The organism is Isobaculum melis, assembly GCF_900111355.1.
Taxonomy (GTDB): domain Bacteria; phylum Bacillota; class Bacilli; order Lactobacillales; family Carnobacteriaceae; genus Isobaculum; species Isobaculum melis.
Genome location: NZ_FOHA01000011.1, coordinates 1 through 57671, shown reverse-complemented (window position 1 = coordinate 57671; position 57671 = coordinate 1). Strand labels below are relative to the sequence as shown.

Annotated in this window: 58 protein-coding genes and 1 other annotated feature (1 of these 59 running past the window's edge); of the genes, 53 read left to right on the top strand and 5 right to left on the bottom strand. The window is 35.6% G+C overall.

Features of this window, described 5'->3' with window-relative positions; translation table 11 throughout:
• A protein-coding gene (locus tag BMW29_RS09195; RefSeq protein ID WP_092652661.1) for a hypothetical protein crosses the window boundary here: on the top strand, positions 1 to 2285 show its 3' portion. 301 nt of this gene lie to the left of the window's left edge; only the last 2285 of its 2586 coding nucleotides appear in the window; the start codon falls outside the window, past its left edge; its stop codon occupies positions 2283 to 2285.
• 44 nt (positions 2286 to 2329) lie between these two features.
• Here BMW29_RS09195 and BMW29_RS09190 read toward each other — a convergent pair whose 3' ends face one another.
• The gene (locus tag BMW29_RS09190; protein ID WP_092652659.1) at positions 2330 to 4543 is read right to left on the bottom strand and encodes an ATP-dependent Clp protease ATP-binding subunit; all 2214 of its coding nucleotides are present in this window, start codon (positions 4541 to 4543) and stop codon (positions 2330 to 2332) included.
• A gap of 197 nt (positions 4544 to 4740) precedes the next feature.
• Between BMW29_RS09190 and BMW29_RS09185 the strand changes: the two genes are divergently transcribed.
• Complete coding sequence (locus tag BMW29_RS09185) at positions 4741 to 5586, top strand: hypothetical protein (protein ID WP_092652657.1); 846 nt, start codon at positions 4741 to 4743, stop codon at positions 5584 to 5586.
• 36 nt (positions 5587 to 5622) lie between these two features.
• Here the strand turns inward: BMW29_RS09185 and BMW29_RS09180 are convergent, their stop codons facing one another.
• Entirely contained in the window at positions 5623 to 5811 is a 189-nt protein-coding gene (locus tag BMW29_RS09180) for a DUF2187 family protein (RefSeq protein ID WP_092652655.1), read from the bottom strand.
• Positions 5812 to 5986: 175 nt separating this feature from the next.
• Here BMW29_RS09180 and BMW29_RS09175 point away from each other — a divergent pair, with 175 nt between their 5' ends.
• The 12 genes from BMW29_RS09175 to BMW29_RS09120 all read left to right on the top strand — a co-directional run bounded on the left by BMW29_RS09175 (position 5987) and on the right by BMW29_RS09120 (position 17661).
• A complete protein-coding gene (locus BMW29_RS09175) occupies positions 5987 to 6190 on the top strand; it encodes a hypothetical protein (protein WP_092652653.1) in 204 nt (67 codons plus the stop codon).
• A gap of 159 nt (positions 6191 to 6349) precedes the next feature.
• Positions 6350 to 6616: a phosphocarrier protein HPr gene (locus BMW29_RS09170; RefSeq protein ID WP_092652651.1), complete on the top strand. Its 267-nt coding sequence runs from the start codon at positions 6350 to 6352 to the stop codon at positions 6614 to 6616.
• Positions 6616 to 8337 carry a phosphoenolpyruvate--protein phosphotransferase gene (gene ptsP, locus BMW29_RS09165; protein WP_092652649.1) on the top strand — a complete coding sequence of 574 codons (1722 nt, stop codon included), beginning with the start codon at positions 6616 to 6618 and terminating at the stop codon, positions 8335 to 8337. The genes BMW29_RS09170 and ptsP overlap by 1 nt, the downstream gene beginning before the upstream one ends.
• A 266-nt stretch (positions 8338 to 8603) precedes the next feature.
• Positions 8604 to 8753 carry a teichoic acid D-Ala incorporation-associated protein DltX gene (locus BMW29_RS09160; protein WP_092652647.1) on the top strand — a complete coding sequence of 50 codons (150 nt, stop codon included), beginning with the start codon at positions 8604 to 8606 and terminating at the stop codon, positions 8751 to 8753.
• Positions 8754 to 8808: 55 nt separating this feature from the next.
• The gene (dltA, locus tag BMW29_RS09155) at positions 8809 to 10326 is read left to right on the top strand and encodes a D-alanine--poly(phosphoribitol) ligase subunit DltA (protein WP_092652645.1); all 1518 of its coding nucleotides are present in this window, start codon (positions 8809 to 8811) and stop codon (positions 10324 to 10326) included.
• A complete protein-coding gene (gene dltB / locus BMW29_RS09150; protein ID WP_092652643.1) occupies positions 10323 to 11504 on the top strand; it encodes a D-alanyl-lipoteichoic acid biosynthesis protein DltB in 1182 nt (393 codons plus the stop codon). Before dltA ends, dltB begins: the two co-directional genes overlap by 4 nt.
• A 21-nt stretch (positions 11505 to 11525) precedes the next feature.
• Positions 11526 to 11762, top strand: coding sequence for a D-alanine--poly(phosphoribitol) ligase subunit DltC (gene dltC, locus BMW29_RS09145; protein WP_092652641.1), 237 nt, complete (start codon positions 11526 to 11528; stop codon positions 11760 to 11762).
• Positions 11759 to 13036, top strand: coding sequence for a D-alanyl-lipoteichoic acid biosynthesis protein DltD (gene dltD, locus BMW29_RS09140; protein ID WP_092652639.1), 1278 nt, complete (start codon positions 11759 to 11761; stop codon positions 13034 to 13036). Before dltC ends, dltD begins: the two co-directional genes overlap by 4 nt.
• Before the next feature lie 263 nt (positions 13037 to 13299).
• Entirely contained in the window at positions 13300 to 14475 is a 1176-nt protein-coding gene (locus tag BMW29_RS09135) for a glycosyltransferase family 4 protein (RefSeq protein ID WP_092652637.1), read from the top strand.
• A gap of 12 nt (positions 14476 to 14487) precedes the next feature.
• Complete coding sequence (locus BMW29_RS09130) at positions 14488 to 15510, top strand: glycosyltransferase family 4 protein (RefSeq protein WP_092652635.1); 1023 nt, start codon at positions 14488 to 14490, stop codon at positions 15508 to 15510.
• Positions 15511 to 15514: 4 nt separating this feature from the next.
• On the top strand, positions 15515 to 16561 hold the full coding sequence (locus tag BMW29_RS09125; protein WP_092652633.1) for a lysylphosphatidylglycerol synthase transmembrane domain-containing protein: 1047 nt from the start codon (positions 15515 to 15517) through the stop codon (positions 16559 to 16561).
• A gap of 218 nt (positions 16562 to 16779) precedes the next feature.
• Positions 16780 to 17661, top strand: coding sequence for an NAD(P)-dependent oxidoreductase (locus BMW29_RS09120; RefSeq protein ID WP_092652631.1), 882 nt, complete (start codon positions 16780 to 16782; stop codon positions 17659 to 17661).
• Between the two features lie 80 nt (positions 17662 to 17741).
• Here the strand turns inward: BMW29_RS09120 and BMW29_RS09115 are convergent, their stop codons facing one another.
• Positions 17742 to 18920, bottom strand: a complete 1179-nt coding sequence (locus tag BMW29_RS09115) for a pyridoxal phosphate-dependent aminotransferase (protein WP_092652629.1) — start codon at positions 18918 to 18920, stop codon at positions 17742 to 17744.
• Between the two features lie 279 nt (positions 18921 to 19199).
• Here BMW29_RS09115 and BMW29_RS09110 point away from each other — a divergent pair, with 279 nt between their 5' ends.
• Both BMW29_RS09110 and BMW29_RS09105 read left to right on the top strand, forming a co-directional pair.
• Positions 19200 to 19433, top strand: a complete 234-nt coding sequence (locus BMW29_RS09110) for a YkuJ family protein (protein WP_092652627.1) — start codon at positions 19200 to 19202, stop codon at positions 19431 to 19433.
• A 146-nt stretch (positions 19434 to 19579) separates the two neighbouring features.
• On the top strand, positions 19580 to 21658 hold the full coding sequence (locus BMW29_RS09105) for an LTA synthase family protein (RefSeq protein ID WP_092652625.1): 2079 nt from the start codon (positions 19580 to 19582) through the stop codon (positions 21656 to 21658).
• A gap of 50 nt (positions 21659 to 21708) precedes the next feature.
• Here the strand turns inward: BMW29_RS09105 and BMW29_RS09100 are convergent, their stop codons facing one another.
• Positions 21709 to 22359: a copper homeostasis protein CutC gene (locus BMW29_RS09100; protein WP_092652623.1), complete on the bottom strand. Its 651-nt coding sequence runs from the start codon at positions 22357 to 22359 to the stop codon at positions 21709 to 21711.
• A 221-nt stretch (positions 22360 to 22580) separates the two neighbouring features.
• Here BMW29_RS09100 and BMW29_RS09095 point away from each other — a divergent pair, with 221 nt between their 5' ends.
• From BMW29_RS09095 to BMW29_RS08920, 37 genes are all read left to right on the top strand, one after another.
• Positions 22581 to 23111 carry a YqeG family HAD IIIA-type phosphatase gene (locus BMW29_RS09095; RefSeq protein ID WP_092652621.1) on the top strand — a complete coding sequence of 177 codons (531 nt, stop codon included), beginning with the start codon at positions 22581 to 22583 and terminating at the stop codon, positions 23109 to 23111.
• The gene (gene yqeH / locus BMW29_RS09090; RefSeq protein WP_092652619.1) at positions 23104 to 24225 is read left to right on the top strand and encodes a ribosome biogenesis GTPase YqeH; all 1122 of its coding nucleotides are present in this window, start codon (positions 23104 to 23106) and stop codon (positions 24223 to 24225) included. Before BMW29_RS09095 ends, yqeH begins: the two co-directional genes overlap by 8 nt.
• Before the next feature lie 18 nt (positions 24226 to 24243).
• Positions 24244 to 24552 carry a ribosome assembly RNA-binding protein YhbY gene (gene yhbY / locus BMW29_RS09085; RefSeq protein ID WP_092652617.1) on the top strand — a complete coding sequence of 103 codons (309 nt, stop codon included), beginning with the start codon at positions 24244 to 24246 and terminating at the stop codon, positions 24550 to 24552.
• Between the two features lie 18 nt (positions 24553 to 24570).
• Complete coding sequence (locus BMW29_RS09080; RefSeq protein ID WP_092652615.1) at positions 24571 to 25197, top strand: nicotinate-nucleotide adenylyltransferase; 627 nt, start codon at positions 24571 to 24573, stop codon at positions 25195 to 25197.
• Positions 25197 to 25793, top strand: a complete 597-nt coding sequence (gene yqeK, locus BMW29_RS09075; RefSeq protein ID WP_092652731.1) for a bis(5'-nucleosyl)-tetraphosphatase (symmetrical) YqeK — start codon at positions 25197 to 25199, stop codon at positions 25791 to 25793. The genes BMW29_RS09080 and yqeK overlap by 1 nt, the downstream gene beginning before the upstream one ends.
• A 33-nt stretch (positions 25794 to 25826) precedes the next feature.
• Positions 25827 to 26165, top strand: a complete 339-nt coding sequence (rsfS, locus tag BMW29_RS09070) for a ribosome silencing factor (protein WP_092652729.1) — start codon at positions 25827 to 25829, stop codon at positions 26163 to 26165.
• Positions 26166 to 26900: a class I SAM-dependent DNA methyltransferase gene (locus BMW29_RS09065; RefSeq protein ID WP_092652613.1), complete on the top strand. Its 735-nt coding sequence runs from the start codon at positions 26166 to 26168 to the stop codon at positions 26898 to 26900.
• A gap of 99 nt (positions 26901 to 26999) precedes the next feature.
• Entirely contained in the window at positions 27000 to 28769 is a 1770-nt protein-coding gene (gene recQ / locus BMW29_RS09060; RefSeq protein ID WP_425431601.1) for a DNA helicase RecQ, read from the top strand.
• A 4-nt stretch (positions 28770 to 28773) separates the two neighbouring features.
• On the top strand, positions 28774 to 29952 hold the full coding sequence (locus BMW29_RS09055) for a nucleotidyltransferase (RefSeq protein ID WP_092652609.1): 1179 nt from the start codon (positions 28774 to 28776) through the stop codon (positions 29950 to 29952).
• Between the two features lie 76 nt (positions 29953 to 30028).
• A complete protein-coding gene (locus BMW29_RS09050) occupies positions 30029 to 30583 on the top strand; it encodes a YceD family protein (RefSeq protein WP_092652608.1) in 555 nt (184 codons plus the stop codon).
• A gap of 80 nt (positions 30584 to 30663) precedes the next feature.
• Complete coding sequence (rpmF, locus tag BMW29_RS09045; RefSeq protein ID WP_092652606.1) at positions 30664 to 30834, top strand: 50S ribosomal protein L32; 171 nt, start codon at positions 30664 to 30666, stop codon at positions 30832 to 30834.
• Between the two features lie 340 nt (positions 30835 to 31174).
• Complete coding sequence (locus BMW29_RS14175) at positions 31175 to 31297, top strand: hypothetical protein (RefSeq protein WP_281241517.1); 123 nt, start codon at positions 31175 to 31177, stop codon at positions 31295 to 31297.
• Positions 31279 to 31668 carry a hypothetical protein gene (locus tag BMW29_RS09040; RefSeq protein ID WP_092652604.1) on the top strand — a complete coding sequence of 130 codons (390 nt, stop codon included), beginning with the start codon at positions 31279 to 31281 and terminating at the stop codon, positions 31666 to 31668. The genes BMW29_RS14175 and BMW29_RS09040 overlap by 19 nt, the downstream gene beginning before the upstream one ends.
• 31 nt (positions 31669 to 31699) lie before the next feature.
• Positions 31700 to 32152, top strand: coding sequence for a DUF1307 domain-containing protein (locus BMW29_RS09035; protein WP_177165735.1), 453 nt, complete (start codon positions 31700 to 31702; stop codon positions 32150 to 32152).
• Positions 32153 to 32504: 352 nt separating this feature from the next.
• Complete coding sequence (locus tag BMW29_RS09030) at positions 32505 to 32900, top strand: FtsX-like permease family protein (RefSeq protein ID WP_092652600.1); 396 nt, start codon at positions 32505 to 32507, stop codon at positions 32898 to 32900.
• 131 nt (positions 32901 to 33031) lie between these two features.
• Positions 33032 to 33397, top strand: coding sequence for a DUF3397 domain-containing protein (locus BMW29_RS09025; protein ID WP_092652598.1), 366 nt, complete (start codon positions 33032 to 33034; stop codon positions 33395 to 33397).
• Between the two features lie 200 nt (positions 33398 to 33597).
• Complete coding sequence (mraZ, locus tag BMW29_RS09020) at positions 33598 to 34029, top strand: division/cell wall cluster transcriptional repressor MraZ (RefSeq protein WP_092652596.1); 432 nt, start codon at positions 33598 to 33600, stop codon at positions 34027 to 34029.
• Between the two features lie 21 nt (positions 34030 to 34050).
• Positions 34051 to 35010 (top strand): 16S rRNA (cytosine(1402)-N(4))-methyltransferase RsmH, encoded by a 960-nt coding sequence (rsmH, locus tag BMW29_RS09015; protein ID WP_092652594.1) that lies wholly within the window; start codon positions 34051 to 34053, stop codon positions 35008 to 35010.
• Between the two features lie 22 nt (positions 35011 to 35032).
• Positions 35033 to 35413, top strand: coding sequence for a cell division protein FtsL (gene ftsL, locus BMW29_RS09010; RefSeq protein ID WP_092652592.1), 381 nt, complete (start codon positions 35033 to 35035; stop codon positions 35411 to 35413).
• On the top strand, positions 35410 to 37548 hold the full coding sequence (locus tag BMW29_RS09005) for a penicillin-binding protein (RefSeq protein ID WP_092652590.1): 2139 nt from the start codon (positions 35410 to 35412) through the stop codon (positions 37546 to 37548). The genes ftsL and BMW29_RS09005 overlap by 4 nt, the downstream gene beginning before the upstream one ends.
• A 27-nt stretch (positions 37549 to 37575) precedes the next feature.
• On the top strand, positions 37576 to 38538 hold the full coding sequence (gene mraY, locus BMW29_RS09000) for a phospho-N-acetylmuramoyl-pentapeptide-transferase (protein ID WP_092652588.1): 963 nt from the start codon (positions 37576 to 37578) through the stop codon (positions 38536 to 38538).
• 38 nt (positions 38539 to 38576) lie between these two features.
• Positions 38577 to 39941 carry a UDP-N-acetylmuramoyl-L-alanine--D-glutamate ligase gene (gene murD / locus BMW29_RS08995; protein ID WP_092652586.1) on the top strand — a complete coding sequence of 455 codons (1365 nt, stop codon included), beginning with the start codon at positions 38577 to 38579 and terminating at the stop codon, positions 39939 to 39941.
• Positions 39942 to 39986: 45 nt separating this feature from the next.
• Complete coding sequence (gene murG / locus BMW29_RS08990) at positions 39987 to 41081, top strand: undecaprenyldiphospho-muramoylpentapeptide beta-N-acetylglucosaminyltransferase (RefSeq protein ID WP_092652727.1); 1095 nt, start codon at positions 39987 to 39989, stop codon at positions 41079 to 41081.
• 26 nt (positions 41082 to 41107) lie between these two features.
• Positions 41108 to 41992, top strand: a complete 885-nt coding sequence (locus BMW29_RS08985; RefSeq protein ID WP_092652584.1) for a cell division protein FtsQ/DivIB — start codon at positions 41108 to 41110, stop codon at positions 41990 to 41992.
• 185 nt (positions 41993 to 42177) lie between these two features.
• The gene (gene ftsA / locus BMW29_RS08980; protein WP_092652582.1) at positions 42178 to 43521 is read left to right on the top strand and encodes a cell division protein FtsA; all 1344 of its coding nucleotides are present in this window, start codon (positions 42178 to 42180) and stop codon (positions 43519 to 43521) included.
• A 51-nt stretch (positions 43522 to 43572) separates the two neighbouring features.
• Complete coding sequence (gene ftsZ / locus BMW29_RS08975) at positions 43573 to 44844, top strand: cell division protein FtsZ (RefSeq protein ID WP_092652580.1); 1272 nt, start codon at positions 43573 to 43575, stop codon at positions 44842 to 44844.
• A gap of 29 nt (positions 44845 to 44873) precedes the next feature.
• On the top strand, positions 44874 to 45554 hold the full coding sequence (locus BMW29_RS08970; protein ID WP_092652578.1) for a YggS family pyridoxal phosphate-dependent enzyme: 681 nt from the start codon (positions 44874 to 44876) through the stop codon (positions 45552 to 45554).
• A gap of 32 nt (positions 45555 to 45586) precedes the next feature.
• Entirely contained in the window at positions 45587 to 46087 is a 501-nt protein-coding gene (locus BMW29_RS08965; protein WP_092652576.1) for a cell division protein SepF, read from the top strand.
• A gap of 38 nt (positions 46088 to 46125) precedes the next feature.
• The gene (locus BMW29_RS08960; RefSeq protein ID WP_092652574.1) at positions 46126 to 46398 is read left to right on the top strand and encodes a YggT family protein; all 273 of its coding nucleotides are present in this window, start codon (positions 46126 to 46128) and stop codon (positions 46396 to 46398) included.
• Between the two features lie 24 nt (positions 46399 to 46422).
• Positions 46423 to 47205: a YlmH family RNA-binding protein gene (locus tag BMW29_RS08955; RefSeq protein ID WP_092652725.1), complete on the top strand. Its 783-nt coding sequence runs from the start codon at positions 46423 to 46425 to the stop codon at positions 47203 to 47205.
• Between the two features lie 74 nt (positions 47206 to 47279).
• Positions 47280 to 48062, top strand: coding sequence for a DivIVA domain-containing protein (locus tag BMW29_RS14170; protein WP_092652572.1), 783 nt, complete (start codon positions 47280 to 47282; stop codon positions 48060 to 48062).
• Positions 48061 to 48281: a binding site (T-box leader), on the top strand. It overlaps the preceding gene by 2 nt.
• A 54-nt stretch (positions 48282 to 48335) precedes the next feature.
• Complete coding sequence (gene ileS / locus BMW29_RS08945; protein ID WP_092652570.1) at positions 48336 to 51113, top strand: isoleucine--tRNA ligase; 2778 nt, start codon at positions 48336 to 48338, stop codon at positions 51111 to 51113.
• 102 nt (positions 51114 to 51215) lie between these two features.
• Positions 51216 to 52199: a diaminopimelate epimerase gene (gene dapF, locus BMW29_RS08940; RefSeq protein ID WP_092652568.1), complete on the top strand. Its 984-nt coding sequence runs from the start codon at positions 51216 to 51218 to the stop codon at positions 52197 to 52199.
• A 333-nt stretch (positions 52200 to 52532) separates the two neighbouring features.
• Positions 52533 to 52733, top strand: a complete 201-nt coding sequence (gene cspD / locus BMW29_RS08935; RefSeq protein WP_092652566.1) for a cold-shock protein CspD — start codon at positions 52533 to 52535, stop codon at positions 52731 to 52733.
• Between the two features lie 128 nt (positions 52734 to 52861).
• Positions 52862 to 53809, top strand: coding sequence for an alpha/beta hydrolase (locus tag BMW29_RS08930; RefSeq protein WP_092652564.1), 948 nt, complete (start codon positions 52862 to 52864; stop codon positions 53807 to 53809).
• 466 nt (positions 53810 to 54275) lie between these two features.
• Complete coding sequence (locus tag BMW29_RS08925; protein WP_092652562.1) at positions 54276 to 56363, top strand: hypothetical protein; 2088 nt, start codon at positions 54276 to 54278, stop codon at positions 56361 to 56363.
• Between the two features lie 61 nt (positions 56364 to 56424).
• Positions 56425 to 57309, top strand: a complete 885-nt coding sequence (locus BMW29_RS08920) for a hypothetical protein (RefSeq protein ID WP_092652559.1) — start codon at positions 56425 to 56427, stop codon at positions 57307 to 57309.
• A 128-nt stretch (positions 57310 to 57437) separates the two neighbouring features.
• On the opposite strand, the gene BMW29_RS08915 is transcribed toward BMW29_RS08920, so the two are convergent.
• The coding region (locus BMW29_RS08915; protein ID WP_143047353.1) for a transposase at positions 57438 to 57671 on the bottom strand (234 nt) is incomplete at its 5' end.

Below are 57671 nucleotides of genomic sequence, written 5' to 3'. Positions count from 1 at the left end.
TGCATATTAATAGTACTGGTATGGATTATATTCCAAATGGAAAGGTCAAGAAAGCCTATCTTTTCTTTTTTGAAAGTACGGAATCGGGGATTAAGCCTGATAGAAAAAATACTTACATAGAGGGACCAAAAGGCAATAAATTTAAAATTGATACTGGTAAAGAAGAAACGTTTTATGATGTAACAGAATTTATCAAAAATGAGGGAGCAGGAAATTATTGGGGAAAAAATATTGAAAGTGATAGACGTGATATGGCTAATGCAGATAACTTGGCTACTTGGGGGATTGTTTTTATTGAAGAAAATGCTGATTTTCCTATTAGAACCACATTAGTTGAAGGCTTGAAAATCTACACACAAGGTGTTGTAACTTTAGGCGATAAAAACTCGATTCCTATTAAAGAGTTTAATAAAGCAAGTGGTTCATTTACTGGACTAGTTGGCGGTGGTAATGCAATGGGTGGGGACATTCTACAAGTTCAGGCCTATAAAAATAATCAGCTAATAAAAGCAACTAACTTGTCGGATGATATTAGACCTGCAAGTAATTATTTTAACGGGAGTATTACTAAAAATGGGCAAGATATCAAAACCAGAAAGCCAAATGCTGAGGTCTTAAACAATAATATTGATATTTTTAATTATGATTTTGAAGAAGCTGACTTTGTTCCTACAGGCTTAGATCGTATGGATTTAGTTTTTTATGCTGGTTGGTTTGGAGATGCATTTACTGCTCAAATGGCAGGTATTTCCCTAGATGTTCAAGAGCCTGAATACCAATTAGTAGCACGAGAAGCAGAAAGTCAGCAAGCTGATTTTAAAATACAACCAAATGAAACAAAAACCATTGTGACAACAGCAACTGCATTAGATGTATCAACGGGTCTTTATCAGGGGAGGTATATTGTTTCATTACCAGAACATTTAACTTATGTGGCGGAATCTTTCACTTTAAATGGAAAGCCTATAAAAGATAGTGCTTTATCAATGACTCCAGAAGCCAATCAGTTCACTTTGAATTGTGATGAAATTGGCCCAAATGAAGCTTTTACTGTTAGTTATCAAGTTCAGGCTGATGAAGCATTCATTTTTGGCGGCATTCATCAAAAATACGAAGGCTTAATGGTTTACAATAAAATCAATCAAACAACTGTTGACTTAAGTTATCAAAGTAATGTGGCATTTGGCTCGCTTGATCCTGTAGTTGAAGATGAACAATTTGCACTTTATGCGGAGAATGTAGCGGTGGATGTTAGTGAGATAGAGGCCTTATTTTCAACTAAAGATGGGATGAGAGCTTTAGCGAAAGTAGCTGGAATAAACAAAGAAACGAATGCTAAAACACCTCTTGCTACAGTGGAGGAGGACAAAGCTCAAATCGAGGCAATCAAAAATGCGACAGAAAGATATCAGCAGCTGGCGAAGTGGGAAGATGCATCAGATTTGATTAAACCTTATCCATTTACTTTTTCTTATGAGCATGATGGGAAAACGCTACAAAAAACGATTACTTTCTTTTTAACAAATGAAACAACAAAAGTAGACAAAGAAAATAATCGGGTGATTTATGGCTTTGATTTCAAAATGTCACTTCAAGATGCAAAAAAAGTGATGGAAAATGAAGTGATTGATATTGCGCATATTTCAGTCTGGGCATTTGATAAGAAGCCGGAAGAACAAGCATTGCCAGTAGAAAAAATTCATTTGAATCTAAAAGACCCAATTGATTTAGTCAATGAAAATCAGACTGGCTTGAATCATGTACCAAAAGTGGGGGATTATCAGCTGAAAATTACGTATGACGGGGTGTCACATAACCATTTAGTCACAGCAACTATTTATAATCCCTTATTAACCTTACATTTGAAGCAAGTGATCTTGGATGAGGAAGCACAATTAGTGATTCCTACCAAAGGTTACTTTAAGGTTGAACATTTAAATAATTTAACGGAGCGTCAAGTAAGTGCAGCTTATCATGGTACAGGCAATTCTGGAAGCATAGAAAAAGAAGTTGCCTTTACAGCTTTTCAATATGTAAAAGATCAGACGGCAACTTGGATTCATATTCAACCTATTTTACCAGAATACTACGAATATGTTGGTTTTGTGTCGAGTACAATAGAAGAGGCTCATGATGAGAAAAAATTGATTAGTACATTACCGGATATTGATTTTTTAAATGATCAAGAACATTGGGTTAGTATTTATTTAAAACCTACAACAAATGCTCCTAAATCGTATAGTTGGTACTATCAAACCAATTTACTTTGGAATGGTCTTCCTTAATAGCAAAAAGCCAAGCTACTGATTCAATAGCTTGGCTTTTTATTTTACTGTTCTTCGTGTTCAACCACAACTGTGGTTTCAGGTGTTACAGTATCTTGACTTGTAATCACAATCTCGCCATCAAACAACATGGCTTGAAGCTGTTTTTCAGTTGGATGATCTAAATAATAATCCGCAATGCCGTCTTCAATTTGTTCTTGAATGACACGACGTAAAGGTCTAGCGCCCATTGCTGGTTCATAACCTAGCTCAACCATTTTTTCTTTTACTGCCTCACTAACAGTGAGTGTGAGGTCCTGTTCAACTAATAGCTGATTCATTTCTGCTAGCATTAAATCAACGATTTGTACCAATGCTTCATGTTTTAATGCACCAAATTCAACAATCGCATCAAAGCGGTTGAGAAACTCTGGTTTGAAAAACTCACCAAGCTGTGCTTTAACTGAACGTTGGTTTCCACTTCTAGTTGCAGCAAATCCAACACTGGCTTCCACTGCACCAGTTCCTGCATTACTTGTCATAATGATAATGGTATCTTTAAAGCTCACAGTTCTTCCTTGAGCATCTGTTAAACGACCATCATCTAAGATTTGTAAGAATAGGTGCATCACATCTGGATGGGCTTTTTCCACTTCATCAAGTAACACGATGCTATAAGGATTTCTACGCACTTTTTCTGTTAATTGGCCTGCTTCATCATAGCCGATATAGCCTGGAGGAGAACCAATTAGTTTTGCAACACTGTGTTTTTCCATATATTCACTCATATCAAAGCGAATTAATGCTTCCTGATTTCCAAACATTTCATTGGCTAATTGTTTCGCAAGCTCTGTTTTACCAACACCTGTGGGACCAACAAAGAGGAAGGAGCCAATTGGACGGTTTTTGCGGTTAAAACCAATGCGACTACGACGAATCGCTTTGGCTACTTTTTCCACCGCTTCATTTTGTCCAATAATCTTGGCCTTTAAATCAGGCTCTAGGTTTTTCAATTGTGTCTGTTCTTTTTCTTTGATTTGGCCAACTGGAATATTGGTTTTTTGTTCAATTAATTGTTCCATTTCTTTTTCGGTAATGATAGGTTGATTGCTTGAATCGTCATTTAATTGACGCATTTCAGCTAATTTAACAGCTTGATCACGATAATAAGCAGCCTTTTCATAGTCTTCTTTTGCTAAGGCCTGTTGTTTTTGACTAGCGACTTCAGCTAGCTTATCTTCAACTGCTTGTGGGTCAAGAGCTGGAATGGTTAAATTCATTTTTGAGCCGGCTTCATCTAAAAGGTCAATCGCTTTATCTGGTAAGAAACGATCTTGGATATAGCGATGAGACAATTTAACGGCATTTTCAATCGCTGCTTCTGTATAGTGCACATGATGGTAATCCTCATATTTAGGTTGAATGCCTTTTAAAATGAGGATACTTTCCTCAACACTTGGTTCATTGACTGTAACGGGCTGAACACGACGCTCTAAAGCAGCATCTTTTTCAATGATGCGATATTCTTTTAGTGTTGTCGCACCAACCATTTGTAATTCGCCTCTTGCAAGAGCTGGTTTCAAAATGTTGCCAGCATCCATACCGCCTTCTGCACTTCCTGCACCAACGATTTCATGAACTTCATCAATGAAGAGAATCGTGTTTTTATTTTCTTTTAATTCCATCATTAATTTTTTCATGCGTTCTTCAAATTGTCCTCTAATGCCAGTGCCTTGTACTAAAGAAGCTACATCTAAACTAATCACTTCTTTATTCAATAATTTTTGTGGCACATCGCCATTAACAATTTTTTGTGCAAAGCCTTCAATAACGGCTGTTTTACCAACACCAGGCTCACCAATGAGAACTGGGTTGTTTTTTGTTCGACGATTGAGAATTTCAATGACACGATTAATTTCTTGGTCTCGGCCAATGACTGGATCAATCAGTCCATCTTTAGCAAGCTGGGTTAAGTTAATCCCAAACTCATCTAAGATGCCACCTTTTTTCTGTTGCTGACGAGGTGTTTTTCCTCGATTACCGCCATTATTTTGTGTAGCAGGTGCTGGATTTTCACCACCTTGTTGTTGTAAAGCTTGGAAAAATTCTTCTATATTATTAAAACCAAAAGGATTTTGGTTTCCTTGACTGATTTGATCTTGGACATTTTTTAATTGGCGGTAACAATTTTGACAAAGATCAATTTGACCTTTTGTCCCATTTACACTTGTATACAAATGAATCGTAGCATTATTTTGTTGACAATGTTGACAGTTCATTCCTTCACAACCTTTCAATCAAATTCTTTTTGCGAGGTCTGACTAATATTGACCTTCATGATGATAGTATACTCTGACCTTGTTTGACTTTCAAGTTTTTTGTTTCTTCGAATGACGAGGCTTTCTTTATGGAGGGAAAAAGTAGTATAATAAGAAGCATTCAATCATGATTCATACTTCAAATAGGAGGGGATGTTGTGAAGCAAAACCATCTCACATTGCTCTTTAAATTTTTTATTGGATGGACTTTTATCGGTTTGCTTCTTGCTATTTTTTTTGGAATGAGAATGGAGCTGTTAATCAGTGTTTTTATTGGGATGATGCTGATAGCTGCTGTTTTTGTGACACTCTATATGATGTTAGAATATAATCCCTGGATTGGGTTTTTTATCCCATTTTTAGTATTTGGTATCAGTTTTAATATTGAATGGTTGGGGATTGCAGATAAAACCAATTTTTCACATGTTTTAGTTGCACCTAGTGGAGAGATTGACCAAATCTATAACAGTATTCCTTATGTAACGGCGCTAACTTGGGTGATAATGACCATTTTAACACATGTTTTATGGCGTCAAATTACACGTAAAATAAAAAAGAATTGGGTACAAGGAGCAATTTATATTTTAGGAGCCACAACCGCTTCAATGGGGTTGGAATTATTAATTGAACCGCTGATTATGAATATTAAGCAAATTTATCAATGGTTGCAAGGCACTGAATTAAGTTATTACAATATTCCACATCGGGTCTATCTTTCTTGGGGATTGGTGATGGTGGTACTCCATGCATTCATTTGGTTTGTGCTCAAGCTTTTTGGTTATTGGAATCGTCCCTTACAACCACTTAATAGAAGATACTTGATGTTTTTATATTTAATGGTAAGTTTAGTTGCACTTTATTTGGCTGCTTCTTTTAAAATTTGGCATTTGGTCATGCTATTTATTTGCTTTAATATTGTCTTTGTTTTTCTTTATCATCTCTCTAAAGAAAAAGGAGAGCCACATTTTTGGGATGCTTTTCTAACGAAAATAAGACAGAAGTAGCTAAGCTGCTACCTCTGTCTTGTGCGTTCATAGTTTTTAATCTGCAGTTTGTGGAATAATTTCATAATCTTTGTGACTGACAATTGTCTTTGTTCCTAAATCTAATGCTGCATAATTAGGCGTCTTAGAAATATCGACCATCACAGAGTTCACATATATTTTTTCGACAATCCCTTGAATTCCTTCTCTAAAAACAATTAAATCGCCAATTTCTGCTTGTGTCATTGATTATACCTCCTCAATGAGAATGATGAAATTCTCTGAATGAATGGTTACACAACTATGATTATAAACAAAATTGTCGATTTGTGAAGAGGTTTCAATTAAAAAAAATAAAAAATGTGAAAAAAAACACAAATGTAATATACTATACTTAAATTAAAAGAAAGAGGGCATTAAAATGGAAAAAGTAGAAATAGAGGAAAAAATAGCCGCTTTAATTGCGAAAGAAATCACTGAAATTCATATTGAAAAAAAGGATTTTATCGACTTCATTTCAGTTTGGTCCAAACATGAATCCAAAAATCAAATTGTAGGAGAAGCTGGCTTAGGTGGAAATGTTGTTTATCGCTTGATTGAAAATGCGCATGAAAACAATCAATAATTAAGAAAATGGTTGTGCATTCTTTTGAAAAATGGTACGATTTCATATTGAGAGGGTCATCTTTTAAACCATGTTGAAAAACAACTGTTTGAAAAGGTTTTCAGTGATTCCCTTACAAAAAATTAAAAAAATTTTTATTACTAAAGGAGTCGTTATATTATGGAAAAACGCGAATTTCATGTAGTAGCAGATACTGGGATCCATGCACGCCCAGCTACATTATTAGTGCAAGCTGCAAGTAAATACAGTTCAGATATTAACTTAGAGTACAAAGGTAAATCAGTTAACCTTAAATCAATCATGGGCGTTATGTCATTAGGTGTTGGTCAAGGCGCTGATGTAACAATCACTGCTGAAGGTGCTGACGAAGCTGATGCAATCGCTGGTATTGAAGAAACAATGAAAAAAGAAGGCTTGGCAGAATAATGGTAGAGATGCTAAAAGGAATTGCGGCTAGTGATGGTATTGCAATTGCAAAAGCATATATGCTCATTGAACCTGACATGTCATTTAATAAAGTGACAGTTGAAGATTCTGAAGGCGAGGTCAATCGTTTAGCGGATGCATTATCAAAAGCGACAACTGAACTTCAAGCAATTCGTGAGAAAGCTGCTGAAAGTTTAGGCGAAGAAGAAGCGCAAGTTTTTGATGCACACTTAATGGTTTTAGCTGATCCAGAATTGGTTGGTAGCATTGAAAGCAATGTACGCGATAACAAGGTCAACGCTGAAGCTGCATTAAAAGAAGTTACAGATATGTTTATTAGTATGTTTGAAGGCATGGAAGACAATCCTTACATGCAAGAACGTGCTGCAGATATTAAAGATGTTACCAAACGTGTGATGAGTCACTTGTTAAATGTGAAACTACCAAATCCTTCAATGATTAATGAAGAAGTCATTGTCGTTGCACATGATTTAACACCAAGTGATACAGCACAATTAAACCGTAAATATGTTAAGGCTTTCGTAACTGACATTGGTGGTCGTACCTCTCATTCAGCCATTATGGCTCGTTCACTTGAAATTCCTGCAATCGTAGGAACAAAATCAATTACAGACACAGTTGTTGATGGAGATATGATTATTATTGATGGACTTGAAGGCGATGTATTAGTACACCCTGAATCATCAGATGTGGAAAAATACAATACAAAAGCGCAAGCATTTGCGGATCAAAAAGCTGAGTGGGAAAAATTGAAAAATGAAGCAACTGTTACTGCTGATGGCAAACATATTGAGCTAGCTGCTAATATTGGGACACCTAAAGATTTAGAGGGTGTCAAAAATAATGGTGGTGAAGCAGTAGGTCTTTATCGTACAGAGTTCTTATATATGGATTCTCCAGATTTCCCTACTGAAGATGCACAATTTGAAGCGTATAAAGCAGTTTTAGAAGGTATGAATGGTAAACCTGTAGTTGTTCGTACAATGGACATTGGTGGAGATAAAGAGTTACCATACTTGACATTACCGCATGAAATGAACCCATTCTTAGGTTACCGTGCAATCCGCATTTGTTTAGCAGAACCAGATATGTTCCGTACACAATTACGTGCCCTTTTACGTGCTTCAGTCTTTGGACCATTACGTATTATGTTCCCAATGATTGCAACACTTGCAGAGTTTAGAGCTGCAAAAGCGCTTCTGTTAGAAGAAAAAGCGAAATTAGTGAGTGAAGGTGTTGCAGTTTCTGATGAAATCCAAGTAGGGATCATGATTGAAATTCCAGCAGCAGCAGTTATTGCTGATAAATTTGCTAAAGAAGTAGACTTCTTCAGTATTGGAACCAATGATTTAATCCAATACACAATGGCAAGTGACCGTATGAATGAACGCGTTTCTTATTTATACCAACCATATAACCCATCAATTCTACGTTTGATTAAGAACGTTATTGATGCTTCTCATGCAGAAGGCAAATGGACAGGTATGTGTGGAGAAATGGCAGGAGATCAAACTGCGGTTCCATTATTAATGGGATTAGGTCTTGATGAGTTCTCAATGAGCGCTTCAAGTATTCTTAAAACACGTAGCTTAATGAAACGTCTAGATACAGCTAAAATGACTGAATTAGCAGAAAAAGCAATCAATGATTGTGACACAGCTGATGAAGTTGTTGCTTTAGTTGAATCTTATACAAAATAGTGGAATTTTTGGTGGCTGACTGTTGGCCACCATTTCATAAAGGAATAGATGTGGTTAGGATAAAACTTCGAGTTTTGTCTTAACCGCGTCTTTTTTTGATTGTTTTAAGAAATTTTTAATAAAAATACATCTTAAGTAGGGTAGCATTTGTTTCATTCTACGGCTATAATGAATTAAGTAAAAATAATAAAGCAATTATCTACTTTGAGAAAGAACATCACTTAAATTTTACTTTAAATAAACAAGGAAAAAGGGAGAGAGAATCAGTGAAAGCATTATGGCAAAAAATAAGTCATCATCAAATACTGGTCTTTTGTTGTAAGACAGCATTTTATGTTGCGATATTATTCTTTTTACTTTACCTTTATGATTATAGTCATGTGGGAAGTGGCGGATTTATCTACAACGAATTCTAGAAAGAGAGGAGTCGCTTAAGGAGTAACAGAAACGACGAGAGCGTAACGTGAACCAATGAAAACAATTATTGAACAAATGAATGATTTTGCAGAAATGAGTCCAGATACTCTTTGCTATGATAGTATTGAGAAAACACATACTTACGGGGAACTAAAATGGCAATCGAATCAATTAGCAAATGCAATTATAAAAAAAGTGCCACATCTTGATGGAAATATGCCAGTTCTCATTTATGGAGAAATTACCTATGAAATGGTAGTCTCTTTTATTGCTGCCTTAAAGGTAGGAATGTTTTATGTGCCAGTGGACAAATACACACCAATGGAACGGATCAAACAAATCTTTGATATTGCACAACCTGAACTGATTATTTCTTTGGAAGCCTTGCCTTTTGAAGCAACCGTTCCAGTATTGACACTTGAAGAAGTCCAGCAAGTCATTGAGCAAAAAGAAGTGCTTAATCTGCCAGTGTATCAAACAAAAGATACTGACCGAATTTATGCAATTTTTACTTCTGGAACAACAGGTGTACCAAAGGGTGTTCAAATCAATCATCGCAATTTATTAAGTTTTACAGATTGGATTGCAACCGATTTTCAAGTAGGAAAGCAAAAACGTTTTCTATGTCAGGCGCCATTTTCATTTGACTTATCTGTGATGGATCTTTATCCAGCTTTACTTTCTGGTGGGACTTTGGTCCCCGTTCAAAAACAAGTAACGGATAACTTTAAGAAGCTATTTGCTTACCTACCAGAAACAAAGGTTAATGTTTGGGTATCGACCCCTTCATTTATGGAAATTTGTTTATTAGAGAAAACCTTTGATGCCCTTCATTATCCTGAATTAACGACCTTTTTATTCTGTGGGGAAGAGCTAACCAATCAAACAGCGAAACAATTAAAAGAACGCTTCCCAGAGGCTGCAATTTATAATACTTATGGGCCAACGGAGGCAACTGTTGCTGTGACCCAAGTATTGATTACAGATGAAGTCTTAGCTGAGTATCCTAGACTACCAATTGGTTTTGTCAAAGAAGATACCCAGATGTTAATTAAAGATGATGAGGGCAATACCCTACCTGATGGTGAAGTAGGAGAAATGGTGATTGTTGGACCAAGTGTCTCAATAGGGTATCTGAATAACGAAGAAAAAACAGCTGAAGCCTTCTATTTAGAAGACGGTGTTCAAGCTTATCGAACAGGGGATTTAGGCTTTCTGAAAGAAGGATTATTATTCTATCAAGGAAGAAAAGATTTCCAAATTAAGTTACATGGCTATCGCATTGAACTTGAGGATGTGGATCATCATTTAGAGAATGTTTCATTGATTAAAGCAGCGATTGCAGTGCCTCAGATGAAAGAAAATAAAGTAGCTAATTTAGCGGCTTTTGTTGTTGCTCAGCCTCATACTTTTGAAAAAGAGTATCAATTAACGGCGGCTATTAAAAAAGAATTAGCAGAGAGTACAATGGCTTATATGATTCCGCAAAAATGGATTTATTTAGATGAGCTCCCACTAACTGCTAATGGAAAAATAGATCGCAAAACATTAATGAATGAGGTGAACCAATGAGTACTCCATACGGAGCACCTGTCTATTTTCTCTACTTGGCAGTTGCATTAATTCCTATTGTCGTTGGTTTAATGTTCGGCAAACGCTTATTATGGTATCAAAACTTAGTGACATTGTATTTTCTTTATTTAACTTTTGGTGGTGCGCACTACAAACAAGGGATTGCCTTAATCATTTATGTGCTATGGCAGGTTCTTTTGGTTGGGGGCTATCATCGTTATCGATCTAAGAAAAATGAATCATCCGTTTACTTTATGGCGCTATTAGGTGCGCTGTTACCATTAGTTCTTTATAAACTTCTGCCAGCATTTCATGTCAATCCATCAATGCTTGGTTTCTTGGGAATTTCCTATTTGACCTTTAAAGCAGTTCAAATGGTGATGGAAATTAGAGATGGTCAGATTAAAACTTTTAGTATGCGCGTTTATATTCAATTTCTATTATTCTTTCCAACGATTTCTTCAGGACCAATTGATCGCTATCGTCGTTTTGAAAAAGATTTTGAAAATGTTCCAGAAAGAGAAGAGTATGTAACCTTAGTTGATAAAGCCATCTTTATGATTTTTCTAGGTTTCCTTTATAAATTTATTATTGGCTACTATTTGAAAACCTTTGGTGTCAATTATTTTGAAGGCGCATTGCTTGATAATACAAGCTTCTGGAATCTCTTAATGTATATGTATAGTTATAGTTTATACTTGTTCTTTGATTTTGCAGGCTATAGTTTGTTTGCAGTTGGAGTCAGCCATTTAATGGGGATTAAAACACCTATTAACTTTAATAAACCCTTTATTAGTCCCAATATTAAAGAGTTTTGGAATAGATGGCATATGTCATTATCTTTTTGGTTTAGAGATTTTGTCTTTATGCGTATGGTCTTTTTCTTGATGAAGAAGAAAGTCTTTAAGAGCCGTACCACAATGTCCAATGTGGGGTATATGTCCTTATTCTTATTAATGGGTGTATGGCATGGCTTAACATGGTATTATATTGTATATGGCTTATTTCATGGTATCGCAATTTGTGTAAATGATGCCTGGATTCGTTATAAGAAAAAACATAAAAACTTGCCAAGTAATATCTTCACAAAATGTCTTGGAATCTTTATTACCTTCAATACAGTTTGTGTCAGCTTTTTGATTTTTTCAGGAGTATTAGATAAATTATGGCATCATTAAAATAAAAGGAGCGTTTTAAACATGGTAGATAAAAATGAATTTTTAACAATTTTAGCAGAAATTACAGGTGAAGATGAGGTCAAAGAGGATTTAGATTTTCCTTTATATGATTCAGGTGTTTTAGACTCACTAGGAACTGTGCAATTATTAGTTGAGATTGAAGCTCAAATGGGCATTCAAGTTCCTGTATCTGATTTTGATCGTGATGAATGGGCGACACCAAATAAAATGTTGGAACAATTAGAGCAATTAAAATGAGTTTTAAGAAAAAACTTTTCTTATCGATTGGCCCGCTTTTCTGTGCATTGCTCATTTTTACTGTGCTGATTTTCGCCCCATTCAATTTTAGAAATGTTGGTCAAAAGGAAATAGACAATGCAAAATCAAGTTTAGAAACCAATGTGATAAAAGGTCTGATGATTTCACAAGCAGCGATGAAGGAAAAGAATATTGTACCTTTCTATGGTTCTTCTGAACTCTCTAGATTTGATGCTTTTCATCCATCTGTGCTTGCTGAAAAGTATGATCGAAGCTATCGTCCTTTCTTAATTGGAAATGCTGGGATGCAATCCCTTTCTCATTATATGTCGATTCAAGCCTTAGGGGATACGCTAGAAAATAAAAAAGCTGTCTTTATTGTTTCTCCACAATGGTTTGTTAAAAATGGGGTTTCAAATGAGGCTTTTGGCGCTCATTTCTCTAGCTTACAATTATATGAATTTATTATGAATGGTGAGCCAGATTCTGCAGAACGAAGATTTGCTGCAGAACGCTTATTAACATTTGATTCATTGGATTTAAATAGAGAGTTGAAGGATGCTTTAACGACGATTAAAGAGGGGAAAGAAGTCTCTAGCCATCTCATTAATAAAATGAAGTTTAGAAGAAAAATTTTAGAGCGTGAAGATGATTTATTTGGTGTGACACGCTTTAGTGGAAACGAAGGTAAAATTGAGAAGCAACAAAAAGTTTTACCGACCAAATATGACTTTGATGCGCTAGATAAATTAGCCATGTCAATTGGTGAAAAGGAAGCAAATAACAATCCTTATCAATTAAAAAATAATTTTTATACCAATCGTATTATGGCTGATGAAGCTGCCTTAAAAGACTCTCAAAAGAAATTTAATTATGAATTTTCTCCAGAATTTTCTGATTTCCAATTGATTTTAGACCGCATGGCAAAAGAAAAAATGCAACCACTTTTTGTGATTCCACCAGTGAATTCAAAATGGATTGCCTATACCGGACTGAGTCAAGAGATGTTAGATCATTTTACGAAGAAAGCAATCTATCAATTAGAATCACAAGGATTTCAAGTGTTAGATTTATCTAAAAATGGTAATGAAGATTATTATATGGAAGACACCATTCACTTAGGATGGAGAGGCTGGCTAGAAATGGATCAAACAGTTGCACCATTTTTAGAAAATGATCAACCAGCTGTTGACTACCAAATGAATGAGAAATTTTATACAAAAGAATGGCAAAATTTGCCCATCTCAGAAATTGATTCTTTTATTAAACCATAACAACTGAAGATCTGCTTTCACTATTCATTTGATGAATGGCTGAAAGTAGATTTTTTTATCAGCCAAATAAATGAGCTAAATTTACAACTTTAGTTGGATGTTCCTTTCGCTAAAAATGACTATACTATTCATAGACAAGTAATGTTTTTGTAATCTTAATGATTTATTGACGAAATAAAGTTGAAAAAAATTGTTAAAGAGTATAGAATTTAAAAGTGATGGCTATTAAATCATTTGGTATTTAATAGAAAGGAGATGAGCATATGAAGATTGGTATTTTTACTGATACCTATTTTCCTCAAGTGAGTGGTGTTGCAACATCTGTTAAAACACTAAAAGAAGAGCTTGAAAGAAGAGGACATCAAGTATACATTTTTACAACATCAGATCCCAAAGCAGATGAGTATGAAGAAAATATTTATCGTTTGCCGAGCATCCCCTTAATATCATTTAAGGAAAGAAGGGTTGCCTTTAGAGGATTGGTACCAACAATTCAAAAAGCGAAAAAATTAAAATTGGATATTGTCCATACACAAACTGAATTTGGTGTGGGATGGGTAGGAAAATTTGTCGCATATAATTTAAAAATACCTTGCGTTCATACCTATCATACAATGTATGAAGATTACCTACATTATATTGCAAAAGGGAAGTTATTGAAGCCGACCCATGTCCGGATGATTACCCGTGCTTTTTGTAGCCGAGTCGTAGGGGTGATTGCTCCTAGTAATCGAGTGGTGGAACAATTAGAAAAATACGATATTTATAAGCCTACTGCCATTATTCCAACTGGTGTCAACTTAAATGAGTTTAAACCATCTGAGCAACGTCATATTCGACAAGAATTGGGTTTATCAGAGGAACAGCCAGTTATTTTATCTTTAAGTCGATTGTCACAAGAAAAAAATATTGAAGCCATTATTCAAGCGATGCCAATTTTGGTTCGCGAAAAACCAGATTTAATCTTAGTAGTTGTTGGTGAGGGTCCACAAAGAGCAGTGTTAGAAAATCTTGTAGACCAATTAGATGTCACGCAATCCGTTATTTTTGTAGGAGAGAAGAAAAATGAAGAGGTAGGCCACTATTACCGAATGGCTGACTTATTTGTAAGTGCCTCTGAGTCAGAATCACAAGGTTTGACTTATATTGAGGCGTTAGCTTCTCATACAAGATGCTTGGCTAAGGAAAGCCCTTATACCAAGAGTTTATTATCTGATCCATCACTTGGAACCACCTTTAAGACAGATGATGTATTAGCGGCTGGTGTATTAGAAGTATTAAATACACCTATTGGAGAAACCGATGAACAAATATTAAATGAGGTTCTTTATCAAATATCCTCTACTTGCTTTGGTGCAAAAGTAGAAGAATTTTATTATAAATCAATTGAACGTTATGAATTAAATAAAAAAGATAAAATTAAACCCATTAAACGATAGGAGGAGCTACACATGCTGGAGATTACAATGTTTTCTTCTGCGGATAAAGTAAAAGGTCAAGGTGTAGGTAGTGCCTATTTAGAATTATTGAGTTTATTAGACAAATATCATGCTGATAAGATAAAGGTTAATATTAACCGTTACTCAAAAACAGATATCAGTCATTATCATACAATTAATTTTCCTTTTTATCTGACAACCTTTTTTAAGAAAAGATATGGCAGAAGAATTGGTTATGTCCATTTTTTACCAGAAACTTTAGAAGGCAGTATTAAATTACCAAAACCTATTCAATGGATTTTTAATAAATATGTTGTGTCATTTTATAAAAGAATGGATCAAATTGTTGTGGTTAATCCAAGCTTTATTCCAAAACTTGAAGCTTTGGGGCTTAAGAATAATATTGCTTATATTCCTAATTTTGTTTCTAAAGCACAATTTCATGAACTTTCAGCCAGTGAAAAAAGTGCTTTTCGTGCAGAAAAAGAGATTCCTGCTGATCAATTTGTTGTATTTGGAGCTGGTCAAATTCAGGAAAGAAAAGGGATTTTTGACTTTATTCAATTAGCAGAAGAATTACCTGATATTCAGTTTATTTGGGCAGGTGGCTTTTCATTTGGAAAAATTACAGATGGCTATGAGCGCTATAAGAAAATTTTAGATAATCCACCAGCGAATGTTTATTTCCCAGGGATTATTGATCGTGATGAGATTATGAAATATTATAATATTGCGAATATCTTTTTATTACCATCCTATAATGAGCTATTTCCAATGTGTATTTTAGAGGCTTTTAACTGTCGTACACCGATTTTACTACGAGACCTACCATTGTATGAATCAATTATTACAGGGTATTATGAAGCAGCGAGTGATGTGACAGAAATGAAACAAAAAATAATTGAATTAAAAGAGAATCCAGCTTTTTATGAAGCATTGAAAGAAAAGTCAGCTGCTGGTGGTGCTTATTATTCAGAAGAGCGCTTAGCAAAAATTTGGCTTGATTTCTATACGGAGCAATCTGAGAAGAGGTGAATAAATGAGCAAGAAGAATAAGTGGGCGCTAGGGATTATTCTAGCATTTGGATTATTTATTTTCTTAAGAGAGTTTCGTGATTTATCTTTCCACGAAGTTTTAGAAGAGTTACAGCACTTAAACTGGATTTGGGTGATTGTAGGCTTATGCTGTATGCTCATGCATTGGGCAATTGAAGCTAAAATTATTCAAGGATTAATGAAGCGAACAAGAGAAAATTTTTCTTTTAAAAATGCGGTAAGAATTCCTTTGATTGAACACTTATTTAATGCCATTACACCTTTTTCAAGTGGTGGACAGCCTGCACAGCTAATCGCAATGGTAAAATCAGGTGTTGATGCAGGGATCAGTGGTTCGGTGTTACTGATGAAATTTGTGGTTTATCAATCTATGATTGTGATTAATTTTTTACTTGCTTTAGCCTTAGGATTTCATGTTTTAAAAGCACAGATTGATGAGCTATCTTATTTTATTCTTCTGGCTTTTGTGATTCATGCAGTGGTTATCTCAAGTTTACTATTGGTTACTTTTTGTTATCCAGTGGCCAATAAATTGGTTCAATTAGCGATTAAACCATTAGCCTTTTTTAAAAGTGAAGAGCAGTTTAAAAAATTACAATCAGATATGACAGATAAAGTAAAGAATTTTTATGAGGAAAGCAAATATATTCGTTCGCAAAAAAAATTGTTGCTTAAAACGAGCTTATTAACGTTTATCCAATTAATTTTTTATTTTGTGGTACCATACTTTATTTTATTAGCCTTGGGGATGACCCATGTCAATATTATGACGATTATTATTCTTCATACGTTTATTATCATGATTATTTCATTATTTCCAATTCCAGGAGGCGCAGGTGGAGCAGAGTACAGCTTTACACTGTTATTTGGTAGCATGGTTACCTCTCCCGAAAAGCTGGTGATTGCCTTAATTTTATGGCGTGTGATTACACATTATACGGGGATTTTGTTAGGGGTTGTGGCACTAGGTGTTCAACCAACTACTGAAGCGGAAGAAGCAAGTTCTTTGGTAACAGAGAAAATTAAGTGAAAATTGGTGGAAGATGAATAGGATAAAACTCAAAAGTTTTATCCTATTCATGTAAATTGCCTTGATGAATGGTGGACAAAAGTCAGACTTTTCGGAAATTTCAAAAAATCCAACAAATACAAAAAGCGTATTGGTTGGATTTTTCTCCAATTTCTCAAGCCTTAACGACTTTTGTCTCAATCTTGTTTTTATTTTCTAGAAAAAGGGGTCGATGAAAAATGAAGAAAATAGGATTTATTGGTACAGGTGTTATGGGTGCATCTATTGTGAAGCATTTATTGAAGGCTGGTTACGCAGTGAATGTATATAATCGAACAAAAAGTAAAGCAGATGAAGTGGTTGCCCTTGGTGCAGTTTGGCAGGACACTCCTGCATTGGTGACTAAAGCCAGTGATGTTGTATTTACGATTGTTGGCTATCCTCAAGATGTTGAAGAAGTCTATGTGGGAGAACAGGGGATTTTCAGTGAAGCAACACCAGCCCATATTTTAGTGGATATGACAACAAGCACCCCTACATTAGCAAAAAAATTGTATCAGCTAGGAAAAGATCAAGGCATAGCTGTTTTAGATGCACCTGTTTCAGGTGGGGATCTCGGGGCAAAAAATGGCACTTTAACAGTGATGGTTGGTGGAGATCAAACTGCCTATGAGCAAGCTGCACCTATTATTGAGGTCTTCTCTGGAAAAATGAATTTACAAGGACCAGCTGGTAGTGGACAGCATACAAAGATGGCGAATCAAATTATGATTGCTGGAACAATGGTTGGCATGAGTGAATTGATGGTCTATGCAGATAAAGCTGGTTTAAATGTGGAAAAAGTGCTAGATACAGTGGGTGGCGGTAGTGCTGCCAATTGGTCTCTTGCTAATTATGGACCACGTATTTTAAAGCAGGATTATTCAGCAGGATTTTTTGTGAAGCATTTTATTAAAGATTTAAGAATTGCTTTAGATGAAGCTGATAAGATGGGGCTTACATTACCAGGAACAGCATTGGCTGCTCAACTTTATGAGCAATTAGCTGAGGCCGGCTTTGAAAATGACGGCACACAAGCTTTAATTAAGCTCTGGTGGCACTCAGGAAAACCAGAAGCGTAAACAAAAGACTCTTATGTAGTGACCTGCAAAAGTTACATCCAATCGTTAACTTTTGTAGGTCGGCTCATCAAGAGTCTTTTTTATGCAGTCTGACATTTTTCCATATATTCTTTTAATCGTGTCATAGCTTCTCTTAAGGTTTCCATGCTAGTTGCATAGCTTAATCTTACATATCCTTGGCCAGCTTCCCCAAAGGCTGAGCCTGGAATCATGGCAACTTTAACCTTTTCAGCAACATCCACACAAAAGTCCATACTATTTTGAAGATAACCAGCAGGAATTTTAGCAAAAATATAAAAGGCACCACTTGGTTTTAAAATAGCAAAGCCCATTTGTGTCATGGCATGATAAAGAAAGTCTCCTCGTTCTTGATAAGCCTCTTTCATTACAAGTCCATCATCAATCCCAGTTGTCAGCGCAGCAATTCCAGCTCTTTGAGAAATAGAAGAAGCACTGGTAACCAAATATTGATGTACTTTAAGAATTTGCGCCATTAATGGTTGTGGCGCAAAAAGAAACCCAATTCGCCAACCTGTCATAGCATGAGATTTTGAAAGGCCGTTAATCAATAAGGTTTGCTCTCTTAAATACTTCGCAATAGAGACATGCTTTGCACCATAAGTCAGTTCACTATAAATTTCATCACTAATGACTAGTAGCTCATATTGACGTAAAGCATCTGCTAAGGCGATGACTTCAGCTTCTGTGTAAGTTGTGCCAGTTGGATTACTAGGATAATTAAGAATAATGGCTTTCACCTCGTTCCCATGAAGTGCCATGGTCTCATGAATCATTTCGGGTGTTAAAACAAAATGATTGCTTGTGGTATCAATATAAACAGGTGTTGCCCGATTTAAGGTAATAATCGGTTCATAGCCAGGATAAATAGGGACAGGCATTAGCACTTTATCTCCAGGGTTTAAAATAGCGCTCAAACTTGCAGCAATGGCTTGACTTGCCCCAACTGTAATCACAATCTCTGAAGCAGGATCATAAACTAAACCATATTTTTTTGCGACAAATGCTGTTGCTGCTTGTCTTAATTCCATATCCCCAGCCATTGGTGAATAATGCGAAAAGTTTTGCTCAATGGCCTCCATAGCAGCCTCTTTAATATGGTCAGGTGTATTAAAATCAGGTTCCCCAATCGTTAACTTAAGCATGCCTTCAATTGGAGAAACACGTTCATCAAATTGTCTAATATCAGAAACTTGAATAAAAGCCGTTTGTTGATTAAATAAATTCGGTAATTTTTCCATCGTATTCCTCCTATGTATTCTAGTTAGCCATTATTTTATCAAAAAAAGCTAGGAATCACTAGTTAAATTTAAGCAATTATTTTTTTATTGAGAAAATGATGAGAAAAAAAGAAGGGATTCGCCTCATTTAAGGAAAGGATAAGCCTGATAGCGTAAGGGTAGTTTCCATCTTTTTATAGAAAAGAAAAAATGAATGTAGAAGATTTACTTTTTTTATAGAACTGAAAAGTAAATTCTGTTAGAATGTAAAAGACGAAAGTTGGAAAGGGGCAATACACAATGAAATCTTCACAACTAGTTGCGATTATCCGTAGGTTAGAGGCGATGCGCGAATCAACAGATGCAGAAGTTCAAGCACGTCGATTTGAAAAGGATGGAAAAGAGCGTTGTTTAGTTCAATACGATGCTAAAACTGAAACGTTTGAATTGGAAGAGTACGTTTATCATCAAACATACCAATTCGATGATATAGATTTAATAGCAATTGAAATTTTTGAATTGTTACAAGACTAAGATTGAGTAGAGAAGCTAGCGCTTAAGCGCTGGCTTCTTTCTTTTTTAACCTTATGAAAAGCTTAACTTTTTTTTCTTGAATCCTTAAATAAATAAGAGTAAGCTTTCTGATAGAATGAATGAGGTTTGGAGGAGGTTAGCAACAAATGAAAAAAGAAAACTTTAACATTAAAAAAATATTGAATAACCGGATTGGATTTTTTGCTTTAGCGCTCATCCTATTTTGGGCAAAAACCTATATTGCCTATCGCACCAAATTTTCATTAGGTGTTAGCGGTATGATGCAGCATTTCTTGCTATTGATGAATCCAATCAGCTTTGCGTTATTTTTATTTGGGATAACGTTTTTCTCAAAAGGAAAAAAATCTTATATTATGTTGCTTGTGATCGATTTGATTCTCACCATTTGGCTGTTTGCAAATATTGTGTATTACCGCGAATTTTCAGATTTTTTAACAGTTAATATGATTAAAAGTGCAGGTAGTGTTTCAGCAAATATGGACTCAAGTGCTTTAAGCTTAATGGTGCCATCTGACTTCTTTGTCTTTCTTGATGTGATTGTGCTAACAGGGTTACTACTATTTAAAGTAATTAAAATCGATCCAACTGGTTTGAAAAAAAGATATGGTTTCTTGACACTAGCTGTTGCTATGACATTATTTGCAGCGAACCTAGGTTTAGCAGAAATGGATCGTTCTGGTCTATTAACACGAACTTTTGACCGAAATTATATTGTGAAATATTTAGGGTTAAATGCTTTTACAGTGTATGATGGGGTACAAACAGCGCAAGCAAATGCTAAGCGTGCCAATGCAGATAGTAGTGATATGGATGAGGTGCTAGCCTATACACAGCAAAATTATGCAGCCCCAAACCCGGATTATTATGGTGTTGCTAAAGGTAAAAATGTGATCATTATTCATTTAGAGAGTTTCCAACAATTTCTATTTGATTACAAAGTAGATGGTCAGGAAGTTACCCCTACCCTTAATCAGTTTTACCATGATAGCCAAACGATGAGCTTTGATAACTTCTTCCATCAAGTGGGACAAGGAAAAACAGCAGATGCTGAGATGATGTTAGATAATTCCTTATATGGGCTTTCTCAAGGCTCAGCAATGGTTCAGGTGGGAACTGACAATACGTATCAAGCAGCGCCTGCGATTTTAGCGCAACAAGGTGGCTATACAAGTGCCTCTTTTCATGGAGATGTAGGAAGCTTTTGGAATCGAAATAATGCCTATAAATCATGGGGCTATGATTATTTCTTTGATGCACAATATTATTCTGAAAATGAAGCCTATAAATTAGGCTATGGCTTAAAAGATAAGATTTTCTTAAAGGAATCTGCTCAATATTTAGAACAATTACAGCAACCTTTTTATGCAAAATTAATTACAGTAACCAATCATTATCCCTATCCTTTAGATGAAGCTAATGCAGCTTTTCCAAAAACAACAACTGGGGATAGCACTGTAGATGGTTATGTTCAAACAGCCCATTATTTAGATCAATCCATTAACGAGCTGATGACCTATTTGAAAGCATCAGGTTTATATGACAATTCAGTGATTTTAATGTATGGGGATCATTATGGGATTTCTGGAAACCATGGTGAGGCGGTTTCTCAATTATTAGGAACAGAGGAATATAATGATTATGATGATGCGATGTTCCAAAAGGTACCACTGATGATTCATATGCCAGGTTTAAAAGGAGGAATCAATCATACCTTTGGTGGTGAAATTGATGTCTTACCAACATTGATGCATTTACTGGGAATGGATAATAAAGAATATGTCCATTTTGGTTCTGATTTATTGTCTCCTGAACATCAAGGTTTAGTTGCTTTTAGAAACGGAAACTTTGTTGCAAAAGATTATACTAAAGTTGGAAGTAAAGTCTATGACACAGCAACAGGGACTTTAATTGAGCATTTAACAGAGGAGCAAAAAGCTCAGATTGAAAAAGAAAAAGAACAAGTTGAAAAAGAATTATCCCTTTCTGATCAGGTGCAGATTAGTGATTTGTTGAGATATTACACACCGTCTGGCTTTACACCAGTTGATAAAAGTCAATACAATTACACTTATCGCTTTGGGATGGACTTATTAAAAGAAACTTCTGAGGAACTAGGAGATCAATCAACTAGCTTGTTAGATCAGAATAAAGGGCAGTCAACAGTTGAAAAATATCAAACAGATGCACCAGAATTAAAAGAATAAAAAGAAACGCAAAAGGAGAAGTGAAGCGCCTTTTGCGTTTTTTTTGCATGCTATGCTATTGAATCAAGTGTCCCCAGAATTTTTGTGCCATGTAACTCTTTGACTTGTAATGCTTCAGCAATAGCTGGCGCATTTTCATTTGTGATACCACCACCAGGTAAAATAATGAGGCGATTGCCCGCGTATTGAATCGTTTTTTTGAGTCGTTCAAAATTCTCTTCAATCGCCGAACCAGTAGGCCCACCATGAGTTAGAATACGATGGACACCTTGCTGAGCAAGCCAATCAATTGCTGCTAATTGTTTATTTTCGGGAATTGCATCAAAAGCCATATGAAAGGTAATTTCTAAGTTTTCAGCGGCTGCTAATAACTGTTGATTGGCTGCTTCGTCTAGCCAGCCATCTGCTTGTAAACATCCCAACACAATACCTGAAACACCTAATTGTTTAGCCATCTGAATATCTGCTAACATCATCTCAATTTCATCTTTCTGATAAACAAAGTCTCCACCACGAGGACGAGTAATAGCCATTACTGGAATATTTTTATTTTGAGCGTAGCGAATGGTTTGCTTCATCACACCATAAGAAACCGTTGTCCCACCAACCGCTAAATTATCACATAACTCAATACGATGCGCCCCTTTTTCAATCGCACTTTTCACATGAGTAAAATTTTCTAGACAAACTTCTTTGATCATCTTGAGCTCCCCTTTTATCCACCTAAATCAGTAACAGTATACCATGTTTTCTACTGATAGAAAGAAATCATTAAAACTTCTCTTATAAAGCAGTTAAAGGAAGTTGAATCTTATTGAAATTTTGCCATTTTAGAGTATAATTGAATAGATAATCATAATGAGGGAGACAAGATGAGGAAGCTCCCTCTTTAATGAACAGATTGCAAAATAAAGGAGTCAGTATGTTTAAAAAATTTAAGCCAACCTGGATGGTAGAAGCCATCTATCAAATTACCCCAGAACAGTTAAAAGCACATGGCATAAAAGTTGTGCTAACAGATTTAGATAATACGTTAATTGCATGGAATCATCCAGAAGGTACAAAAGAAATGCATGAGTGGATGCAGCAAATGGAAGCTGCACAAATTCCAGTTGTGGTTGTTTCTAATAATAAAGCAGCGCGTGTTGAGAAAGCGGTCAGCAAATTAGGGCTTCCTTATATTGCCCGGGCAATGAAACCTTTTACAAAAGGTTTTAAAGAAGCAGAGCGCCGTTTCGATTTACCTAAAGAAGCCTTTTTAATGGTCGGTGATCAAGTGATGACCGATATTCGTGGTGCAAATGGAGCGGGTATCAAGACCGTTTTAGTGAAACCAATTGTTGAAACTGATGCTTGGAATACAAGAATGAATCGTTTTATGGAACGTCATATTATGAATCATTTAACAAAAAAGCATGAGGATATGAAGTGGAGGAAAACAATTCATGAGTGAACAAAATGAAGCATTACGCTGTATTGGTTGTGGTGCAGTGATTCAAACTGAAACAAAAGATACGCTAGGTTATACACCAGAAGGGGCTTTAAAAAAAGGGCTAGAAACAGGTGAAGTTTATTGTCAGCGTTGTTTTAGATTGCGTCATTACAATGAAATTCAAGATGTTCATTTAACAGATGATGATTTTCTACGTTTGCTAAATGAAATTGGTTCACAGGATGCATTGATTGTGAATGTGATTGATATTTTTGACTTTAATGGCAGCTTGCTTCCTGGTTTACATCGTTTTGTTGGAGATAATCCTGTTTTATTAGTTGGAAATAAAGTCGATTTATTGCCACATTCATTGAAGCGTGGCAAAATGACACAATGGCTGAAAGAGCGTGCCCATGAAGAGGGCTTACGTCCACTTGATGTTTTGCTAACAAGTGCCATGAAGCCAAAAGAAATGGAAGCATTACTAGAAAAAATTGAGACTTACCGTGCAGGAAAAGATGTTTATGTAGTAGGGGTAACGAATGTTGGAAAATCAACTCTCATTAATCAAATTATTAAAAATACGGCTGGTGTTCAAGATGTGATTACAACCTCACAATTCCCAGGAACGACTTTAGATAAAATTGAGATTCCTTTAGATGATGGACAGTTCTTAATTGATACACCAGGAATTATTCATAGACACCAAATGGCTCATTATTTAGGGGATAAAGATTTAAAATTAATTGCGCCTAAAAAAGAAATTAAGCCAATGGTTTATCAATTAAATGAAGAACAAACCCTATTTTTTGGTGGGGTTGCCCGTTTTGATTATATTAAAGGTGGTAGACGTTCTTTTGTTTGTTATGTATCCAATGATTTAAAAATTCATCGCACAAAACTGGAAAAAGCAGATGAACTTTATGCCAAACATGTTGGAGAAATGCTACAACCACCTCGTCAAGATGAAGTACAGGATTTTCCTGAGCTGGTTCGTTTTGAATTTACAATTAAAGAAAAAACCGATATTGTCTTTGCAGGACTTGGCTGGGTAACGATTGCTGAACCAGGTGCAATTGTTGCTGGATGGGCACCAAAAGGCGTCGATGTTGTGATTAGAAAATCTCTAATTTAAGAGAGAAAGAGTGAGAAAATGGAATTAAGAGGAAAACAAAAAAGTTATTTACGTAGTAAAGCGCATCATTTAACACCGATTTTTCAAATTGGAAAAGGTGGATTAAATGAACAGATTGTCCGTCAAGTTGGAGAAGCGTTAGAGAAACGTGAATTGATTAAAATTAATTTATTACAAAATACAGATGAAACAGTTGAAATTGTCGCTACTGAAATGGAACAAGAATTGAACTGTTTAGTGGTTCAAATCATTGGTCGCGTATTGGTATTATACAAGCCTTCAAGCCAAGAAAAATACCGTAGAATTTCAACAACAATCCCAAGATAGTGAAAGGTCGGATGTTGAATGAAAACTTCATTACAGGTTTTAACAGAAAGTAACATTCAAACAAATCGAAATAAACGAAAACAGGTCGGAATTTTAGGTGGAACCTTTAGTCCACCACATATTGGTCACTTGGTAATGGCTGATCAAGTCTATCATCAACTAGGATTAGATTGTGTCTATTTTATGCCAGATTTTGTCCCACCTCATGTAGATAAGAAAGAAGCGATTGCAAGTGAACACCGAGTAGAAATGGTCAAACGAGCGATTCAGGGGCAGCCACATTTTGCCTTAGAGCTAAATGAAATTGAGCGTGGTGGTAAAAGCTATACTGTCGATACAATGAAAGAGCTGATGAGACAGCATCCAGATACAGATTATTACTTTATTATTGGTGGCGATATGGTCCATTATTTACCAAAATGGTATAAAATTGATGAGCTGATTCAGCTGGTTCAATTTGTTGGTGTGGGGAGACCTCATTATACAAAAGAAAGTCCTTATCCAGTTCTATGGGTAGATTCTCCAGAGATTGATGTCAGCTCTACCCTATTAAGAGAAAGAATTGCTACACAGTGTCCGGTGCGCTATTTGATACCAGACGCAGTACTGGCTTATATTCAAGAGAAGGGGCTGTATCAAGCATGATGACCTATACCAATCAATACACAACCGTTACAAGAGAAGCTTTGTTGGCTCATGTACAATCTAAAATGAGTACAAAGCGCTTCAAGCATGTCTTAGGTGTTGAAAAAACAGCCATAGCCTTAGCTGAAAAATATGGTAGCAGTGAAGAAGCAGCAAGTATAGCCGCTTTAATTCATGATTATGCCAAAGAATTACCCATGTCTGAGATGAAATCAGTGATTGAAACAGCTGGCTTAAATCCTGAGATGCTCAACTTTGGTAGTGAAATTTGTCATGGACCAGTTGCTACTGAATTAGCCAAAAAAGATTTTGGCATTACAAGTGAAGATATTTTAAATGCCATCCGCTACCATACAGTGGGTGCTGTTCAGATGAGTTTACTAGAAAAAATCATATTTGTTGCAGATTTTATTGAACCTGGAAGAAGCTTTCCAGGAGTTGACACGGCAAGAGCAATTGCCAATCAAGACTTGGATGAAGCGGTTTTATTTGAAATGAAGCATACCTTAACGTATTTAATTTCAATTGAAGCACGCATTTATCCAGAGACGATTCTGGCCTATAATGCTTGGGTTACAAAAGGAAAGAAAAACTAAGGAGGAAACACATTGACGATTTCAAGTGAAGAAATGTTAAAAATAGCTGTTAAAGCAGCAGATGATAAAAGAGCGGAGGATATTCTGGCACTAGATGTGCGTGGTATCTCAATCTTAGCGGATTACTTTGTGATTGCACATGGAAATAGTGATAAGCAAGTAGAAGCGATTATGAATGAAATTATTGACCAAGAAGAAGCGGCAAAAGTAACGGTTAAACGCGTTGAAGGAAGAGAAGAAGCAAAATGGATCCTGGTTGATTTAGGGGATGTGGTTGTGCATATTTTCCATTACTCTGAGCGTTCTTATTACAACCTAGAGAAAATTTGGGGCGATGCACCATTAGTTGATATTCATGACATGGTGCAATAAATGAGCTATCAGGTCTTTGCACAAGTTTATGATGCGATTATGGATGAAACCTTATATGATAGGTGGGCACATTATGTCGCACAAACCATGCCACACTCACAAAGTAGTATCCTAGAATTGGCATGTGGCACTGGTGCTTTAGCGGTTCATTTAAAAAAACAAGGATTACAGGTAACAGGCTTAGATTTATCAGAAAACATGTTAACCCTGGCACAAGATAGAGCATTAGCTGCTGGGGTGGAGCTACCTTTAATTGAAGGCGATATGTTAGATTTAACGGAGATTGGCACCTTTGACATGGTGACCTGTTTTTCTGACTCTCTTTGTTATATGCCAGATGAGACAGCGATCAAAAAGGTGTTTGAGCAAGTCTTTCAAGTACTCAATCAAGAAGGCGTTTTTGTTTTTGATGTTCATTCACTTTATCAAATGGATCAAATTTTCCCAGGTTATATGTTTAATGATAACCAAGAAGATATTGCTTTTATGTGGCAAAGCTATGCAGGAGAAGTGCCTCATAGCGTCGAGCATGAACTAACCTTTTTTGTTTATGAACCAGAAACAGCAAGCTACCAAAGATATGATGAGCTCCATAAGGAACGTACCTATGAGTTAACCGTTTATCAGCAGCTATTAAAAGAAGCTGGCTTTCAAAGTGTGACCTGCACAGCTGAATTTGGGCAGGAAGCAATGCAAGAAACAAGCACACGCTGGTTTTTTGAATGTAAGAAATAATAATGAAGAAGAAACGTATTTACTACGCTTCTTCTTTTTAAAAACTTTTAACAAAAAAATACATATTATATAAATAAGGGAAGGATGGTGCGATAAATGTTGAATGATGCTTTATCAGTCTTAAAACAAAATTTTGGATATGATCACTTTAGAGAAGGACAAGAACAAGCCATTACTCAATTATTAGCGGGGAAAAATACTTTAGCCATTATGCCTACTGGTGGAGGAAAGTCTTTATGTTATCAGGTTCCTGCTTTATTATTTGACCATCTGACAATCGTTGTCTCCCCTTTAATTTCTTTAATGAAAGACCAAGTCGATGCGTTAAATGAGCAAGGCATTGCTGCGACTTTTATTAATAGCACACTATCTAGTGCAGAAACCAATCATCGCCTTGATTTAGCAGCAACAGGAAAGCTTAAAATGCTTTATATCGCACCAGAACGGATTGCAACAGAAGGATTTAATCGTTTGCTAAATGAGGTTACCATCTCTTTAATAGCGATTGATGAAGCCCATTGTATTTCACAGTGGGGACATGATTTTAGACCAAGTTATCTCCATTTATGCGATGCCATTGAACAAATTCAACCTAAGCCCTTATTAGTTGCCTTAACAGCTACAGCCACACCTTCTGTTTCTGAGGATATCATGAAACTCTTGCAGATTCCGGCTGAGAATAAAGTCCAAACAGGTTTTGAACGAGATAATTTAAAATTTATGCAAATCAAAGGTCAAGATCGTGATGCCTATTTATTGGATTATATCCGCACAAATCATAAACAATCGGGGATTGTTTATGCAGCAACGAGAAAAGAAATTGAGCGTCTTTATGAGCTGCTACAAAAAAATCGGATTAAGGTTGGTAAATACCATGGTGGGATGTCAGATACAGAACGTAATCACTGGCAAGAGCAGTTTTTATATGATGATATTCAAGTAATGGTCGCAACCAATGCCTTTGGAATGGGCATTAATAAATCCAATGTGCGTTATGTGATTCATTATCAGATGCCGCGTAATATTGAAGCTTATTATCAAGAAGCAGGGCGGGCAGGAAGAGATGGCTTGCCTAGCGACTGTATTTTATTATTTGCCCCACAGGATATGCGTATTCAACAATTTTTGATTGAACAATCGGATATGGAAGAGGAAAGAAAGCAAAATGAGTATGCCAAACTACGGAAAATGACCCAATATGGCTATACTGAAATTTGCTTACAGCGCTATATTGTCCAATATTTTGGCGAAGAAGGTTCTGACTGTGGCAAATGTGGCAATTGCCTGGATACACGAGAAGCCATAGATATCACAGAGGATGCTCAGAAAGTCTTTTCATGTGTCAAAAGAATGGGGGAACGTTTTGGAAAAGCGATGGTCACCAAAGTCTTAACAGGTTCAGCTGACCAAAAAATCAAACAATGGCAGTTTGAAAGCTTGTCCACTTATGGCTTAATGAAGGCTGTTTCCCAAAAAGAAGTGATGCAGCTGATTGATTATTTAACTGCTGAGCGTTATTTAATGCCATTAGATGGGCAATTTCCAACCTTAAAATTAACCCATGAAGCAGTAGCCGTCTTAAAAGGTCAGCAAAAAGTCACACGTAAACAAGCCAGAAAAGTAGTGCAAGTAGCTGTTGATGATGTTTTATTTGACCGACTAAGAGAAATTCGTAAAGACTTGGCAACAGAGCAAAAAGTGCCACCATATGTTATTTTCTCAGATGAATCGTTACGAGAAATGTGTCACTATTTACCTAAAGATGATCAAGCCTTCCTTGCGATAAAGGGTGTTGGACAAAATAAATTAGAAAAATATGGAGAAATCTTTATGGCAGCAATTGCAAATGCGCCAGAGGTTGAGGAGTGATTGTATGAAAAGTTGTGGTGTGATTGTCGAATATAATCCTTTACACAATGGTCATTTATATCATTTAGAGCAAGCGAGACAACGAAGTGGTGCAGATGTGATTGTAGGTGTGATGAGTGGTTCCTTTTTGCAAAGAGGAGAGCCAAGCTTGTTAGATAAATGGACACGAGCTCATTTAGCGCTTGCAGCAGGAGCAGATATGGTGGTTGAGCTACCAGTTGCCTTTGCCATACAACCAGCCGATTATTTTGCAAGAGGAGCGATAGGCATCCTTCAGGCGCTTCAGGTGACTGATTTATGCTTTGGTAGTGAAACAGGGGAAGGCGCTGCCTTTGAGGAGCTAGCGGCCCTTGTGAATGAGCAACAAGAGGTGCTAGATCAAGCCTTCAAAAAAATCACCAACAAGCGTTTATCTTATGCTGAAAAAATGAGTCAAGTTTATCAAGAAGTTTTACCGCAGCAGCTAATTGATTTACAACAGCCTAATAATATCTTAGGATTTTCCTATGCAGTGGAAAATCATCGCTTGAAGAAACCAATGACCCTCCATTCAATGAAGCGAGAGCAGGCAGGCTATCATGATGCAGCCATTACAGCAGAAATTGCGAGTGCAACAGCAATTCGACAAGCGTTATTTCAAGCAGGTCAACAAGTAGATTGGGCAAAAACAGTTCCGACTTATACAGAAGCTGCTTTAAAAACCCAGGAGCTCGTTAACTGGTCAGCTTATTGGCCGTTATTACGTTACCAAATAGTATCAGCTAGCCTTGAAGAATTAAGGGCAATTTATCAAGTCAATGATGGTTTAGAATATCGTTTAAAAGAGCAGATTCTTAAAGCTGAAAACTTTGAAGACTTTGTCACACTTGTAAAGAGTAAACAAAACACTTGGGTGAAAATCCAAAGAATTTGCCTTTATATTTTACTAAACATCCAGCAAACAGAGATGCTCTCTGCAATGGAAAAACCTGAATATATTCGTCTTTTAGGCTTTAACCAAAAAGGCAGACAATTTCTGAAGCAACAAAAGAAAAAAATTGCTTTACCAGTCATTACAAATATTGATAAAAAAAATGAAGCATTGTTATCATTAGATATTCGAGCAGGACAAGTTTATCAAATGGTAAAAAAAGAAGCAGCCATTCCACTGGATTATTATCGCAAGCCAATTATCTTACCTTAGCTGTAAAGGATAAAGCATTGACAAAGAGCGGAATTGTTAGTATAATACTTCTTGTTGCTTTAAGGAGTGATGGAGAATGAAATGGTCGTTAGTACAATTACAAAGATATCAGAATGAACCCTTGATTTTTACTGAAACAATTGATTTAAAAGAGCAATTGATGAAACGTGAAAAAGAGCTACTTGATGTCTCACCAATTACAGTAGAAGGTACTGTTTTAGTTGAGTCACAACAAATAATTGTCGATTTATTTGTAACTGTAGATTTAACATTGCCATCTGCTCGTTCATTAGATCCTGTTGTTTATCCAATGGGTATCAGAGTGAATGAAGTATACGTGCCAAAGAATAGCAAGCGTTCTGAAACAATCGAAGATGAGGACAATAGCATTATTTATTTAGAAAAAGATGTGATTGACTTATATGAAGCTGTTGAAGATGGGATTTTACTTCATATCCCTTTGCAAGTATTTGCTGAAGGTGAAGAAGAATTAGAAATGCCAAGCGGCAATGATTGGGAAGTGATTTCACAATCAGATTACGAAGCACGAATGAAAGAAAAGCAAGAATCAAAAATTGATCCTCGTCTTGCTGGTTTAGCGGATTTACTTTCGAGTGAAGAAGAAGACTAAGCAAGGTTGGAATAAATAGGGCATGCTTTACACCTAGGAACAAGCATGATCCCGCAATAGACTAAGGAGGTGTATCGAATATGGCAGTACCTGCAAGAAGAACTTCAAAAGCGAAGAAAAGAATGCGTCGTACACATAAAGGTTTAACTGTACCCGGCATGACATTAGATCGTGAAACAGGAGAATACCGTATGTCTCACCGTGTTGCACCAAACGGAACATACAACAACAAACAAGTGATTGGCGAATAAGGCACAATCCAAAAAAACAACAAGGGAACATGTACCTTGTTGTTTTTGTTTTTTTATCTAGTCTAAATCTTGATAATCAAGGGTTTAGCTTGTTTTTTTACTATTAAAAGGAACAAAAAAGGAGCATTAAACTTTATTACTATCTCGTTTAGTCATGCAATTTTCTAATCAAAGAAAAGACTCGCTTTCTTATTATGGAAAAATAATATTTACAAGCGCATGTTCCTATGCTATCTTATTGAGTGATTGTGTGGTTTTGTGTTTAAAGAAAATGGCTATGCTACATCATCGATTATTTTTTGCTATTTTAATAGAGTACATAGGAAGGTGAGATTGATTTTTGAATGGAAAGAAGGAAGTAGCGCTTCAATTAAAACCAAGTTTAGCTAAAGTAATTTTTATGCCATTTGGTATCATTAGCCTAGCTTTATGGGGCTTTATGGCATGGGGATTTTTACACTGATGATGGGTATTTCAAAAGTTGGTAAGGATGGTGTGATGCAAAGCTTTGAAAATAATCCAGAGGTTGTGTTAGGTATTGTAAAAGTACTTAGCGGATTGATTATCTTTCAAATAGTCTTTTGTTTACTATCTATACGCTTATCGATTTTATTAAAAGGAGATCAAATTTTTGTAAAAAAATGGTTTCGAACGGTTACATATCCAGTAGCAACTATCAAGCATGTGGCGGATGTAGTATCGATTGCTACGATTGGGCATACGCTCCATATGCGATTTGAAGGCAAGGTATTAGGTAAAAATATTGATATGAGATTATACAGAGAAAAAGATGTCAAACAGGTATTAGCATTTATTCAATCCATTAAAGGATAAGAAATAACATAGAATGTTGGAGGAAGAAAAGATGAAAAAATTAGTGAAATTAGGTTTATTATTCAGTATTTTAGGAATGATTACAGGCTGTAGTTTATCAGGAAAAGAAAAAAGTGCTACATATGTATTGGATCAAGAGGGCGCTAAAACAACCATAACAATGAAAGCAAAAGGAGATAAAGTAATCGAGCAAAAAGTTGTGAATGAAATTTCATATGCGAACATTGGTTTAACAAAAGAAGAAGCTGAAGCGACATTTAATCCGATAGCTGAACAATTCGAAGGCTTAGAGGGTGTCAGTGAAAAAGTTGTTTATAAAGAAGACATGTTAGTTGAAACATTAGTTATTGATTTTGAAAAGGCTGATTTAAGAAAAGTTTCAGAATTGCCAGGTAGTGAATTTGATGAAGATGCTATTAAAAATGGGGTAAGCTTTAAGAAAACGGCAAAAGCATATGAAGAGATGGGTGCTAAAAAACAATAATAGCTAGAGGCTGTTTGTCCCAACCACACGTAGTCAATAACATAAAGGTAGATACAAGCTTTAAAAAGTATCTACCTTTATGTTATTATTTTTTTGTTAAAAGAAAGTCATTCTGTTATGCTAGTAATAGATTGATTTGTTCCTGTAAATAATGAAACGAGAGAGGAATGCTGATGTGCGATTTTTGGTTGAGACAATGGCAACAATTCAAAGCAAATAAAACATTATTATTTCCTAGAATGAGAGTTCATATCATTTTTTTACTGATCATCAATGTCTTTTTTTAGTTGCTATTTGTACCAATGCTATTATTGATGAGAATGGTAGAAGAGTGAATTTCATCTTGTCTTCTATGGGTATGACTAGCTTTATTTGCTTCTATTTAGCGATTTTTTTAGGGTTTTTGATGATTCGAAAGATGACCAAAATGACGATTAGAATGAGGAAGCAAGAACTATTGATTGTCAGTGCGATTGGTGCACAGAAAAAAGACATCAAAAAAGCGTTTTATGCTAAAAGCGTCTTCGTCGGAATGATAAGTGCAGGCATTTCGCTATTATTAAGCGGCCTTTTCTATCTGCTTTTTTATTTAAATAAAGCTGATTTATTAGGATGGATGGCTCCAGCTATTCAATATTCAATAGCATGGATATTTCCGTTTATTCTTTTTAATATAGCAGGCAGTATTCTTGTGGAAATGAGCAGTGTAAAAAGAACGGTGAAGTCAGTGTTGATTGATACGATTTGATAGATTGCCATTTATTTGCTAAAATGAGGTGCCTTAGAATAAGGGAGTAAATAAATGAGGGATGGTTACCTATTCATTTAAATTCAATATTACGCCAAAAGAGTTGAAACATAGGAAAGGAAGAACGCCTCATGAAACATATGGACTGGAATACGCTATTGATTTGTTTATTGCCATTGATCAGCATATTCTTATTTCAATACTTGTTGAAATTTAAAATTGTCAAAAAAATACTGCCTGTTAAAGCAGTTGATTTAACAGTGCTTGTTTTGTTTTATTCAATTGCACAATTATCAAAAGAACTATTTGAGGTTAGTTTTTTTGCTTATTTTATTGTTGCACTCTTATGTGTTGGTATTTTATTGTTGCTTTTTTTAGCTAAAAAAAATGGAGAAATCATCTATAAAAAATTCTTTAAAACATATTGGCGAATGAACTTTCTTCTTAGTTCTGCTGTCTATCTTGTGCTTGTTATCATGTATTTCATAAAAAAATAGAAAAAGTGGGAATATCTCCCACTTTTTTTATTTGTGCTAAATATTAGCTGAAACCTTTGTTTTAAAGGTTTTCTTTTGTTTTTAGAATTCTTTTTTAGAAAAAAATAGAAAAAATAGCATACTTCTATAATAAATAGTGGTAGAAAGTGGTGAGATGTGGTAGACTAAAAACGTAATGTGAGAGTGGGGTGAGTGCAGACATGTTTATGGGAGAGTATCAACATAATATTGATGCAAAAGGACGCTTGATAATGCCAGCAAAATTCCGTGAAGAATTAGGGGAACGATTTATTGTGACCCGTGGTATGGACGGCTGTTTATTTGGTTATCCCCAAAAAGAATGGGCTGTACTCGAAGAAAAGCTAAGAGAATTACCTCTTGCTAAAAAAGATGCCCGTGCTTTCACAAGGTTTTTCTACTCAGCAGCAACTGAATGCGAGCTAGATAAACAAGGTAGAATTAATATTCCACAAACCTTACGTGATCATGCCAAATTAGAAAAGCCGTGCTATGTGATTGGTGTTTCAGGCAGAATCGAGATTTGGAGTGAGGAACGTTGGAATGCGTTTTCTGATGAAGCAGAAGAAAGCTTTGATGAAATTGCAGAAAATATGATTGATTTTGGTTTTTAGAAAATAAAGGTGGTGCAAAAAGTGACAACATTCAACCATGAAACTGTACTTTTAAAAGAAACTGTAGACGGGTTAGCAATCAATTCTGATGGGATTTATGTTGATTGTACTCTTGGAGGTGCAGGGCATAGTGAATACTTGTTGTCTCAATTATCAGAAAATGGGCACCTCTATGCTTTTGACCAAGATGAAATAGCCATTAAACATGCAAAAGAAAGATTGGCTCCTTATGTCGAAAAAGACATGGTGACCTTTATTCAATCTAACTTTCGTTCTATCAAAGAAGCGCTTGCTGAAAAACATATTTTTCATGTAGACGGTATTTTATACGATTTAGGTGTTTCATCACCTCAGTTAGATGAAGCGGAAAGAGGCTTTAGTTACCATCAAGATGCCCCTTTGGATATGAGAATGGATCAGTCTGCTCCTCTTACCGCTGAAGAAGTTGTTAATGAGTGGGCCTATGAAGATCTTGTTCGTATCTTTTTCCGTTATGGCGAAGAGAAATTTTCCAAACAAGTAGCGAGAAAAATTGAAGCCACTCGAGAATTAAAGCGAATTAAAACAACTGGAGAATTAGTGGAAATCATCAAAGAAGCGATTCCTGCTCCGGCAAGAAGAAAAGGTGGACATCCAGCTAAGAGAATTTTTCAAGCAATCCGTATTGCAGTCAATGATGAATTATCCGCTGTCGAAGAATCTATTGAACAGGGATTATCTTTATTAACAATTGGTGGAAGAATGAGTGTCATTACGTTCCACTCATTAGAAGATAGAATTGTTAAATCTATTTTTAAAGAAAATAGTACAGGCCCAGAACTACCACCTGGTTTACCAGTGTTACCTGATGCCTATTTACCACCATTTAAATTAGTTAATAGAAAACCTATTCTTCCAAGTGAAGAAGAATTAGCTAAAAATAATCGCGCAAGAAGTGCTAAATTGCGTGTGATTGAAAAACAAACAGATGAACAAAAATAAAAAGTATTGGAGGAAAAGCTAGATGGCATACAATGAAAATTTAGCAAAAGAATTACAAGTTGATATTCCGCTGCGCTCGCCACAAACCAAACCAGCAACAGCACCGCAAAAGAAAATTGCAAAGCGAACATCAACGATTACAAGAATTGAAAAACTTATCATGTCTGCCATTATTCTAATGTTATTTGGACTAGCGATTACCTGCGTTTCCATGGAAGTAAATGTATTTAGCACGAATAGAGAGTTGCAAGATGTTCGAAATGAAATAACTATGAAGCAAGATGCCAACATTGATTTAAAACAAGAAATCAGTGAGCTATCAGGTTATGATAGAATTTACGATATCGCCGGTAAAGCCGGATTGAAACTGAATGAATCCAATGTAAGGACTGTATCTGAATGAAGATGAATCGAAATCCTCATAAGAATAGAAAGCAAATAGGAATGTTACTTTTTGGTGTCTGTATCATTAGCTTTATTGCTTTTATGGCGAGGTTCTCATACATTATGTTGGTTGGAAAAGTAAATGGTGAAGTTTTAGCTGAAAGAGCAAATAAACAATATTCAGGAAGTAGTGTACTTAGTGCGAAGCGCGGATCCATCTTTGATTCAGATGGCCAGCCAGTTGCAGAAGAGTCTACTTCCTATTCTTTGTATGCTGTTTTAGATGAAGATTTTTCAAAGGGTTCAGAGAAACCTTTACATGTTAAAGATAAAGAAAAAACAGCTGAAGCCTTAGGGACAGCTCTTGATATTCCAAAAGAAGAAGTGTTAGCAACCCTCAATCAGGAGAATAAATTTCAAGTAGAATTTGGGCAAAAAGGAGCCAATCTTTCTTTAGGAAAAAAATTAGAAATAGAAGCTTTGAAGCTACCAGGTGTTTACTTTGAAGAAACACCAACTAGATTATATTCTCATGGTGTTTTTGCATCTCATTTGATTGGGTTTACACAAACCAAAGAAGAAAGCACGGAGCTTGAAGGTGTTATGGGGATTGAAAAAGCCTATAACGATCTTTTAAAAGGAACAGATGGCAAAAAAGCATTTTCGAAAGATAAATTTGGTTATCTTTTGCCAAATTCAAAAGAAGAAATTACTGAGCCTAAAGATGGTCATGATATTTATTTAACGATTGATACAAGAATTCAATCCTATTTAGAAACCTTGATGACGAATGTTAATGAAGAATATCATCCTGAAAATTTACAAGCTATGATGGTTAAAGCAAAAACAGGTGAAATTGTTGCCATGTCACAAAGACCAAGCTTTAATTCTGCAACAAAAGAAGGCATTGATGATAAGTGGGGCAATATGCTTGTTGAAGAACCTTTTGAGCCAGGCTCAACAATGAAAGTCTTTACAATAGCTGCAGCAATGGAAGCTGGTGTATTTAATCCAAATGCAACCTATCAATCTGGCTCAATTCAAGTAGAAGACCAAGTTATTCGTGATTATAACAAGTATGGTTGGGGAACCATTTCATATCTGGAAGGCTTCCAACATTCTAGTAATGTGGCCTTTGTTAAATTAATGCAACAAATGGGACCTGATACTTGGCTAAAATATATGCAAGATTTTGGATTAGGAAAATCAACGAACTCAGGATTGCCAAATGAACAAATTGGCGAAATTAGATATGATTATCCTGCAGATAGAGCATCTACTGCTTTCGGACAAGCGATTACGGTGACACCTTATCAAATGATGCAAGGTTTTACGGCCATTGCAAATGATGGTAAAATGATGAAATTACATTATATTAAAAAAACGGTTGATCCAAATACTGGAGAAGAAACAGTGACGGAACCAGAAGTCATTGGTCAACCAGTTAGTGCAGCGACTGCGAATCAAGATTTAGCTTATATGAAAACAGTGGTTGAAACGCCTGGTGCTACCGCAACACCTTTCCATATTGATGGGGAGTCAGTTGCAGCTAAAACAGGTACAGCAGAAATTGTTGGAAAAGATGGTAAATATATGACAGGGGAATTTGATTATGTCCATTCAGTTGTTGGAATGGCTCCTGCAGAAAATCCAGAATATATTCTTTATATTACAATGAGAAGACCAACTACGGTTCCACCAGGTCAATCTGCTCCAGGGATTTTAAAAGAAATTTTTAATCCTGTCATGAAATTAGCACTACAATATAGTAAAGTATCAGAAGAGAGTGGAACAGAAGAAAAAGAAGTGACCATGCCTAAAGTTACTGGTGGCGCAAAAGGCTCAGTGATTCAACAAATTCAGGGGCTTGGTTTAGATGTATCCGTTGTTGGAGATGGTGACAAAATTGTCCAGCAATTACCAATGCCAGATGAAACGGTCTTGAAAAATCAAAAAATCGTTTTATTAACAGATCAAAAAATGACGATGCCGAATGTTAGTGGCTGGTCGAAGAAAGATGTATTAAAAATTTCAGAAATTACTGGGATTCAATTTAAATTTGAAGGTGATGGCTATGTAGTCGAACAAAGCCTACCGGAAGGTCAGCCTTTAACAGGTGACTCAGATGTTACCATTCGTTTAGAAAAAAAATAAACTACAGAAATTTTTAGGAGCGATTTTATGATGTGGACAATAGTACCAATTGTGGGGAGCTTTTCACTTACAATTATGTTTATGCCGTTATTTATTGGCTATTTTCAATTGAAAAAATTAGGTCAACAAACCCGTGAAGAAGGGCCTAGTTGGCATGAAAAAAAAAGTGGAACCCCTACAATGGGAGGCACTGTCTTTCTCATTGCAGCTGTTATCACAACACTTGCTGTCAATCTTTGGTACACTGGTATCGTTTCAATGTCAGCAATTTTACTTGTGTTTATCTTAGCGCTATATGGCTTACTAGGATTTTTAGATGATTTTATTAAAATATTTAAAAAAAGAAATATGGGGCTAACCTCTAAACAGAAATTTGTTGGTCAATTGATTGGTGGATTTGTCTTTTTCTTAGTTTATCAAAATGAAGGTTTTTCAACTGCATTAGATTTCCCTTTAATTGGCTCTATTGATATTGGCTGGTTCTATGGTCTATTTGTTATTTTTTGGTTGGTTGGTTTTTCAAATGCAGTCAATTTAACAGATGGCTTGGATGGCTTGGTTGCAGGAACCGCTACAATTGCTTTTAGTGCCTATGCTTATATTGCTTATCTTCAAAATCAAACAGATATTTTAATTTTTTGTTTGACCATTGTTGGCGGATTAGTTGGTTTCTTCTTCTTTAATAAAAAGCCTGCCAAAATTTTTATGGGAGATGTAGGCTCGTTAGCACTTGGTGGCGCATTGGCTGCCGTTTCAATTTTATTACATCAAGAATGGAGCATTTTGCTCATCGGGATTATTTTTGTTATTGAAACAGCTAGTGTGATGATTCAAGTTGCATCCTTTAAATTAACTGGAAAACGTGTCTTTAAAATGAGTCCAATTCATCATCACTTTGAAATGAGTGGTTGGAGTGAATGGCGTGTTGTCTTGACTTTTTGGTTAATTGGTCTGATTGGTGCTGCGCTAACTATCTTATTGGTTGTCTAAATTAAATCTTATTGTGCTTCAAGAAAGGGGTTAACAAAATGAAAGAAATAACAGCTTATACAAATAAAAAAGTGTTGGTTTTAGGTTTAGCTAAAAGTGGTGTAAATGCTGCAAAGTTACTCCATCATTTAGGTGCATTTGTAACAGTGAATGATTTTAAAGGTTTTGATGAAAACCCTGAAGCACAAGAATTATTAGAATCCGGTATCAAAGTAGTGACAGGTGGACACCCTGTTGAATTATTAGATGAAGATTTTGAGCTCTTAGTTAAAAATCCTGGAATTATGTACAATAATCCAATGGTTGAACGTGCAATTGAACGAAATATCCCAATTGTAACAGAGGTTGAACTGGCTTATCAAGTTGCTGAAAGTACGATTGTTGGGATAACAGGAACAAATGGAAAAACAACAACAACAACAATGGTTGCAGAAATATTAAACGAAAATAGTACAGATAAAAAAGCTTATGTTGCAGGGAATATTGGCACACCCGCTTCAATTGTTGCTCAAGCTGCAACTGCTAATGATGTGATTGTCATGGAGCTTTCTAGCTTTCAATTAATGGGCATCCAAACCTTTAGACCTAAAATTGGTGTCATCACCAACTTATATGAAGCGCATATTGATTATCATGGGACACGTGAGGAATATGTAGCAGCAAAGTGGCGTTTGACTGAAAATCAAACAAGTGAAGATTATTTGGTTTTAAATTGGGACCAACAAGAATTAAGAGAGTTAAGTCAAACCGCAAAAGCACAAATCATTCCTTTTTCTCGTACACAAAAATTAGAAAAAGGGGCTTACTGTCTGAATAATCATATTTATTATGATGGAGACTTTATCATGGATGCATCGGATATCTTACTTCCTGGCACACATAATTTAGAAAATGCATTAGCTGCAATCGGAGTTTGTCGTTTACTTGGACAAAGTATTGAGAATATTCAAGCTGTTTTAAAACGTTTTTCTGGTGTGAAGCATCGCACACAATTTGTCAAAGAATGGAATGGACGTAAATTCTATAATGATTCAAAAGCAACCAATACTTTGGCAACTAAAAATGCACTCAAAGGCTTTAGTGAACCAGTAGTGTTATTAGCTGGTGGTTTGGATAGAGGAAATGATTTTGATGATTTAATCCCTTCAATGAAACAAGTAAAAGCTGCTGTTTTATTTGGAGAAACTGCTGGCAAAATGGCCGCAATGGCAAAACAGGCTGGAGTAGAGCAAGTAAAGGTTGTTCAAAATGTTGAAGCAGCTGTCCCTGTTGCTTATGACCTAAGTGCAGCTGGAGATGTGATTCTATTATCACCTGCCTGTGCAAGCTGGGATCAATATCGTAGCTTTGAAGTACGTGGCGATTTATTTATTGAAGCAGTCAATCATTTAGCTGAAAATTAAGAGAGATGAGGAGGCACTTTTACTAAAAAAGTAGAGGTGATGTATATGAAAATTATCGTATCTGGTGGCGGAACAGGTGGTCATATTTATCCTGCATTAGCCCTTATTCGAAAAATGAAAGAATTAGATAGTGAGCTAGAAGTTCTCTATATTGGGACTGAAAAAGGTTTAGAGCGAAAGATTGTTGAAAAAGAAGGTCTACCCTTTAAAGCAATCGAGATTAGTGGTTTTAAACGGTCGCTTTCCCTTGAAAATTTTAAAACAATCTATCGCTTTTTGAAAAGTGTTTCTGATTCTAAAAAAATTGTTAAAGAATTTAAACCTGATGTGGTGATTGGAACAGGTGGTTATGTTTGTGGTCCGATTGTTTATGCGGCAGCAAAATTAGGGGTTCCGACTTTGATCCATGAACAAAATAGTGTAGCAGGGGTTGCCAATAAATTTTTAGCACATTATGTAGATAAAATTGCCATTTGCTTTGAAGAAGCAGCAAATGATTTCCCGGAAAATAAAGTAGTACTGACAGGGAATCCAAGAGGTGAAGAGGTCATCGGATTAAGTAAGAGTAAGATCTTGGAAAGCTATGGATTGGTAGCAAATCAACCAACACTACTGATTTTTGGTGGAAGTCGTGGCGCCTTAAAATTAAATCGTTCCTTTATTGAAGCGTATCCTGAATTTGCTAAAAGAGCATATCAGGTTTTAGTCGTCACTGGAGAAGTTCATTATGAACAGGTGAAAAATGATATTGAGGCACTTCACATTCAAGCACCCAATCTTTCGATTCAACCTTTTGTTTACAATATGCCTGAAATTTATGCAAATGTTGATGTTGTATTGGGCCGAAGTGGTGCAACAACGATTGCTGAAATTACAGCCCTAGGTATTCCAAGTATTCTAGTGCCTAGTCCATATGTCACCAATGACCATCAAACCAAAAATGCACGTAGCTTGATTCAACATGGTGCGGCTCTTGCACTAACCGAAGATGAATTAAGTGGTGAAACATTGATTAAAGTAGTTGATGAATTAATGTTAAATCCTAATAAACGAAATGAAATGGCACAACAGGCTGAAAAGCTTGGTATGCCAGATGCGGCAACGCGATTAGCAAAAATGATACAAGAAATGAAAAAATAAAAACTCAAAGAGGGAGGGTAACTGCTATGACACAAAAGAAAAGATTCAAACAAAAAAGACAAGTAGCAGCTAAAGTCCCTCCTGAGCAACGCAATACAGTCAAAGGAAATAAAAAAAGAGTGGTTTCAATGGAAGCCAAATTACCAAAATTAAAACAATTACGCAAACGAAAAATGCGCAAACGTTTGTGGTTGTTACTCTCTCTATTTTCTTTTGCAATTTTACTAATTATCTATTTTCAATCTTCTTTAAGTCATGTCAATTTGATTGAAATTGAAGGCGCAGATGAAGTAACAGAGCAATCTGTGATTGATGCAAGTCAGATTCGTTCTGGTGATGATTTATGGCACCCACTTTTTTCTAAAAAAGAGTTAGAAAAAAGTATTCAAAAGAAATTACCACAAGTAAAATCAGTTAAAATTAACTTGAATGGTATTAATTCTTTAACCTTAACAATCACAGAATATAAAACAATGGCTTATTTATCAAAAGAAGATCAATACTATAATATTCTAGAAAATGGAAAAATTTTAAAGGAAAGTAGAAAAGTAACATTAGGAAATAAGCTCATTGTGCGAAATTTTGAAGAGGGAGATGTACTTGACCAATTTATTCAAGACCTTGACCATTTAACCCCTAAAATTCAAAATACAATTTCTGAGGTTAGCTATGAACCAACAGATACAAATAAATACCTGATTAATCTCTATATGAATGATGGTAATATGGCGATTGCCAGTATTCCTGACTTTTATGAGCGTTTAAAATATTATGCAGGCTTTACAGAAGAAATTAGAAAAGAATATGGTGAACAAAAAGGAATTGTCGATTTAGAAGTAGGTGCTTTCTTTTATCCATATGGACATGAAAATATGGCACCGCCAAAAGAGGAAACACCCCCGACAGAATAGGAATAAGGAAAGAAATTTAGCGGAAAATCTGCTTTAATGAAAAAATATCTTGCTTTTTTCGTAAACTTCGCATAAATACTTCGTAAATGCAGATTAGATATGTTAAAATTAACAAGTGAATCTAGCTTTTTATATGGTAATATAACAATAAAATTTAGAAAAAGTTAAAAGGAGGTTCTAACGTAATGAGTCATACGGGAGTTTATGTGAGCCTTGATATAGGAACCACATCTATCAAAGTTGTTGTTTCTGAAATTGTAAATGGGCAAATGAACGTGATTGGTGTTGGAAATGAAAAGTCAGAAGGCTTAAGTAGAGGAATCATTGTTGATATTGATAAAACAGTCGACTCAATTAAAAGAGCTGTACAACAAGCTGAACAAAAATCAAATATGAACATTCAAAGAGTCGTTGTGGGCATTCCAACCAATAATGCGCATATTGAATCTTGTCATGGCATGATTGCTGTTTCTGGCGAAAATAGAGAAATTACCAATTTAGATGTTGAAAATGTGATGGCTGCAGCGAAAGTTCGTTCAGTTCCACCTGAAAGAGAAATTATATCCGTCATTCCACAGCAGTTTATTGTCGACGGCTTTGAAGGAATTAAAGATCCAAGAGGGATGATTGGTGTCCGCCTTGAAATGCAAGGCACCATGATCACTGGACCAAAAACAATTATTCATAATACCAAAAAGTGTGTTGAAAGAGCAGGCTTATATATCGAAGATTTAGTTTTACAACCACTTGCATTAGCGAGTGTTGCTTTATCAAAAGGTGAAAGAGATTTTGGTTCTATCATTATTGATATGGGTGGCGGTCAAACAACTGCCTCAGTCATTCATGACAACCAATTAAAATTTACTTATGTTGATCAAGAAGGTGGGGAATATGTAACCAAAGATATTTCAGTTGTGTTAAATACCTCACTTGAAAGTGCAGAGCATCTGAAAAGAGATTATGGTTATGCCTTACCAGAAGAAACATCAGAACAAGAAACCTTCCCGGTTACAGTTGTTGGTAAAGAAGAGCCAATTAAAGTGGATGAGCATTACTTATCAGAAATTATCGAAGCCAGATTGGTGCAAATTTTTGAAAAAGTCCACACTGAATTAAATAGTATTGGTGCTTTCAATTTACCAGGAGGAATTGTTTTAACTGGTGGCGCTGCCTCATTACCTGGGGTTGTTGAGTTAGCAAAAGATATTTTTGAAACCAATGTACGACTTTTCGTACCAGATCAAATGGGCATGCGTTTCCCGCTATTTGCAACAGGAATTGGTTTAGTCAACTATGTAGCCAATTTAGAAGAAATTCATCATGTTGCAGAAGGAAAAATGCATGATGTTGCACCACAAAATCAAGAAAGTAGAGTCGAAGTTGTTTCACAAAATGAAGCAGTACGCTATACTAACGATGAGCTGATGCAACAGCCTAAAAAAGCACGTCAACCGAAAGAACCTAAACCAGAGGAAGAACGTATCACAGAAAAAGCAAAAGGCTTCTTTTCAAAATTCTTTGGTGATTAAAAAATAAAACAAGTAAAAGTCGTTAAAACGGTGAAACTAGGAGGAAGCATAATGGAATTGGAATTTGACACAAATGTGAATAATGGAGCAGTAATTAAAGTCATTGGTGTTGGTGGCGGTGGAAACAACGCGGTTAACAGAATGATTGATGAAGGTGTAAGAGGCGTTGAATTTATTGTTGTCAATACAGACATGCAAGCATTGGATAGCTCAAATGCTGAAACAAAAATTCAATTAGGACCGAAACTGACAAGAGGGTTAGGAGCTGGCTCAAACCCTGAAATTGGTAAAAAAGCTGCTGAAGAAAGTGAAGAGCAAATTGCTGAAGCTTTAAGAGGCGCAGATATGATTTTTGTGACTGCAGGTATGGGTGGCGGAACAGGAACTGGTGCAGCACCTGTCGTTGCACGTATTGCGAAAGAACAAAATGCGTTAACAGTTGGTGTTGTGACAAGACCATTCTCATTTGAAGGACCAAAACGTGGTCGTCATGCAGCTGAAGGTGTGAATGAAATGAAAGAGCATGTGGATACACTTGTGATTATTTCAAATAACCGTTTATTAGAAATCGTTGATAAGAAAACACCAATGCTTGAAGCATTCCGTGAAGCAGATAATGTGTTACGTCAAGGTGTTCAAGGTATTTCTGATTTAATTACAGCACCTGGTTATGTGAACTTGGACTTTGCTGATGTTAAAACAGTGATGGAAAATCAAGGTTCTGCATTAATGGGAATCGGGATGGCTAGTGGTGAAAATAGAACCATTGAAGCAACTAAAAAAGCCATTTCTTCACCATTACTTGAAGTATCAATTGATGGCGCTGAACAAGTCCTATTAAATATCACTGGTGGACCAGACTTAACCTTGTTTGAAGCGCAAGATGCTTCTGATATCGTTTCTGCTGCATCAACTAGAGAAGTTAATATTATCTTTGGTACATCAATCAATGAAAAACTTGGTGATGAAGTCATTGTAACGGTCATCGCAACAGGTATTACTGGACCAGAATCTAAACCAACAAGAAGTACAGAAACGAGAGCTGCAAGAAGTAATTTTAATGAACCATCAAGACAAGGTCAATCAAATGCTGGCGCTAGCACTTCAAGAACAGCACCATCAAATGAAAGAGATCCATTTGGCGATTGGGATATCCGTCGTGAGCCTAATACGCGTGAGCAAGTTCAAATGAATCAAGAAGATGCACCTCAATTTACGCAACAGGACAAACCTGATTTTGATGTTGTGAATAGAGAATCACAACCTAAAGCTGATGAAGAGGATGTATTAGATGCACCACCATTCTTCAAAAAACGCCGTTAATCGCTTAGAGATAAAAGGAGTCTTTTAGAATGTCTATTGAAAATAATATTCATGCAACTCAGAAACAAATGAGAGATGCTGCTACAACTTCAAACCGTAATTTAGAGGAAGTTCACTTAATCGCCGTGACGAAAAGTGTGAGTCCAGAAATTGCGCAAGAAGTTGTACAACAAGGTATTTTTCATCTAGCAGAGAATCGACCTGAAAAATTAATTGAAAAACAAGAAAGTCTAACAGATGAACGGATTAAATGGCACTATATTGGTTCTCTTCAAACAAGAAAGGTCAAGCAAGTGATTCAGCGAATTGATTATTTTCATGCGCTGGACCGTTTATCTCTTGCTCAAGAAATCGATAAACGTGCAGATAAAGTCATTCCTTGCTTTGTTCAAGTAAATGTTTCTGGTGAGGAACAAAAACATGGCATTGCGCCAGCAGACTTAATTGCATTTATCCATGAATTAGAGGCATTTCCGAAGATTCAAGTAATAGGATTAATGACGATGGCACCAAATACAACAGATGAAACGGTGATTCGTACAACCTTTGCTGGGTTAAAAAAATTACAACAACAAGTTGAAACACTCCATTTACCATCTGCTCCTTGTCATGAGTTAAGTATGGGAATGAGTCATGATTTCGTTATCGCCATAGAAGAGGGTGCAACTTTTGTAAGAGTTGGAACAAAATTATTTGCAACCAATTCATAGATATAAAAGACAATAAATTGGAGGTGTTCCCTATGGGAATGAAAGAAAAGTTTAATAACTTCTTTGGCTTAGGCGAAGAAGATTATGATGAATACTATGAAGAAGAAATTTATGAAACAAATGACAATACTGCAAGAAAACCTGAGCCTGTCTATCAAGCTCAAGAAATGAAAGCTGAGCCAGCAATTGCACAAAATCAGTATAAACAAACAACCAAACAAAACAAAGTTGTGGCAATGAACAATGGTGCAGTATCTCAAACAAGTAAAATTGTTGTTTTTGAACCAAGAGTTTATTCAGAAGCAAAAGAAATTGCAACAATGCTATTAAATCATCAAGCAGTTGTTGTCAATTTTACACGTATCCAAGATGATCAAGCAGCACGCATTGTTGATTTCTTAACAGGTACTGTTTATGCAGTTAAAGGCGATATTCAACGTGTTGGCGAAGAAATTTTCCTATGTACACCAGTTAATATGGAAATTGATGGTGCCAACCTAATGGGAGAAGTTTCAACAAACGATTTTTTCTAAATGAAAATTGATAACATGTAAAATGGGGGTGAGTAAGAATGAGTTTAGCACTTCAAATCCTATTAATCTTATTAAAAGCAATTGAAGTTTATTCATGGGTATTAATTGTTTATGTATTAATCTCATGGTTTCCACAAGCAAGAGGTTCAAAATTTGAGTACTATCTTGGAAAGATTTCTGAGCCATTCTTAGGTTTTTTTAGAAAGTTAATTCCTCCTTTTGGTGGTATTGATTTCTCACCTATCATCGCATTTTTTGCGTTAAATTTAATTCAAAGAGGACTTGTGGCAGTTTTTATCCGCATCTTCTAACTAATGAAAAAAGAGGTGTTTTACTTGACTGAAAATGTTTATCAACATTTTAGAAAAGAAGAACATACTTTTATTGACAATGTCCTAGATTGGATTCAAACATGTGAAACACAATATACACCCTATTTGACTGATTTTTTAGATCCCAGGCAAGTGTATATTGTGACCACTTTGTTGGGTAAGGATAGAGAATTAAAGTTGCTTGGTTTTGGAGGTTATGAACTTGCAGAACGTAAGCGACTTTTTATTTATCCAGATTATTATGACCCAAAATTAGAAGATTTTGAGATTGAATTAGTTGAAATCCACTATCCACAAAAATTTACAACACTGACCCATTCAAAAATATTAGGAACGTTAATGTCAACAGGAGTCAAGCGTGAATTTTTTGGAGACATCATGACAGATGGTCAGAAATGGCAATTTTTTGTCAGTAAAAATATGGAAAATTATATTAAAGTACAACTTGAAAAAATTGGGAATATCTCCATTCGATTGGAAAGCAAAAGCTTTGATGATTTAATAGAACCAATCAACGAATGGGAAGAAAGCATGACGACTGTTGCATCCTTAAGATTAGATGCTGTCATCTCTACGCTTTTCAATATTTCAAGACAACGTGCAAAATTATTAATAGAATCAGGTAAAGTCAAAGTGAATTGGGCGGAAGCCATTAGAGCAGATCATGAGCTAGCGTTATTAGACACTGTTTCAGTCCGTGGCTTTGGTCGTTTATTCATTCAATCACTTGAAGGGAAAACCAAAAAGGATAAATTAAGAATTGCGTATAGAATTCTTTACAGTTAAATACAGACAAATTCTTGTCTTATTCAGTTCTTTAACTTATAATGAAGTGAAAGAACAAATTCGGAGGTGCAATTATGGTTTTAACCCCATTAGATATCCATAATAAAGAGTTTAGAGTAAAATTAAAAGGTTACGATCAAGATGAAGTAAATGATTACTTAGATCAAGTGATTAAAGACTATGAAATCGTCTTAAAGCAAAAACGTGAATTAGAAAAAAATCTTGAACTTGCAAATGAACGTTTAGGTTACTATGCAAGTATTGAAGATACGTTAAACAAATCAATCATTGTTGCACAAGAAGCAGCAGAAGAAGTGCGTCAAAATGCAGATCGTGAAGCAAAAATTATTGTGCTTGAGGCTGAAAAAAATGCAGATCGCGTTTTAAATGAATCCTTAACAAAAGCAAAAGAAATTACTGCTGAAACAGACCAGTTGAAAAAACAAACAAGACTATTCCGTCAGCGTTTACAATTAATGGTTGAATCTCAATTAGATTTAATTAAAAGCAATGAGTGGGATGAAGTTTCTAGCATTGTAACCAAAGAGCTAGAAGAAACAACTGCTTATCAAACTTTACAAGCTGAGAAAGAATCATCATTTGATGAGATCAGTGCAACTGAAGAGAAAGTCGATTATTCAGATATTGAAAAATCATTAGAAGCTACAGATGAAGCACCTCTAGTTGTAGAAACACCTGTCTTTTCTGTCATGGAAGAGGTTGAGGAAGAAATCAAACCTTATGAAGTGCCAGATGGTCAAATGGAAGCAGTTGATATGCCAAACTTAACGCCAGAACAAATTTTAAATAATTTTGGTGCAAATGCACAAACAACTTCAAATCAAATAGAAGACTAATAACATTATGATTGGAACAGTACCTCAATAAAATCCTTAAGCGAGCTAGTGAATGGTGAGAGACTAGTAGGCTCTTTTATTGTTAGGGGATCATCCATGAATGATTACTTGAAAGAAAAGTAGGGTAATCCGTTTGATAAACGTTACCAATCAATTGAGAAAGAATAAAGCAATTTTTATTCTAAAATTGGGTGGTACCACGAAGACTTCGTCCCTTGTTGACGAAGTCTTTTTTATGTTGTGTAAAAAAAAAGAAGAGGATGGATAAATAAGATGAAAATGAAAGAAACCTTAAACTTAGGACAAACTGAATTTCCAATGCGTGGTAATTTACCTGTTAGAGAAGAGCAGTGGCAAAAAGATTGGGAAGCTGTTGATATGTATGGGCAGCGTCAAAAACTGAATGCAAATAAACCAACTTTTGTTTTACATGATGGACCTCCTTTTGCAAATGGAAATATCCATATGGGGCATGCCTTAAATAAAATTAGTAAAGATATGATTATTCGTTATAAATCAATGTCTGGTTTCCGTAGCCCATATGTTCCTGGCTGGGATACACATGGTTTACCAATTGAAACAGTATTAACCAATAAAGGCATTAAACGTAAAGATATGCCGTTAGCTGAATACCGTAAATTATGTGAAAAATATGCTTTAGAACAAGTTGATAAACAACGAGAAGACTTTAAACGTTTAGGTGTTGCTGGTGAATGGGACAATCCTTATATTACCTTACAGCCTGAATATGAAGCAGAGCAAATCCGTGTCTTTGGTAAAATGGCTGAAAAAGGCTATATTTATAAAGGCTTAAAGCCAGTTTACTGGTCTCCGTCAAGTGAATCTTCTTTAGCTGAAGCTGAAATTGAGTATAAAGATGTAAAATCTGCTTCTATTTATGTAGCATTCAATGTTGTAGATGGTAAAGGGTTATTAGATACAGAGACAGCTTTTGTGATTTGGACAACAACACCATGGACGATTCCAGCAAACTTAGGGATTTCAGTGAACCCAAGCTATGATTATGCAGTGGTTGAAGCTGATGGTCGTAAATTTGTCGTAGCGAAAGATATGTTAACACCAGTTTCTGAAGCAATTGGTTGGGAAAATGTGCAGATCTTAAAAGAATTAAAAGGCTCAGAACTTGAATATATGACTGCGCAACATCCTTTATATGATCGTACATCCTTATTAATGTTAGGCGATCATGTTACATTGGATGCTGGTACTGGCTTGGTTCATACTGCTCCAGGACATGGGGATGATGACTATATTGTTGGGAAAAAATACAATTTAGAGATTTTATCACCTGTTGATTCAAGAGGGGTATATACAGATGAAGCACCTGGCTTTGAAGGAGTTTTCTATGATAAAGCCAATAAAATGATTACAGAAGCTTTAGCAGAAAAAAATGCTTTGCTAAAACTAGACTTCTTTACTCATAGCTATCCACATGATTGGCGTACGAAGAAACCAGTGATTTTCCGTGCAACACCACAATGGTTTGCTTCAATTGATGCTTTCCGTGAAGAGATTCTAACAGCGATTGAAGGCGTTGAATGGGTTCAAAAATGGGGAATGACTCGTCTTTATAATATGGTTCGTGATCGTGGCGATTGGGTCATTTCAAGACAGCGTGCTTGGGGCGTACCACTGCCAATTTTCTATGCAGAAAACGGAGACCCGATTTTAACAACCGAAACAACTGAACATGTGGCACAATTATTTGCTGAATTTGGTTCAAATGTTTGGTTTGAAAGAGAAGCAAAAGATTTATTACCAGAGGGCTTTACTCATGAAGGTAGTCCAAATGGAAGCTTTACAAAAGAAACAGATATTATGGATGTTTGGTTTGATTCAGGCTCTTCTCATCAAGCTGTTTTAGCTGCAAGAGACAATTTAACTTACCCAGCTGATATGTATTTAGAAGGTTCAGATCAATACCGTGGTTGGTTTAACTCTAGTATTACGACTAGTGTTGCAATCAATGGCATTGCACCTTATAAAACAGTTTTATCGCAAGGAATGGTTTTAGATGGTGAAGGCCGTAAAATGAGTAAATCGATTGGCAATACGATTTTACCTGAAAAAGTCATTAAACAAATGGGTGCTGATATTATTCGTTTATGGGTTTCAAGTGTCGATGCACAATCAGATGTTCGTGTGAGTGATGAAATCTTAAAACAAGTTTCTGAAGTTTATCGTAAAATTAGAAATACAATGCGCTTCTTACTGGCGAATACTTCTGACTATCAACCTGCTAAACATGAGGTGCGCTATGATGATTTACGTTCAGTGGATAAATATCTGCTCATTCGCTTAAATGAATTAGTAGCGAAGGTAGAAGAAAATTATGAAAAATATGATTTCTCTTCTAACTTCCAACTTATCAATAATTTCTGTACCGTTGATTTATCTCAATTCTATTTAGACTTTGCCAAAGATGTGGTTTATATTGAAGCCGAGGATGCTTTCCCACGTCGTGCCATGCAAACTGTTTTCTATGAAGTATTGGTTAAATTATCAAAATTAATGACACCAATTTTACCGCATACAACTGAAGAAATTTGGCATTTCTTATCTGAGGATGAAGCTTATGTACAACTTGCTGAAATGCCAGCGGTAGAGACTTATCCAAATCAAGCGGAATTAGTAGAGATGTGGCAAGCTTTTATGGAGATTCGAAATGATGTGCAAAAAGCACTTGAGGAAGCACGTAATGAGAAGAAAATTGGGAAATCCTTTGAAGCGAAGCTAAAACTTTATCCAAATGAGCAAACTACTGCATTATTTAACGCTTTAGATAGTGATTTAGCTCAATTGTTTATTGTTTCTGCACTAGAAATTGCTGGTACCAAAGAAGCTGCTCCAGCTGAAGCACTTCAATTTGATTCATTAGCGATCTTAGTTGAACAAGCAGCAGGTGAAACTTGTGAACGTTGTCGCGCTGTGAAAGAAGATGTTGGCAGTCATGCAGATGCACCAACACTTTGTGATCGCTGTGCAACAATTGTCGAAGCACATTATCCTGAAGCCTTACAGGGCGAATAAAAAGTAAAGCATGTCCCAATTATTTGGGCATGCTTTTTTGATAGGCGTTGGATTTCTTTTATGATATGATAAACAAAAGAATCAAGCAAAGGTGGTATAAAAATGACACAACTTCCCTTACTTAAAGTACATGGATCAGAAAATGATTTTTATTTGTTAGATAGAACCAGACTAGCTCATGCGTTATCTGAGCAAGAACTGATTCGATTAACCCAACAAATCTGTCAGCGTAAAAATGGACTTTTAGGTGGTGCAGATGGCATTTTAGTCGTAGATAAAGGACATTCAGCTAGCAGTGATGGTCAAATGCGTGTCATCAATGCAGATGGAAGTGAAGCGAGTATGTGTGGCAATGGTCTTCGTACAGTTGCCCGTTATTTAACTGAAAAATTAAATCAAGAGGCGTTAGTCATTGAAACCCTGCATGGTTTACTACATACTAAAAAAATGCCTGAATTAGCAGTGGGAATCCCTACTTATCAAGTGGAAATTTCACCAGTCAGTTTTAGCTTAAAAGATGTTCCAATGATTACAACGCAGGCAGAATGGATTCATCAGTTGATACCAGAATTATCAGAGACGCTGTTTTTTTCAGTTGTTGCTGTTCCAAATCCACATCTGATTGCTTTTGTTGAGCATCAAACATTAACAAGTGACTTATTGCAAGTGATTGCTGAAAAAGTAAATGGTGGTTCCCCACTGTTTCCAGATGGCGCCAATGTTAGCTTTGTAGAGATCTTAGGACCACAAAAAATATTTGTTCGCACCTATGAACGTGGTGTTGGTTTTACAAATGCATGTGGGACAGCGATGTCTGCTAGTAGCTTATTTTATGTTTTATTACAGCAAGGTCAGCTCTCACAAGATATTTTAGTCCTCAATCCAGGTGGTATGGTAAAAACACGTGTACATCAACAGGAGGATAAAACCTATACAATGGATTTAATTGGCAATGCAACCAAGCTCTTTGAAGTAACCTTAAACCTAGAGGATGCCCTTTTAGGTAGCTTTACAGAAGTAAAACAAAGCTTTTATGAAGAAGATGCTGCTTATCAAAGTTTTATTCAAGGGTTAACAAAAAAATGAATAATTCTTTATAAAAGTTTATATAAAATGGGGAGCGGTTTTCTTCGTTAGAAACGTAAATGCGCAATTTTAAGCTAAAAAATTTAAATTCATAGTAATGGAAATAAACAAAAATAAATAAAGAAAACCCTTGCAAGGAAATTGGTGTTCAGTTATAATGAAGGAGTAATGGGGATTTATTGTGAAAAAATAACAAGATGTATTAAAATGTTTGACGTCACGTGTATTAAGGGTGTTGATTCTTAGGTACAATGGATGAGAACACTTTAGTCAGGTGATTTTTTCTTGCACTGAGTCTCTTATACAAAAGAACTAATTTGGAGGTTTTCAGACATGCAAAAAGGTATTGTAAAATGGTTTAATGGCGAAAAAGGTTTTGGCTTTATCGAAGTAGAGGGCGGAGATGATGTATTCGTGCATTATAGCGCTATTACAGGTGAAGGCTTCAAGACTTTAGATGAAGGACAAGCAGTTGAATTTGACATTGTAGAAGGCAACCGTGGACCACAAGCATCTAACGTAGTAAAAAGCTAAAACAAACATACTCAAAAGAGACTTCTTTCGTTTAAGAAGTTTCTTTTTTTCTTTGTTTCTTAAAATAGGTATGGTAAAATAATGCCATGTGTTTTAATAGAAAAAGCGTGATTACTGGAGGAAATAAGATGAAACGAAGAAATAAATGGCTACTAACATTAGGGATCACAGCTACAGTTGTTTTAGGTGCAGCAACAGCAGCAGGAAATTATTTTTATAGTGTAGCCATTGCGACAAATAAAAAAGAATTTTTAGAAAATGATAAAAATTTACCTGAAAAAGAAAAAGTCGATATTTGGAAAGCTGAAAAAGAGTGGTATCAATCCGTTCAGCAAGAAACGATTACCATGACTTCTGATGATAATCTCACATTAGTTGCAACCTATATTCCGGCTGAAAAGCCTTCTAAAAAAGTAGCGATTCTTGCACATGGATATGCTGGGAATCGCACAAATATGGCTGCTTTTGCTAAATTATATTACGATATGGGCTTTAATATTTTAGTGCCAGATGCTAGAGGACATGGAGAGAGCCAAGGCGATTATATTGGTTTTGGCTGGCATGAACGCTTAGACTATGTGCGTTGGATTGATGAAATGATTGCCAAAAATGGTAAAGAATCAGAAATTGCTCTATTTGGTATTAGTATGGGTGGTGCAACAGTAATGATGACCAGTGGAGAAGCCCTTCCTGATAATGTGAAAGTGATTGTAGAAGATTGTGGCTACTCCTCTGTGAATGAAGAGCTGGCGTATCAATTGAAAGAAATGTACAATTTACCAGCCTTTCCTTTAGTTCCTATTACAAGTGTGGTTACACAAATTCGTGCAGGCTACAATTTTGATGAAGCAAGTGCGGTTAAGCAACTAGAGAAAAACAAGACACCGATGCTATTTATTCATGGTGATCAGGATACTTTTGTACCAACAGAAATGCTAGATGAAGTCTATACTGCAAGTCCAGCTGAAAAAGAGAAGCATATCTTTGAAGGCGCTGGTCATGGGGAGTCTTATGGTAAGCACAAGGCAGCTTATAAAGAATTAGTGACAACATTTATTGAGAAATATATTCCTTAATTTAAAAATAACTCATTTACTTTTCTATCCTAAATCAGTTAGTAATATTTGAATCTGTTTGATAATGAGTGGTCATTTATTAGCGGAAATACAAACTATTGAATTAGAATAAAAGATACTAGAAATTAGTTTTAATTAAAACTAATAAAGTGTTTTATCCTTTATTTTTAAAATAGCAAAAGTTTTACTATATTCTAAAATGAGGATAGGGATAAAATTGTTTAATAAAATAGTAATTGACAATTTGTGGAACATTGTATAAGATGAGTGCAAGTAACATTTGTTACTTGCACAAAGCTTTGACTATATGTTTAATTAGTATATAAAAATATTTAAAACCTTCAAATGTGAGATTTTATAGCATTTTGGAGGTTTTTTATTTTAGCTAATCCTCTATTTGATAAATATGTAAAAAACAAATGTTTTCTGCATAAAATGATCAAGTATCTTAATGGGAGGAAGTAGCATGTTCACAAGAAATACCAGGAAAGTAATGCGGATGATAGGCTTGATTTGTCTAAGTTTTATCGCTATTTTTTTTATGAAAAAAAGTGCATTTATTCAAGCGCAAACAGAAAAACAAGAAACGAAACAACAACAGCAGCTTTTTGCAACAGAAAAGGATGAAAAATTTACAGATACTTTGCCTAATGAAGGGACCGAATTATTTGAAGAAAAACTAAAGAATGATGTTCAATTTAAGGGGTATGTTCAAACTTTATCCAAAGTAAGTATGATTGAAAAAATGAATTTTGAAAGTTTTTCGTTAAATGGGAATACCACAATTAATGATGTTAAGGAAACAAAAGATGGAAACTTTATTCTGACAATAGCCAATAGAAATGATCAAGAATATTGGGTAAATCGGATTTTTGTGTTTTGTATTTATTTAGTGAAAGTAACACCAGATGGACAAATTTTAAATGTTTTAAATATTGCGACCTCAAATAATACAGTTGCACCCTCAAATAATACTGAACAAGATGGTTCTTTTGCCAGTGATCCATCAGCAATTTTTGAAAATAATCATAAATATGCCATGTTCTATACAGGCTATACACCACAAGATAAAGTTCATCAAAAGCGGATGCTTAGTTTTGATGAAAATTTAGAAAATCTTCAGTATACAACCCTTCAACAAACAAGTTATCCTGGTTTTTATGGAAATGCTTATCATCAAAATCAAGAGAATGACATCCTGAATTTAGGCTATCTTACAAACTTAACAAACGCGGAAGTACATACAGACAAACAAATGCCAATTGAAAAAAGAGATCCCACTACAGGAAGTGTTGTAGAAGTAAAATGGTTTACACTTCCTTCTTTTGCTAAGTTAAATGAAGATGCAACAGCATATCAAGCTGGGTGGAATGCAGCAATTAACATTCGCTCGGTGGATAAAACCAGTGATGGTGGTTATCTAGCAAATGGTTTTACCAATGTGCCGGATGCTGAAGGAGCAAAAAAAATTGGTATAACAAACTTTTATGTGAAATGGAATGCAGCTGGGCAATATGAATGGTATAAAACATCCATTGTAGGAGGTGCTTTTTCTACACAAACTGATTTAACCACTAATTCAGAGCTTGTCACAACTAAAATCTATAATGAAACAAAAGAAACAGAGCTCATCAAAATAAATTTATTAACAGGAAAGGAAGAGATACTGCACCATTTTCCACCCTTAACAAATATTACACTTAAAAAGAATAAAAGCGTTGAATTTAAAACAGAATATGATTTTTATGGATATGTGGCATCGATGACAGGAGAATTTGAAGGATATAAGAATGGCCCTGGAATGGTAGTAGGGTCATTAAAAAAAGATTATCAGCTAGCAAGTGCTAATTTTCTACAATCGGATGCACCCATTTCAATTGGTACCTTAACACCTATTCCAAATACAGATTATTTTTTTGTTTCGGGACTAACCTATAGTCAAACATTTTCTAAAATGCCTCCACTAACTGGTTGGGTACCTAAACGACCTTATATTGAGGGAACCAATTCATTTTTCGGTTCAATGAAAAAAATCGAGGATTGGGCACCGGCTATCTCTGCTCCAGCAAGAGTGGTCTTAAATATGGATGATGCTGATTTGGCTTTAGAGAAGAAAAATGGTCAACAAGGGATACTTGATAATTGGTTATTAACAGGTGAAAAAAATGGCAGCCTAACAAGTCCACTTGCTGTAAAGGTAGCAGATACCTATGACTTACATCCTGAATATGGCAAACTAACAGCAGCAGAGCTACAGGCTAAAATAAATAAAAATCCACTGGACAATGATCTTGCTATTGATTGGGAATCATTAGGATTTAAACTAGAGGAAAGAGGACCGCAAAAGGTTAAATACTTCATTGCAGACACAAGTAAACAAACGACAGTAACCTCCAGATGGATTAACAAAGTAGATGATGAGACGATTTATAATGAAAAAGGTGCACTAGCAGTTTCCAATTTTGCGATTGATGTGAAAGATGTGGCAACAATTGATGAAATTGAAGTGAAAAAGCTGGCGAAGGGATCTAAATACAGGAGAAGAAAAAGATAATGGAACAGCTGCAAAAAATCAGGTAACAGTCAATCCAGATCAATTCAAAACGATTAAAGCAGTGAAAGCTGCTTATGATGCATTAGGAAACAAATATGATAAATCTGACCTGATTAAACCTTATCCACTTGAGCTTAGTTTGGACTATGGTGGAGAAACCCTAAAACGCACTATTACCGTCTTTTTGACAGATGATACCACAGAAGTTGATGAAAAAAATCAAATTGTGCTTTATGGTTTTGATTTTGAAGCGTCTTTAAAAAAGGTGAAAGGTCTAACAAAAGAGCAAGTATTGCAATTTGCGAAAGCTTCTGTTTGGAACAAAAAAATGAAGTGGGGAGAAGAAACTGCTTATCCAACTGCTACGATTCAAGTCAATTTAAACGATGCTTGGAATGATAGCCAATCCAATTTATCAGGCTTAAATCATGTGAAGCAAGTAGGCGATTATCTGGTGAAATTTACCTATCAAAATACTAGTAATCAAAAACCGACAGCGCATATAAAAAATGATCCTGTTTACTTACATGTAAGACAAGTCATCATAGAACCAGTGGATCAACTTGTTCTTCCTAAAAGTGGGTATTTATCATTAGCAAATATCCAGACAGCACAGCTACCTGCAGCTTCAATCACAAATATTCAATTTGAGACACAAGAGGAAGCACAACAAACCTTTAAAGAATTTCTATTTGAAATGAATTTTGACCATTGGAAATATCAGCTTGATCCAGTTATACCACAATACTATCAAAATGCCGGATTTGTTGTGACTAAAACCGATTCTCTTCATGAAGCCAAAGCGCGCAAAACAGGGGAGATTGTATTAGATTATGAGAACCAAGAAGCGTATTGGTTGACCATTTATCTCAAACCAATAACAGAAAAGGTATGCCCATATAGTTGGGATTATCAGCAGGAAGATTATGGGGTACTGGTACCTTAAAAAAATAGCACAACTCCTTTGTGTCAAAGAGAGTTGTGCTATTTAATTTTTTTGGCACTTTGTCAAATCGGACTGATAGTGTCACCTATGAACATTGGAGGAAGAAGAAATTCTTTCCCCAATGTTTTTTATGCGTATTGAATTAAACCATTCATTAAAAATACCCGTGTTCTCATATTTGAGAAGCTACGAAAGCCATAAGAGACGCGTTTCAGTGTTTTGATATGAGTGTGAAGATTTTCCAATCGTGCATTTGAGTAGCTCTTTTTAAAAGCCATTCGAATGCCATCTTCATATTTAATAAATGCTTTTTTTACATAATGAAGTTCCTTTGGAACATGATGAGGCATTGTTTGAAGCAA

Bases quoted from the DNA above. Each gene is read 5' to 3' on its own strand.
- ftsA (WP_092652582.1), top strand. From the start codon at position 42,178: ATGAGTCATACGGGAGTTTATGTGAGCCTTGATATAGGAACCACATCT.
- BMW29_RS09035 (WP_177165735.1), top strand. From the start codon at position 31,700: ATGAAAAAATTAGTGAAATTAGGTTTATTATTCAGTATTTTAGGAATG.
- ftsL (WP_092652592.1), top strand. From the start codon at position 35,033: ATGGCATACAATGAAAATTTAGCAAAAGAATTACAAGTTGATATTCCG.
- BMW29_RS08985 (WP_092652584.1), top strand. From the start codon at position 41,108: ATGACACAAAAGAAAAGATTCAAACAAAAAAGACAAGTAGCAGCTAAA.
- ftsZ (WP_092652580.1), top strand. From the start codon at position 43,573: ATGGAATTGGAATTTGACACAAATGTGAATAATGGAGCAGTAATTAAA.
- yhbY (WP_092652617.1), top strand. From the start codon at position 24,244: ATGGAATTAAGAGGAAAACAAAAAAGTTATTTACGTAGTAAAGCGCAT.
- BMW29_RS08970 (WP_092652578.1), top strand. From the start codon at position 44,874: ATGTCTATTGAAAATAATATTCATGCAACTCAGAAACAAATGAGAGAT.
- ileS (WP_092652570.1), top strand. From the start codon at position 48,336: ATGAAAATGAAAGAAACCTTAAACTTAGGACAAACTGAATTTCCAATG.
- BMW29_RS09065 (WP_092652613.1), top strand. From the start codon at position 26,166: ATGAGCTATCAGGTCTTTGCACAAGTTTATGATGCGATTATGGATGAA.
- BMW29_RS09095 (WP_092652621.1), top strand. From the start codon at position 22,581: ATGTTTAAAAAATTTAAGCCAACCTGGATGGTAGAAGCCATCTATCAA.
- BMW29_RS08965 (WP_092652576.1), top strand. From the start codon at position 45,587: ATGGGAATGAAAGAAAAGTTTAATAACTTCTTTGGCTTAGGCGAAGAA.
- BMW29_RS09080 (WP_092652615.1), top strand. From the start codon at position 24,571: ATGAAAACTTCATTACAGGTTTTAACAGAAAGTAACATTCAAACAAAT.
- ptsP (WP_092652649.1), top strand. From the start codon at position 6,616: ATGGTAGAGATGCTAAAAGGAATTGCGGCTAGTGATGGTATTGCAATT.
- dltC (WP_092652641.1), top strand. From the start codon at position 11,526: ATGGTAGATAAAAATGAATTTTTAACAATTTTAGCAGAAATTACAGGT.
- BMW29_RS09050 (WP_092652608.1), top strand. From the start codon at position 30,029: ATGAAATGGTCGTTAGTACAATTACAAAGATATCAGAATGAACCCTTG.
- BMW29_RS08925 (WP_092652562.1), top strand. From the start codon at position 54,276: ATGTTCACAAGAAATACCAGGAAAGTAATGCGGATGATAGGCTTGATT.
- BMW29_RS08930 (WP_092652564.1), top strand. From the start codon at position 52,862: ATGAAACGAAGAAATAAATGGCTACTAACATTAGGGATCACAGCTACA.
- rpmF (WP_092652606.1), top strand. From the start codon at position 30,664: ATGGCAGTACCTGCAAGAAGAACTTCAAAAGCGAAGAAAAGAATGCGT.
- BMW29_RS09110 (WP_092652627.1), top strand. From the start codon at position 19,200: ATGAAATCTTCACAACTAGTTGCGATTATCCGTAGGTTAGAGGCGATG.
- BMW29_RS09030 (WP_092652600.1), top strand. From the start codon at position 32,505: ATGGGTATGACTAGCTTTATTTGCTTCTATTTAGCGATTTTTTTAGGG.
- BMW29_RS09180 (WP_092652655.1), bottom strand. From the start codon at position 5,811: ATGACACAAGCAGAAATTGGCGATTTAATTGTTTTTAGAGAAGGAATT.
- BMW29_RS08960 (WP_092652574.1), top strand. From the start codon at position 46,126: ATGAGTTTAGCACTTCAAATCCTATTAATCTTATTAAAAGCAATTGAA.
- dapF (WP_092652568.1), top strand. From the start codon at position 51,216: ATGACACAACTTCCCTTACTTAAAGTACATGGATCAGAAAATGATTTT.
- cspD (WP_092652566.1), top strand. From the start codon at position 52,533: ATGCAAAAAGGTATTGTAAAATGGTTTAATGGCGAAAAAGGTTTTGGC.
- dltD (WP_092652639.1), top strand. From the start codon at position 11,759: ATGAGTTTTAAGAAAAAACTTTTCTTATCGATTGGCCCGCTTTTCTGT.
- BMW29_RS09040 (WP_092652604.1), top strand. From the start codon at position 31,279: ATGGGGATTTTTACACTGATGATGGGTATTTCAAAAGTTGGTAAGGAT.
- rsfS (WP_092652729.1), top strand. From the start codon at position 25,827: ATGTTAAAAATAGCTGTTAAAGCAGCAGATGATAAAAGAGCGGAGGAT.
- dltA (WP_092652645.1), top strand. From the start codon at position 8,809: ATGAAAACAATTATTGAACAAATGAATGATTTTGCAGAAATGAGTCCA.
- yqeH (WP_092652619.1), top strand. From the start codon at position 23,104: ATGAGTGAACAAAATGAAGCATTACGCTGTATTGGTTGTGGTGCAGTG.
- yqeK (WP_092652731.1), top strand. From the start codon at position 25,197: ATGACCTATACCAATCAATACACAACCGTTACAAGAGAAGCTTTGTTG.
- BMW29_RS09125 (WP_092652633.1), top strand. From the start codon at position 15,515: ATGAGCAAGAAGAATAAGTGGGCGCTAGGGATTATTCTAGCATTTGGA.
- BMW29_RS09055 (WP_092652609.1), top strand. From the start codon at position 28,774: ATGAAAAGTTGTGGTGTGATTGTCGAATATAATCCTTTACACAATGGT.
- mraY (WP_092652588.1), top strand. From the start codon at position 37,576: ATGATGTGGACAATAGTACCAATTGTGGGGAGCTTTTCACTTACAATT.
- murG (WP_092652727.1), top strand. From the start codon at position 39,987: ATGAAAATTATCGTATCTGGTGGCGGAACAGGTGGTCATATTTATCCT.
- BMW29_RS14170 (WP_092652572.1), top strand. From the start codon at position 47,280: ATGGTTTTAACCCCATTAGATATCCATAATAAAGAGTTTAGAGTAAAA.
- BMW29_RS09135 (WP_092652637.1), top strand. From the start codon at position 13,300: ATGAAGATTGGTATTTTTACTGATACCTATTTTCCTCAAGTGAGTGGT.
- BMW29_RS09115 (WP_092652629.1), bottom strand. From the start codon at position 18,920: ATGGAAAAATTACCGAATTTATTTAATCAACAAACGGCTTTTATTCAA.
- dltB (WP_092652643.1), top strand. From the start codon at position 10,323: ATGAGTACTCCATACGGAGCACCTGTCTATTTTCTCTACTTGGCAGTT.
- BMW29_RS09100 (WP_092652623.1), bottom strand. From the start codon at position 22,359: ATGATCAAAGAAGTTTGTCTAGAAAATTTTACTCATGTGAAAAGTGCG.
- BMW29_RS09170 (WP_092652651.1), top strand. From the start codon at position 6,350: ATGGAAAAACGCGAATTTCATGTAGTAGCAGATACTGGGATCCATGCA.
- BMW29_RS09105 (WP_092652625.1), top strand. From the start codon at position 19,580: ATGAAAAAAGAAAACTTTAACATTAAAAAAATATTGAATAACCGGATT.
- murD (WP_092652586.1), top strand. From the start codon at position 38,577: ATGAAAGAAATAACAGCTTATACAAATAAAAAAGTGTTGGTTTTAGGT.
- BMW29_RS09190 (WP_092652659.1), bottom strand. From the start codon at position 4,543: ATGAACTGTCAACATTGTCAACAAAATAATGCTACGATTCATTTGTAT.
- BMW29_RS09120 (WP_092652631.1), top strand. From the start codon at position 16,780: ATGAAGAAAATAGGATTTATTGGTACAGGTGTTATGGGTGCATCTATT.
- BMW29_RS09175 (WP_092652653.1), top strand. From the start codon at position 5,987: ATGGAAAAAGTAGAAATAGAGGAAAAAATAGCCGCTTTAATTGCGAAA.
- BMW29_RS09025 (WP_092652598.1), top strand. From the start codon at position 33,032: ATGAAACATATGGACTGGAATACGCTATTGATTTGTTTATTGCCATTG.
- BMW29_RS09130 (WP_092652635.1), top strand. From the start codon at position 14,488: ATGCTGGAGATTACAATGTTTTCTTCTGCGGATAAAGTAAAAGGTCAA.
- mraZ (WP_092652596.1), top strand. From the start codon at position 33,598: ATGTTTATGGGAGAGTATCAACATAATATTGATGCAAAAGGACGCTTG.
- BMW29_RS09005 (WP_092652590.1), top strand. From the start codon at position 35,410: ATGAAGATGAATCGAAATCCTCATAAGAATAGAAAGCAAATAGGAATG.